Source organism: Limnohabitans sp. B9-3 (genome assembly GCF_002778325.1).
Lineage (GTDB): Bacteria > Pseudomonadota > Gammaproteobacteria > Burkholderiales > Burkholderiaceae_C > Limnohabitans > Limnohabitans kasalickyi.
Map to the genome: position 1 here is coordinate 113047 of NZ_NESI01000001.1, position 56291 is coordinate 169337.

General features: G+C 57.8%; 55 protein-coding genes (2 of these 55 only partly in view). 37 read left to right on the forward strand and 18 right to left on the reverse strand.

Features of this window, described 5'->3' with window-relative positions; all coding sequences use genetic code 11:
* Positions 1-649: the 3' end of a galactarate dehydratase gene (garD, locus tag B9Z42_RS00550; protein WP_100131393.1), read on the forward strand. The gene continues 899 nt to the left of window position 1, outside the view; 649 of the gene's 1548 nt are visible here — the last part of the coding sequence; its start codon lies off the left edge, out of view; its stop codon occupies positions 647-649.
* 58 nt (positions 650-707) lie between these two features.
* On the forward strand, positions 708-1382 hold the full coding sequence (locus B9Z42_RS00555) for an energy transducer TonB (RefSeq protein ID WP_100131394.1): 675 nt from the start codon (positions 708-710) through the stop codon (positions 1380-1382).
* 63 nt (positions 1383-1445) lie between these two features.
* Here B9Z42_RS00555 and B9Z42_RS00560 read toward each other — a convergent pair whose 3' ends face one another.
* From B9Z42_RS00560 to B9Z42_RS00570, 3 genes are read right to left on the reverse strand one after another with little or no spacing between them, the layout of a single operon-like run.
* Positions 1446-2414: a tripartite tricarboxylate transporter substrate binding protein gene (locus B9Z42_RS00560; protein WP_158235878.1), complete on the reverse strand. Its 969-nt coding sequence runs from the start codon at positions 2412-2414 to the stop codon at positions 1446-1448.
* On the reverse strand, positions 2414-3277 hold the full coding sequence (locus tag B9Z42_RS00565; RefSeq protein WP_100131396.1) for a polysaccharide deacetylase family protein: 864 nt from the start codon (positions 3275-3277) through the stop codon (positions 2414-2416). The genes B9Z42_RS00560 and B9Z42_RS00565 overlap by 1 nt, the downstream gene beginning before the upstream one ends.
* A gap of 2 nt (positions 3278-3279) precedes the next feature.
* Complete coding sequence (locus B9Z42_RS00570; protein WP_100131397.1) at positions 3280-3960, reverse strand: GntR family transcriptional regulator; 681 nt, start codon at positions 3958-3960, stop codon at positions 3280-3282.
* Between the two features lie 90 nt (positions 3961-4050).
* On the opposite strand from B9Z42_RS00570, the gene B9Z42_RS00575 reads away from it, so the two are divergent.
* Genes B9Z42_RS00575 through B9Z42_RS00595 form a run of 5 tightly spaced genes read left to right on the forward strand, consistent with a single transcriptional unit; the run spans position 4051 to position 9719 of the window.
* Positions 4051-4923 carry a fumarylacetoacetate hydrolase family protein gene (locus B9Z42_RS00575; RefSeq protein ID WP_100131398.1) on the forward strand — a complete coding sequence of 291 codons (873 nt, stop codon included), beginning with the start codon at positions 4051-4053 and terminating at the stop codon, positions 4921-4923.
* 27 nt (positions 4924-4950) lie between these two features.
* On the forward strand, positions 4951-5406 hold the full coding sequence (locus tag B9Z42_RS00580; RefSeq protein WP_100131399.1) for a (2Fe-2S)-binding protein: 456 nt from the start codon (positions 4951-4953) through the stop codon (positions 5404-5406).
* Positions 5407-5408: 2 nt separating this feature from the next.
* Positions 5409-7652, forward strand: coding sequence for a molybdopterin cofactor-binding domain-containing protein (locus B9Z42_RS00585; RefSeq protein WP_100131400.1), 2244 nt, complete (start codon positions 5409-5411; stop codon positions 7650-7652).
* A complete protein-coding gene (locus tag B9Z42_RS00590) occupies positions 7649-8626 on the forward strand; it encodes a tripartite tricarboxylate transporter substrate binding protein (protein ID WP_100131401.1) in 978 nt (325 codons plus the stop codon). The genes B9Z42_RS00585 and B9Z42_RS00590 overlap by 4 nt, the downstream gene beginning before the upstream one ends.
* Before the next feature lie 22 nt (positions 8627-8648).
* On the forward strand, positions 8649-9719 hold the full coding sequence (locus B9Z42_RS00595; RefSeq protein ID WP_100131402.1) for an amidohydrolase family protein: 1071 nt from the start codon (positions 8649-8651) through the stop codon (positions 9717-9719).
* A gap of 20 nt (positions 9720-9739) precedes the next feature.
* Here the strand turns inward: B9Z42_RS00595 and B9Z42_RS00600 are convergent, their stop codons facing one another.
* The 3 genes from B9Z42_RS00600 to B9Z42_RS00610 are packed head-to-tail and all read right to left on the reverse strand — an operon-like array spanning position 9740 to position 12718.
* Entirely contained in the window at positions 9740-10714 is a 975-nt protein-coding gene (locus B9Z42_RS00600; RefSeq protein WP_158235879.1) for a tripartite tricarboxylate transporter substrate binding protein, read from the reverse strand.
* A gap of 46 nt (positions 10715-10760) precedes the next feature.
* The gene (locus B9Z42_RS00605) at positions 10761-11633 is read right to left on the reverse strand and encodes a dioxygenase (protein WP_143474009.1); all 873 of its coding nucleotides are present in this window, start codon (positions 11631-11633) and stop codon (positions 10761-10763) included.
* A 32-nt stretch (positions 11634-11665) separates the two neighbouring features.
* Positions 11666-12718, reverse strand: a complete 1053-nt coding sequence (locus B9Z42_RS00610) for a LacI family DNA-binding transcriptional regulator (RefSeq protein ID WP_100131405.1) — start codon at positions 12716-12718, stop codon at positions 11666-11668.
* Positions 12719-12850: 132 nt separating this feature from the next.
* On the opposite strand from B9Z42_RS00610, the gene B9Z42_RS00615 reads away from it, so the two are divergent.
* From B9Z42_RS00615 to B9Z42_RS00640, 6 genes are read left to right on the forward strand one after another with little or no spacing between them, the layout of a single operon-like run.
* Complete coding sequence (locus B9Z42_RS00615) at positions 12851-13750, forward strand: dioxygenase (RefSeq protein ID WP_100131406.1); 900 nt, start codon at positions 12851-12853, stop codon at positions 13748-13750.
* 32 nt (positions 13751-13782) lie between these two features.
* Positions 13783-14550, forward strand: coding sequence for an SDR family NAD(P)-dependent oxidoreductase (locus B9Z42_RS00620; protein ID WP_100131407.1), 768 nt, complete (start codon positions 13783-13785; stop codon positions 14548-14550).
* Between the two features lie 21 nt (positions 14551-14571).
* Positions 14572-15456, forward strand: a complete 885-nt coding sequence (locus B9Z42_RS00625; RefSeq protein ID WP_100131408.1) for a 3-keto-5-aminohexanoate cleavage protein — start codon at positions 14572-14574, stop codon at positions 15454-15456.
* Positions 15457-15479: 23 nt separating this feature from the next.
* On the forward strand, positions 15480-16475 hold the full coding sequence (locus B9Z42_RS00630; RefSeq protein ID WP_100131409.1) for a zinc-binding alcohol dehydrogenase family protein: 996 nt from the start codon (positions 15480-15482) through the stop codon (positions 16473-16475).
* A 15-nt stretch (positions 16476-16490) separates the two neighbouring features.
* Positions 16491-16850 (forward strand): cupin domain-containing protein, encoded by a 360-nt coding sequence (locus tag B9Z42_RS00635; protein WP_100131410.1) that lies wholly within the window; start codon positions 16491-16493, stop codon positions 16848-16850.
* A gap of 26 nt (positions 16851-16876) precedes the next feature.
* Positions 16877-17866, forward strand: a complete 990-nt coding sequence (locus B9Z42_RS00640) for a tripartite tricarboxylate transporter substrate binding protein (protein WP_100131411.1) — start codon at positions 16877-16879, stop codon at positions 17864-17866.
* A gap of 31 nt (positions 17867-17897) precedes the next feature.
* Here the strand turns inward: B9Z42_RS00640 and B9Z42_RS00645 are convergent, their stop codons facing one another.
* From B9Z42_RS00645 to B9Z42_RS00655, 3 genes are all read right to left on the reverse strand, one after another.
* Positions 17898-18809, reverse strand: a complete 912-nt coding sequence (locus B9Z42_RS00645) for a hydroxymethylglutaryl-CoA lyase (protein ID WP_100131412.1) — start codon at positions 18807-18809, stop codon at positions 17898-17900.
* A complete protein-coding gene (locus B9Z42_RS00650; protein ID WP_100131790.1) occupies positions 18806-20023 on the reverse strand; it encodes a CaiB/BaiF CoA-transferase family protein in 1218 nt (405 codons plus the stop codon). Before B9Z42_RS00650 ends, B9Z42_RS00645 begins: the two co-directional genes overlap by 4 nt.
* A 62-nt stretch (positions 20024-20085) precedes the next feature.
* Positions 20086-20802, reverse strand: a complete 717-nt coding sequence (locus B9Z42_RS00655) for a hypothetical protein (RefSeq protein ID WP_143474010.1) — start codon at positions 20800-20802, stop codon at positions 20086-20088.
* Between the two features lie 137 nt (positions 20803-20939).
* Here B9Z42_RS00655 and ppx point away from each other — a divergent pair, with 137 nt between their 5' ends.
* Together ppx and B9Z42_RS00665 are read left to right on the forward strand one after the other, a co-directional pair.
* The gene (gene ppx / locus B9Z42_RS00660) at positions 20940-22433 is read left to right on the forward strand and encodes an exopolyphosphatase (protein ID WP_100131414.1); all 1494 of its coding nucleotides are present in this window, start codon (positions 20940-20942) and stop codon (positions 22431-22433) included.
* Positions 22434-22487: 54 nt separating this feature from the next.
* A complete protein-coding gene (locus B9Z42_RS00665) occupies positions 22488-23033 on the forward strand; it encodes a hypothetical protein (protein ID WP_233203471.1) in 546 nt (181 codons plus the stop codon).
* Here the strand turns inward: B9Z42_RS00665 and B9Z42_RS00670 are convergent.
* The 5 genes from B9Z42_RS00670 to B9Z42_RS00690 form a co-directional block, all read right to left on the reverse strand.
* Positions 23002-23502, reverse strand: coding sequence for a histidine phosphatase family protein (locus tag B9Z42_RS00670; protein ID WP_100131415.1), 501 nt, complete (start codon positions 23500-23502; stop codon positions 23002-23004). The genes B9Z42_RS00665 and B9Z42_RS00670 overlap by 32 nt on opposite strands.
* A 10-nt stretch (positions 23503-23512) precedes the next feature.
* Positions 23513-25615 carry a polyphosphate kinase 1 gene (ppk1, locus tag B9Z42_RS00675; RefSeq protein WP_100131416.1) on the reverse strand — a complete coding sequence of 701 codons (2103 nt, stop codon included), beginning with the start codon at positions 25613-25615 and terminating at the stop codon, positions 23513-23515.
* A 129-nt stretch (positions 25616-25744) separates the two neighbouring features.
* Positions 25745-26791 carry a glycosyltransferase family 1 protein gene (locus B9Z42_RS00680; protein ID WP_100131417.1) on the reverse strand — a complete coding sequence of 349 codons (1047 nt, stop codon included), beginning with the start codon at positions 26789-26791 and terminating at the stop codon, positions 25745-25747.
* Entirely contained in the window at positions 26788-27558 is a 771-nt protein-coding gene (locus tag B9Z42_RS00685; RefSeq protein WP_100131418.1) for a UDP-2,3-diacylglucosamine diphosphatase, read from the reverse strand. Before B9Z42_RS00685 ends, B9Z42_RS00680 begins: the two co-directional genes overlap by 4 nt.
* A complete protein-coding gene (locus B9Z42_RS00690) occupies positions 27558-28406 on the reverse strand; it encodes a GNAT family N-acetyltransferase (RefSeq protein ID WP_100131419.1) in 849 nt (282 codons plus the stop codon). The genes B9Z42_RS00685 and B9Z42_RS00690 overlap by 1 nt, the downstream gene beginning before the upstream one ends.
* Positions 28407-28562: 156 nt before the next feature.
* Here B9Z42_RS00690 and B9Z42_RS00695 point away from each other — a divergent pair, with 156 nt between their 5' ends.
* Positions 28563-29315 carry a 1-acyl-sn-glycerol-3-phosphate acyltransferase gene (locus tag B9Z42_RS00695; protein ID WP_158235880.1) on the forward strand — a complete coding sequence of 251 codons (753 nt, stop codon included), beginning with the start codon at positions 28563-28565 and terminating at the stop codon, positions 29313-29315.
* A 21-nt stretch (positions 29316-29336) separates the two neighbouring features.
* Here the strand turns inward: B9Z42_RS00695 and B9Z42_RS00700 are convergent, their stop codons facing one another.
* The 4 genes from B9Z42_RS00700 to B9Z42_RS00715 form a co-directional block, all read right to left on the reverse strand.
* A complete protein-coding gene (locus tag B9Z42_RS00700) occupies positions 29337-31130 on the reverse strand; it encodes a TRAP transporter large permease subunit (protein ID WP_100131421.1) in 1794 nt (597 codons plus the stop codon).
* Positions 31130-32137, reverse strand: a complete 1008-nt coding sequence (gene dctP / locus B9Z42_RS00705; RefSeq protein ID WP_100131422.1) for a TRAP transporter substrate-binding protein DctP — start codon at positions 32135-32137, stop codon at positions 31130-31132. Before dctP ends, B9Z42_RS00700 begins: the two co-directional genes overlap by 1 nt.
* A gap of 8 nt (positions 32138-32145) precedes the next feature.
* A complete protein-coding gene (locus tag B9Z42_RS00710) occupies positions 32146-32979 on the reverse strand; it encodes a TRAP transporter TatT component family protein (protein ID WP_233203472.1) in 834 nt (277 codons plus the stop codon).
* Positions 32980-33113: 134 nt separating this feature from the next.
* Complete coding sequence (locus B9Z42_RS00715) at positions 33114-34229, reverse strand: magnesium transporter CorA family protein (RefSeq protein WP_100131424.1); 1116 nt, start codon at positions 34227-34229, stop codon at positions 33114-33116.
* Between the two features lie 118 nt (positions 34230-34347).
* On the opposite strand from B9Z42_RS00715, the gene B9Z42_RS00720 reads away from it, so the two are divergent.
* The 21 genes from B9Z42_RS00720 to asd all read left to right on the forward strand — a co-directional run.
* Positions 34348-35598, forward strand: a complete 1251-nt coding sequence (locus B9Z42_RS00720) for a DUF3419 family protein (protein WP_100131425.1) — start codon at positions 34348-34350, stop codon at positions 35596-35598.
* A complete protein-coding gene (locus B9Z42_RS00725) occupies positions 35598-36647 on the forward strand; it encodes a hypothetical protein (protein ID WP_100131426.1) in 1050 nt (349 codons plus the stop codon). Before B9Z42_RS00720 ends, B9Z42_RS00725 begins: the two co-directional genes overlap by 1 nt.
* A gap of 96 nt (positions 36648-36743) precedes the next feature.
* Complete coding sequence (locus B9Z42_RS00730) at positions 36744-37859, forward strand: porin (protein ID WP_100131427.1); 1116 nt, start codon at positions 36744-36746, stop codon at positions 37857-37859.
* Between the two features lie 136 nt (positions 37860-37995).
* A complete protein-coding gene (locus B9Z42_RS16250) occupies positions 37996-38223 on the forward strand; it encodes a hypothetical protein (protein WP_100131428.1) in 228 nt (75 codons plus the stop codon).
* A gap of 95 nt (positions 38224-38318) precedes the next feature.
* Complete coding sequence (gene leuC / locus B9Z42_RS00740) at positions 38319-39740, forward strand: 3-isopropylmalate dehydratase large subunit (protein WP_100131429.1); 1422 nt, start codon at positions 38319-38321, stop codon at positions 39738-39740.
* Positions 39741-39755: 15 nt separating this feature from the next.
* Positions 39756-40400: a 3-isopropylmalate dehydratase small subunit gene (gene leuD, locus B9Z42_RS00745; RefSeq protein ID WP_100131430.1), complete on the forward strand. Its 645-nt coding sequence runs from the start codon at positions 39756-39758 to the stop codon at positions 40398-40400.
* 29 nt (positions 40401-40429) lie between these two features.
* On the forward strand, positions 40430-41515 hold the full coding sequence (gene leuB / locus B9Z42_RS00750; protein ID WP_100131431.1) for a 3-isopropylmalate dehydrogenase: 1086 nt from the start codon (positions 40430-40432) through the stop codon (positions 41513-41515).
* 88 nt (positions 41516-41603) lie between these two features.
* Positions 41604-42347 (forward strand): LytTR family transcriptional regulator, encoded by a 744-nt coding sequence (locus B9Z42_RS00755; RefSeq protein WP_100131432.1) that lies wholly within the window; start codon positions 41604-41606, stop codon positions 42345-42347.
* A gap of 238 nt (positions 42348-42585) precedes the next feature.
* Positions 42586-43449, forward strand: coding sequence for a xanthine dehydrogenase family protein subunit M (locus B9Z42_RS00760; RefSeq protein ID WP_100131433.1), 864 nt, complete (start codon positions 42586-42588; stop codon positions 43447-43449).
* Between the two features lie 17 nt (positions 43450-43466).
* Complete coding sequence (locus tag B9Z42_RS00765; protein ID WP_100131434.1) at positions 43467-43952, forward strand: (2Fe-2S)-binding protein; 486 nt, start codon at positions 43467-43469, stop codon at positions 43950-43952.
* A 29-nt stretch (positions 43953-43981) separates the two neighbouring features.
* Positions 43982-46393 carry an aerobic carbon-monoxide dehydrogenase large subunit gene (locus tag B9Z42_RS00770; protein ID WP_100131435.1) on the forward strand — a complete coding sequence of 804 codons (2412 nt, stop codon included), beginning with the start codon at positions 43982-43984 and terminating at the stop codon, positions 46391-46393.
* Between the two features lie 12 nt (positions 46394-46405).
* Entirely contained in the window at positions 46406-47047 is a 642-nt protein-coding gene (locus B9Z42_RS00775) for a CoxG family protein (RefSeq protein WP_100131436.1), read from the forward strand.
* Between the two features lie 2 nt (positions 47048-47049).
* Positions 47050-48039, forward strand: coding sequence for a MoxR family ATPase (locus B9Z42_RS00780; protein ID WP_233203473.1), 990 nt, complete (start codon positions 47050-47052; stop codon positions 48037-48039).
* Positions 48036-49220, forward strand: coding sequence for a VWA domain-containing protein (locus B9Z42_RS00785; protein WP_100131437.1), 1185 nt, complete (start codon positions 48036-48038; stop codon positions 49218-49220). The genes B9Z42_RS00780 and B9Z42_RS00785 overlap by 4 nt, the downstream gene beginning before the upstream one ends.
* 62 nt (positions 49221-49282) lie before the next feature.
* Positions 49283-50326, forward strand: coding sequence for an XdhC family protein (locus B9Z42_RS00790; RefSeq protein ID WP_158235881.1), 1044 nt, complete (start codon positions 49283-49285; stop codon positions 50324-50326).
* Between the two features lie 2 nt (positions 50327-50328).
* Complete coding sequence (locus B9Z42_RS00795; RefSeq protein WP_100131439.1) at positions 50329-51009, forward strand: NTP transferase domain-containing protein; 681 nt, start codon at positions 50329-50331, stop codon at positions 51007-51009.
* Positions 51010-51025: 16 nt separating this feature from the next.
* Complete coding sequence (locus tag B9Z42_RS00800) at positions 51026-51733, forward strand: TIGR02466 family protein (RefSeq protein ID WP_100131440.1); 708 nt, start codon at positions 51026-51028, stop codon at positions 51731-51733.
* Positions 51726-52841, forward strand: coding sequence for a hypothetical protein (locus tag B9Z42_RS00805; RefSeq protein ID WP_143474012.1), 1116 nt, complete (start codon positions 51726-51728; stop codon positions 52839-52841). Before B9Z42_RS00800 ends, B9Z42_RS00805 begins: the two co-directional genes overlap by 8 nt.
* Before the next feature lie 71 nt (positions 52842-52912).
* Positions 52913-53386, forward strand: coding sequence for a (2Fe-2S)-binding protein (locus B9Z42_RS00810; protein WP_100131442.1), 474 nt, complete (start codon positions 52913-52915; stop codon positions 53384-53386).
* A complete protein-coding gene (locus B9Z42_RS00815) occupies positions 53383-55551 on the forward strand; it encodes a xanthine dehydrogenase family protein molybdopterin-binding subunit (protein WP_100131443.1) in 2169 nt (722 codons plus the stop codon). Before B9Z42_RS00810 ends, B9Z42_RS00815 begins: the two co-directional genes overlap by 4 nt.
* Positions 55552-55847: 296 nt before the next feature.
* Positions 55848-56291, forward strand: the 5' end (the start) of a protein-coding gene (gene asd, locus B9Z42_RS00820; RefSeq protein ID WP_100131444.1) for an aspartate-semialdehyde dehydrogenase. It continues 687 nt past the right edge of the window; only the first 444 of its 1131 coding nucleotides appear in the window; the start codon lies at positions 55848-55850; its stop codon lies beyond the right edge, outside the window.

Below are 56291 nucleotides of genomic sequence, written 5' to 3' on the forward strand. Positions count from 1 at the left end.
TTTGCTGGTGCGTGCAGGCGCCAGCGTGATGTTTTCAGAAACCACCGAAGTGCGCGACGGCATTGACCAACTCACCGCACGCGCCACCACCCCCGAAGTGGCTGAAGCCATGATCCGTGAAATGGCGTGGTACGACGCTTACTTAGCGCGTGGTCGTGTGGACCGCAGCGCCAACACCACGCCGGGCAACAAAAAGGGCGGCCTGTCCAACATCGTTGAAAAAGCGATGGGCTCCATCGTCAAATCAGGATCAGCCCCCATTTCGGGTGTGCTGTCACCGGGCAACAAGCTCACCCAAAAAGGCTTGATTTACGCGGCGACGCCTGCCAGCGACTTCATTTGTGGCACGCTGCAACTCGCCGCTGGGATGAACATGCATGTCTTCACCACGGGACGCGGCACGCCCTATGGCTTGGCCGAGGTGCCCGTCATCAAAGTGGCCACGCGCACCGACCTTGCGCGCCGCTGGCATGACCTGATGGACATCAACGCGGGCACCATCGCAGACGGCGAAAAAACGATTGAAGACGTTGGCATGGAACTGTTTCAACTCATGCTCGACGTGGCCAGTGGTCGCAAAAAAACATGGGCGGAACACTGGAAGCTGCACAACGCGCTGGTCTTGTTCAATCCCGCACCTGTGACCTGACGACTTGACACGGGCGCCCTAGAATTACCGTAGATTTTCTGTATCGGTCCTTTGCCCCGTGCCTACTGCTTCAACCTCCTCATCACCCTACGCCCAGCGCCAGCGCAACCCGCGCAAGCACCTCGTCAGCATCGTGCTGGTGGTGGCGTTGCATGGTTTGCTGCTGTGGGCACTGCAATCTGGCTTGGCGCAACACCTCGTGAAGACCACCGAGGTCAAAGTGGTGGCCATGCTATTGAGCGACAACGTGCCGCCACCACCACCTCAACCCGCACCACCGCCACCGCCACCTAAAACGCCGCCACCTCCCGCTGCCGCGCCTGTGCCAGTTACCACTCAGACCACGCCGGTCATCACCGTTCCTGTTGCACCACCCGCACCTCCAAGTCCAGCCCCTGCGGTGGTTGCCCCCCCGGCGCCGGCTGCGCCTGTGGCGCCACCAGCCCCAACCATCCGCACGGGTGCCAGCATTCAAGCGGGAGCGAGCTGCGCCAAGCCTGACTACCCCAGCGCCTCGCGTCGCTTAGAGGAAGAAGGCACGGTCACGCTCAAGTTTTTGATCGGGGTCGATGGCCGTGTGTTGCAAGCGGAAATTGAGAAAACGTCCGGCTTCAACCGCTTGGATGAAGCGGCGCGCAATGCGCTGTCTAAATGCCAGTTCCGCCCAGGCACGGTGGACGGCAAGCCAGAACAAAGCTGGGCCAGCATGAAATACACCTGGCGCTTGGAATAAGCCTTGCCCCTGCGACGCTACACCAGCGTTGAAGCGCGGTGTTGCGCACCTCAAGTCGTTGGCTCACTCCACTTTCGTGCCGGTTTCCTTGATGATCTTGGACCACTTGGTGATTTCTGATTTCAAATAATCACCCGCCTCTTTGGGCGTGCCGCCCACAGGCTCAAAACCTACCCCTGCCAACTTGGACTGGAAATCGGGCGTGCGCAAAATTTTGCCGATCTCAGCATTCAAGAAATTGACGATTTCAGGTGGTGTTTTGCTCGGTGCAAACACCCCTACCCAGGTGTAATCCTCAAAGCCCGGAAAACCCGACTCAGCCACAGTGGGCACCTCAGGCATGGCAGCCACACGCTTGGCACTGGTCACCGCCAAACCCCGCACTTTGCCGCCTTTGACCATTTCAACGGCTGCAGGCAAAGCCACACTGGCCAACTCCACTTGCCCGCCCATGGTGGCGGCCAACGCAGGCCCTGCCCCTTGAAATGGAATGTGTGTGACGTCCACTTTGCCCAACACTTTGAACAAATACTCAGCTGTCAAATGCGGCGTGGTGCCGGCCCCTGCGGTGCCGTAGTTCAACTTGCCCGACTTGGCCTCAGACATGATCTCTTGCAGCGTCTTAGCCTTCAAGCCCGGAAAGGCCACCAGCAAATTCGGGCTCGAGGCCACGACGCTGGCCAACACAAAATCTTTTTCAGCATCAAACCCCGGGTTCTTTGACAAGCTGGCATTCACCGCAAATGAACTGGTGTTGAGCATCAGGGTGTAACCATCGGCAGGGGCTTTGGCGACCAAGCCACTGGCAACGTTGCCGCCCGCACCCGCTCTGTTTTCCACCACCACCGGCTGACTCAAGCTGTCTGACAAGCGTTGCCCCAACAAGCGCGCAATGATGTCAGCAGGCCCGCCAGGTGCAAAGGCGACCACAAATTTCACAGGCTTGTTGGGGTAAGCCCCTTGCGTTTGCGCCACTGCGGCACCGCTGCAGCACAGCGCAATGGCCCAAGATAAAACGCGACGTCGATTCATCATGTTGTCTCCTTCAAAACATATTCAGCCATCTCTTGGCGTGTGGTCACCCACACATCGTCGTGCTGGGCCACGATGCCCATGATCTCGTCATACACCCAAGCGCCGGAGGGACGGCCCATGACGTGGGTATGGGCGGTGACATCAAGCATCAAAGGCACGGTTTCGCGTTCGCGCATGGCGGTGAAGGTGTCGTTGAAGGCATCCAACATGTGACGCGGGCCGTGGCCATAACGAATGCAAGTGGGCAAGTCGTTCACGTCCATGGTGAGCGGGATGGCCACGATGCGTTTGCCACTGTAGTCCAACACATAAGGACGGTCATCGTCGTTGCAATCGCCGTGGTGGATGTAGCCGGCCTCGGCCAGCAAGCGCGGCGAAATCAAGCTGCCTGTGCCGCGGGGGCTGATCCAGCCTTTGGGTTTAACGCCTGACACACGGGTCAAGATCTCGTCATTTTTACGGATGTTTTCACGCTCTTGGGCTTCGTCAAAGTAGACAGGAATCACATCCATGCCCCAGGAGTGATTGACGATCTCGTGTCCGCGCGCCTGCAATGAGCGCACGGTGTCAGGGTCGCGCTCGGCGAGCACGCCATTGACCATGATGCTGGTTTTGACACCTCGTTTGTCCGCGTAATCGAGCAAACGGTGAATGCCACGCACCTGGCCAAAGCTGCCCCATGAGTGGGCATTGGTGTCGAAGAAACCGGGCTTCAACACGTTGCCCATGGGGCCGATGCCAGGCGCCACCCCATCGGACCACGCTTCATACGCGATGTTAAAAATCACGGCCACGCGTTTGCCGCCCGGCCAACGGAAATCGTCGCTCAATCGGGTGATGCTTGGGTTGTCTGTGCTCATGGTCAGGTCGCTCCATTTTTCAAAATAATCTGTGCGGTCTTGTCGTAATGACCGGTCAACGCCTTGCAGGCCAAGCCCACGTCACCAGCCAACACGGCGTCGACCACAGCTTTGTGTTCGTCCAATTCGTGACGGCGTTTGTAAGAGGTTTTGGCTGCTAACTGACGGTAGCGGTAGGCTTGGTCGTAGAGCTGTTCACAAAATCCAATCAACCAGCGTGAGCCGCAGTTGTCGATCAACACCATGTGAAATTCGCGGTGTAACTTTTCCCAAGCTGGGTTTTCGATGTACTTGTCTTTGCTCAACGAGCGCGGCGTTTTGGACAGCCGGTGCAGAGCCAACAGCACGCGTTCTTCCCAAGCGGGCGTGCTGGCTTGTACAGATTGGGTCAAGGCAGTGGTCTCTAACCACACACGGGTTTTGGCCAACTCACGCAGCGCCTCGTCGCTGACGGGTGCCGCGATGAAGCCGCGCTGGTCAAGGTGCTGCACCCAGCCCTCAGCCGCCAATCGGTTGAGCGCCTCGCGTACCGGTGTGGCGCCTGTGCCGTAGTGCTCGCGCAAGGCCTCAATACCCAGCTTGCCACCGGGCACCCAACGGCCGCTCAGCACATCTGAGCGCAATCGCTCGTACGTGGTGAGCGTCAGCGAGGCGGCGGGTTCCGTCAAATTGTCGAGCGTCATGGCGATCGATATTAATCGATAAATTTTTGAAAAGATTCAAAATATCGATATTATTCAAACCACAAACATCGTTCACATCAAGGATAAAAAATGCGTTTTCTGAGTTTTACGGCCAACGGTCAACCCAGCTTAGGCTGGATCAAAGATGCCCAAGCCAGCAGCTTTGTTGACCTCGGTTTACTGGGTATGGGTTTTCCCTCTGACTTGAAAACACTGATCGCCACACCCGGGGCCATGGCAGCGGCCCACACTGCGGCTTTGAATGCGCCCGCTTCTGCCCTTCGTGCCTTGGCCTCGGTTGAGTTACTGCCCCTGATTACCAATCCCGGAAAAATTGTCTGCATGGGTTTGAACTATGCCGACCATGCCAAAGAAGGTGGCAATGCGCGCCCCGACTACCCGAGTTTTTTCATGCGTGGTGCGACCTCCATGGTCGGCCACCAAAGCGCCATCGTGCGCCCCAAAGCGTCCACTCAGCTCGACTACGAAGCTGAGCTGGCGGTGGTGATCGGTCAACGTGCACGCCACTTGACGGCGGCCAATGCGCTCGACTGCGTCGCCGGCTATTCATGTTTCAACGACGCCAGCATTCGCAACTACCAGCGTAAGTCGGCGCAGTGGACGATTGGCAAAAACTTTGACGGCACTGGCCCCTTCGGCCCCTGGTTGGTCACGCCTGATGAGTTGCCAGCCGGCGCTGAAGGCTTGCGCATTCAATCCCGTTTAAACGGCAAAGTTATGCAAGACGCCAACACCAAAGACTTTTTGTGGAACGTGGTGGAGTCGCTGCGCATCATCACCGAGTGCATGACCTTGGAGCCAGGCGACGTGGTGATCACCGGCACGCCAGCAGGCGTGGGCTACGCACGCACGCCGCCCGTCTGGATGCAGCCCGGCGATGTGTGCGAGATCGAGATTGAAGGGATTGGCACCTTGTCCAATCCCATCGTCGACGAGCAATAAAGCATTTATCTTCATCAGGAGCGTTGCATGACTCAGTTCACCCTCAATGGACAATCCGTTCGCAGTTCGGCCTCTGCCAGTACACCACTGTTGGATGTGCTGGCCAACGACCTGCAGGTCAACGGCACGAAGTTTGGATGTGGCAAAGCCCAGTGCAACGCCTGTTTGGTGATGGTCGATGGCAACCCTGTGAAGTCCTGTGTGGCGCCAGTTTCCGCTGTGGCGGGTCGAACTGTCACCACCCTGGCAGGCATGAAAGAAGGCGGCAAGCCCAGCCGCCTTCAGCAAGCGTTCATGGATGAGCAAGCCGCCCAGTGTGGCTACTGCACGTCAGGCATGGTCATTCAGGCGCAAGCCTTGCTGGACCGCAACCCGCGCCCCACAGATGCTGAAGTCCGCGTCGCTTTGGATGGCAACTTGTGCAGATGCGGTGCACACAACCGCATTGTTCGTGCTGTGCTGCGTGCAGCAAAAGGGGTTTGATCATGCAACAACACCTGTCCATCAGCCGACGTGGGTTTTTGAAGACCACGGGTTATCTGTCATTGGCCTTTGCGATTCCATTGGACAACGCGTTGTCACAGGCAGACAACACCAAACCACGCTTACCGGGCGACTTGAACAACAACCGCAAACTGAGTGCTTGGTTGCGCATCAATGCCAACCAAACGGTCACGCTGATGGTTGGCAAAGTCGAGTTGGGCCAAGGAATTTTGACGGCTGTCACGCAGGTTTGCGCCGATGAGTTGGACATCGACTTCAGCCGTGTCCATCTCATCTCAGGGGACACCGCACTGGTGCCCAATGAAGGCGTGACCGCAGGCTCGTTCTCCATGCCCAATTGCGCCACCGCTGTGCAATATGCATCGGCCGAGGTGCGCTCAATTTTGCTCGGGCTTGCGGCAGAAAAACTCAACCAACCGCTGGCAGCTCTGTCTGTTCGAGATGGAAAAATAACAGCCCAAAACGGCACACACATCGCTTATTGGGACTTGGTGTTGGGCGCTGCGTTAGAGCGCGATGCAACGGGCCTCGTCAAGCCTAAGCCCGCCGAACAACACCGCTACATCGGCCAGTCGGTTCCACGCACAGACCTGCCACCCAAAATTTTGGGAGACGCTGTGTTCTTGCAAGAACATCGCCCCGCCGGCATGGTGTTTGGACACTTGGTGCGTCCGCCCACCTACGCCGCCAAGTTGTTGTCGGTCAATATGGACATGGCGCAAACCATGCCCGGTGTTGTCAAGGTCGTGCGCAATGGGAGCTTCTTGGGGGTGATTGCACAACGTGAAGAGCAAGCCTTGGCTGCCGCCCAAGTACTGAGTGCTTCTGCAAAATGGGACGTGGAAAAAAAGTTGCCCACGCACGAAGGCATTTTTGAATGGCTGCGCAACACCAAACCCAACCGCATCATCGAAACGAAAGTTCAGCCTCGCGCAGGTGGCCAAGCGCCCGCTAAAACCCTGGCAGCCACCTACTACAGGCCGTATCAGATGCACGCCTCCATTGGCACGTCGGCGGCCATTGCCACGATGGGTTCTGATGGCGTGATGCTGATTCAAACGCACAGCCAATCGGTGTTTGAAACCAGCCTGGCCATTGCCAAAATGCTGGGCCTTCCCCCAAACAAGGTGCGCTGCCAACACATGCAAGGTGCGGGCTGCTATGGCCACAACATGGCCGACGATGCGGCAGCCGATGCCGCGCTGCTGGCGATGACCGTGCCGGGCAAGCCTGTGCGCTTGCAATACACACGCGAGCAAGAACACAAGTGGGAGCCCTATGGTTCGGCCATGGTCATCCAAACCAAAGCAGGCTTGGATGCCAACGGCAACGTGCTGGATTGGGACTTGCAAATTTGGTCCACCCCACATGGCACACGACCCAGCGGTGAGCCCGGCAACTTACTCTCTGCGCGTTATTTAGAAAAACCGTTCACCCAACCTGTGCCTGTCAATGGCGGACCGCCCAACTACGCGGCTGACCGCAATGGCATTGCCTTGTACGACTTTGCGGGTCATCAGGTGTTGACACATTTCATCACCGACATGCCCATCAGGGTGTCGTCCACCCGCGGTTTGGGCGCCTATGCCAACGTGTTTGCGATCGAGTCCTTCATGGATGAGTTGGCAACGGCGGCTCACGTGGACCCACTCACCTACCGTCTGCGTTTTCTGAAAGATGAACGTGCCCGCGACGTCCTGCAAAAAGCAGCCGATCAATTTGGCTGGAACAGCTGGAAGAAAACACCCAACCGCGGTCGCGGCATTGGTTTTGCGCGCTACAAAAACATTGCAGGCTACTGCGCTGTGGCCTTGGAGGTAGAAGTCAATCCCCGCAATGGACGAATTCGTGTTTTGCGCGCGGTGGCTTCTGCAGACTCGGGGCACATCGTCAATCCCGATGGTGTCAGCAATCAAATTGAAGGTGGCCTGATTCAATCATTGAGCTGGTCTTTGAAAGAAGAAGTGAAGTTCGATGACACGCAAATTTTGTCCACGGACTGGAACAGCTACCCCATCCTCACCTTCTCAGAGATTCCACCCGTGGAGGTGGTGTTGATCAACCGACCCGGTGCACCCTTTTTAGGAACCGGCGAAGCATCACAAGGACCGACCAGTGCCGCTTTGGCCAACGCGGTGTTTGAAGCAACAGGGGTGCGTTTTCGCCAACTGCCCTTTACACCAGAACGCATCAAGCAAGGCTTGGACAAAAAAGGAACCGCATGACATTATTCAAAACACTGGGAACACTCGCGCTGTGCGCTTACGCGCTGACAGGCATCGCCCAAACAGGTGCTGCCCGCGACTACCCCAATCACCCCATCAAAATGGTCATCCCCTATGCAGCGGGTGGGCCGATGGATTTCATTGGACGAACTCTGGGGCCCCGTTTGGCGCAGAGTTTGGGCCAGCCTTTGGTGATTGACAACCGCGCTGGCGCTGGAGGTGCGATTGGTACCGACTTTGTCGCCAAGTCGGCAGCTGATGGCTACACCCTGCTCAATACCTCCTCCAGCCACGCCAGCTTACCGGTGGTCTCAACCAGCCTGAGCTACGACCCCACCAAAGACTTCACGCCGATCACCTTGGTGGCCAACAGCGTGGGTTTTGTGCTGGCAGCTCGCCCCGACCTCCCTGCGAAAAACTTGAAAGAGTTACTCGCAGATGCCAAAGCCAACCCTGGCAAATACACCTTCGGCTCAGGCGGTGTGGGCAATGTGATGCACTTTGCAGGCGAGTTCTTAGCCAGCAGCGCCGACGTCAAGATGACGCATGTGCCGTTCAAAGGCGTCAGCCAATCCCTCAACGATTTGGTGGCCGGCCGCATCGACTTTGTCATTGCCGCACCCACTGCCGTGTTGCCGTTGGTCAAAGCCGGCAAGCTCAAAGCCCTGGCCATCACCGCACGCAAACGTTGGAGCGAATTGCCAGACGTGCCCACCATTGACGAAGCCGCTCTGAAAGGTTTTTCCTACACACCCTGGTATGGCTTCTGGTTCCCTGCCGGCGTGCCGCTTGAGCACGTCACGCGCATGCGCAATGAGGTGAGCAAAGTCTTGGAGGACCCAGAGATCAAGCGCGCTTTTGCCGAGCAAGGCTTTGCCACCGTGGGGTCGACACCTGCTGAGTTCAGCAAAGTCATCGCCGATGAAATTGCGATGACTAAAAAGTTAGCGACACGCGTGGACTTCACGCAATAACAAATTTCACCAGGAGGCTTCGATGATTCACACCACCAACGAGAGTTCTTGCAACCACTGCCAACCACGCCGCAGTTTTTTAACCGGCTTGCTGACGGCCACCGCTGCCACCGTGCTGCCATCGTGCGCGACCACCTCCAAAGATGCGCCCTTGCCTGCCGAGGCCAAACGCGCTTTGGTGGACGTGCACCACCATGTGTGGGCGCCTGACTATTTGAAAGGGCTCGAAGCGAGCAAATTGGCTGAAGCACCAGCACGCAACTGGTCGCTCAACAGGACCCTGGACGACATGGCCAAGGCTGGCGTGACTTACAGCATTACCTCACCCACCACGCCTGCCGCGGGTTTTGGCGATGCCGCCACCATGCGCAGCATGGCGCGCATCAGCAACGAATACGGTGCTCAACTCGCGCGCGATAACCCGACGAAATTTGGTTTCTTTGCCACGCTGCCCATGCTGGATGTGGACGGTGCCCTGGCCGAGATTGCCTACAGCTGCGACGTGCTCAAGGCCAACGGCGTCGCCATGCTCACCAGCTACAACGGCAAGTGGTTAGGCGACAAATCGTTTGCCCCCATCATGGACGAGATCAACCGCCGCAAACTCATCCTCTACACCCACCCCTCCAACACGCAGTGTTGCCAAAACTTGCAAGAGGGTGTGCCGGGCTCGACCATCGAGTTCGCCACCGACACCACACGCACCATCACCAGCTTGCTGTTCAGCGGCACGGCGACCCGCTGCAAAGACATCAAGTTCATCTTCTCGCATGCGGGCGGCACCATGCCGTTCTTGGTCGAGCGCTTGGTCTTGCTGGCCAAGCTCAATGCCAACTTTGGCAAGATCTTGCCCAGCGATCAAGTCATTCCTACCTTGCGCACTTTTTATTACGACACCGCCCAAGCCTCGCACCCTGGCGCCTTGCTGTCACTGCTGAGTTTGGTCGATGTGTCGCAGGTGGTGTTTGGCACCGACTTCCCCTACCGCACGTCCCTTGACCATGTGAAAGGCTTGATGGCCATGGGCTTCAGCATGAGCGACCTGACCGCCATTGAAAGCCGCAACGCCCTGCGCATGCTGGGACGCGCTTAAGCGTTGGGCTTGAGAGGGGCTCAGTCCGCTTTCGCGCCTGAGCTCTTCACCACCGCCGCCCACTTGGGCACTTCGGCACGCAAGAAAGTGTTGAAGTCGGCGGGGTTGTTGGGGGTACTTGACATGCCAAGCTGCGTGAATCGCTCCACCACTTCAGGCGATTCCATGGCGCGGTTGATGGCCGCATTCAAACGCTCCACCACCGCGGCAGGTGTGCCTGCTGGCACAAAAAAACCAAACCAGGTGTAGTCGTCAAACTCTTTGTAGCCAAACTCGGTGATCGAGGGAACATCGGGCAACAAGGGCGAACGTGTGGCGCTGGTCACCGCAATCGCTTTGAGTTTGCCCGCCTTGATCATGGGGACGGCCGGTGGCATGGACGTGGACGCAATTTGTGTATGACCCGCGACCACCGCATTGATCGCTGCAGCCGGCTGATAAGGCACATGCACGATGTCAATTTTGGCCGCTGACTTCAAACGCTCCATCGACAAATGTGTGGTGGTGCCGATGCCAGAGGATGCGTAATTGAAGGGAGATTTCTTAGCCGCATCCACCAACTCCGGCAAATTTTTCACGGCAACGTTGGCGTTGACCGTGAAGATGTTGGGGGTTTTAGGACCTAAGGCGACAGGCACAAAATCTTTCAGCGCGTCATAGCCTGCTTCGGCATACAAGGATGGGTTCACCGCAAACGCCACACTGTGCACCAACACGGTGTAGCCATCTGGCGCAGACCGTTTCACTTGACCCGTTGCAATGTTGCCCCCTGCGCCGCCTTTGTTCTCAACAACAAAGTTACCCCCTGTGATCTCGGACATTTTTTGGGACAAGGACCGCGCCACGATATCCGTGGACGCACCAGGCGCAAACGCCACCAACAGGGTGACCGGTTTGGCTTTGGGCCACTCGGTTTGCGCCCAAGTCGGCAAACTCAAACAAGTGCCGATCAACCAACCCAACCCAAATTTCATGCCATGAGAAAAATGAAACATGCCCATCTCCTTTGTAATCAACCGTCGAAGAAACTCACACGTGATGTCAGCCTTGCTTGGCCAAACAGAACTCAAAACTCATCTCCAAAAACGGGGTGGCGATGCCAAAGCGTTGCGCCACAGCCGCATCGTGGCAAGGCTTGAAGTCAACAACCAAGCCGGGTCGAACGCCGAACACAGTGTCTTCAGTGAGGTAAGCCGACCCCTCAGGAAATAGCTCGGTGACCAAGCCCACATAGCCAGACGCGCTGACGATGACGTGGTAGTGGGCGGGACGCCAAATATTGCGCTGACTGGCTGCCAACAACGCTCCCACGGGACCGTCGGTGGGCACGGTGTAGGGGTGGGGTCGAATGGTCAGCAGGTTAAAACTGCCATTGGCTTCACACGCGATCTTGCAGCGCAAATTGTGTGGGTCTTGGTCAGGGTCTTGGGCGGGGTACAGGCCGTTGTCCGCGTTTTGCCAAAAATCAATTTGGGCGTTCTGAATGGGCTGGCCGTCTGCGTCCACCACGCGGCCGTGGAACCAAACCCGATCACCAGCTTGCCCTTCGGTCAGGTCGCTGCCATTGGCGCGCAGCCGCGAGTCATGGTTATGGAATGGACCCAACACACTGCTGGGCGTACCACCTTCTGGTTGAGACACCACGTCGACCATGGATGAAATACCCATGATGTCGGAAAACAAACTGAACTCGTTGCGCTCTTCAGAGGTAATAGCGGCGCTGGCCGTTAAAAACGTCAGCCCCCGCAGCCACTCTTCCTTGGTGAGTTTGGATTCGACGACAAACGCATGCAAGTGCTTCGCCAGCAAGCCCATGACCTGAGCCAAACGCGGGTCGGTGGCGTGGGCAAAACTTTGCATGACCTCGGAGGTCAAGGCGTCTGTCTTTGAAACCGCGGGGGACGTTGTCTGCATCGTTTGTCCTTTAAAGAAGGTGGTTTTCAAAATTAAAAATCTGGCGATTGAGCTGGCGGCGCCGTAGACGCCCGCACCATCAATTGCGGTGGCAACATGACCGTCACATCTTGACTGCCAGGGCTGCCGTTCAACGCGTCAAGCAGCAGTCGTGCAGAGGTGTAGCCCATTTGGTAGTGCTGAATGCGAACCGACGTCAGGGGCGGATGGACTTGGTCTAGCAGGGGCATGTCGTTGTGGCCCACGATCGAAATCTCGGCCGGCACAGCCACCGCTGCGCGTCGCAGGGCCTGCAAAGCGCCCAACGCGATCAAGTCATTGGCAGCGACCACCGCCGTGAAACCGCCGCTTGTGCGCAGCGCTAGCAGTTGCTGCATCGCCAAGTCACCGCTTTCAATCGCATAGGCATCGGCCATCACGACATGCGCCGCTGCCAACCCATGGTTGCGCATGGCTTGCTCAAAACCCACGCGTCGCGCCATGCCGGTCGAAAAACTCTCGGGCCCAGCCAGGTGGGCAATCTGCCTGTGGCCCAAGCCCACCAAATGGTCCACCGCCAAACGCATACCGAGCATGTCATCGCTGATCACCGCAGGCAAACGCCCTCGCCCATCGGTGCGGTTGATCAACACGATGCGGGCATCACTTTGACGCAAGTTGTCTAACCACACGTCATCACGCGTCGCTGTGGCGATTAAAAAGCCCTCGACCCGCTGTGCTTGCATGCGATCGACCGCCACTTCGACAGCACGACCACTGTTTTCAAGGCGGGAGGTGTTGGCGAGCAAGGCGAAATAGCCATCAGCTTCTAAGGCGTCTTCAATGCCACGCAAGATGGGGGGGAACACGGGGTTGGTGATGTCGGGCAACAAGACCCCAATGGTTTTAGAGCGGCCCCGACTCAGTGCCGCCGCCGCGTGGTTGGGCCGGTAACCCAAATCGCGGGCAGCGGCCTCGACGCGCTCCAACAAATTGGCTTTCACCAAATGACGGCGGGCGGGGTCCATGGCACGCGACACCGTGGACTTATGAACCCCCAAATGCTGCGCCAAGTCTTGCAAAGTAGGGGCCAAAGGTCGCGTCATCTGGGCATTTTATTGCAACCGGTCTCTTTTCCGCTCCTAGGGTAAATCAGGATGCTTCTTTGGTTTTATCGACCTAAAGTTGCAACCGGTTGCAAATCGTTACAAAAAATTGCAAGCATTGAAAGGTCAACCATGAACACCCCCTCAACACCACCCATCTTCCCCACCACGCCCGACACCATCTTGCCTTTGGTGTTGGAGGTGATGGCGCGCACCCCAGACCCACGACTTCGCCAATTGCTGTGCGCGCTGAGTACCCACCTTCACCAATTCGTGATTGAGCAACAGGTGACCGAACGTGAGTTTGAACAAGCCGTGAAGTTCTTGACGGGCATTGGCCAAGAAACGGGTGAGACCAAGAACGAAGTCATCTTGGCGTTTGATTTGTTTGGTGTGTCCACCTTGGTCGCCATGCTCAACAACCCACCTGGGCACGACCGTGAATCGTCCACCGCAGGCTTGCTGGGTCCGTTTTGGCGCGACCGTGCCCCGGTGTGCCAGCCGGGCGACAGCATCGTGCGTTCAAGCACGCCCGGCATTCCCATGGAGGTACGTGGTGTTGTGTATGACGCCGACGGCCAGCCGGTGGCCAACGCCAAGGTTGACGTTTGGCAAGCCTCCCCTGTGGGCTTGTACGAAAACCAAGACCCCACCCAAGCCGATATGAATTTGCGCGGCGTGTTCACCACCGATGCACAAGGCGGTTATTTCATGCGCACCGTCTGCCCCTCCGGCTATCCCGTGCCTACCGATGGCCCGTGCGGCGAGTTGTTGGCCGCGCAATTGCGCCATCCCAACCGGCCCGCCCATTTGCACTTCATGGTGTCCAGCCCAGGCCACAAAGTGCTGATCACCCAAGTGTTTGCAGACAACGACGCCAACCTCACCAGCGACCCCGTGTTTGGCGTCACCGCGCCCCTGGTGGGCCACTTCACCCAACACACGGACGGCGACACCACCACTGCACAACTGACACAAGACTTCCATCTGGTGCGCGGCGAGCTGGTGTACCCACACCCGCCTATCCCCTGAATTCCTTCGCAATCTCCAACGACAAGAACACCATGACTTCCACCTTTGAACCGACTGAATCTTTGACAAACCGCGTGGCCGTGATCACCGGCGGCACGGGGGCCATTGGCTTGGCCACGGCCCGTCGATTGGCCCACTTGGGCGCACGTTGTGTGCTGCTTTACAACTCCGAATCGGCCGAGTCGGCCGCTGCTAAAGCCGCCAGCCTGCCGGGTTCGGGCCACTTGTGTTTCAAAGCGCCGGTCACCGACAGCGCCTCGCTGCAAGCGGTGGCAGACCAAGTGGCCGCGCAATGCGGCGTGGTGCACATCTTGGTCAACAGCGCGGGCTACACCCAAGCGGTGCCAGCCAATGACTTGAACGCTTTGACGGATGAGCTGATTGACGACATTTTGAAAGTCAACTTTCGCGGCGTGATCGCCACCATTCGCGCCTTCATGCCTTTGCTCCAAAAATCAGAAGATGGTTTGATCGTCAATATTTCTTCCATCGCCGGCTTCACCGGCACGGGCAGCAACTTGGCGTACGTCGCCGCCAAAGCCAGCATTGACGTGGTGGGCGACGCGCTGGCCAAAGCTTTTGCGCCGCGCGTGCGCGTGATCTCGGTGTCGCCCGGCGTGGTGGACTCCACCTTTGTGCCGGGCCGTGGCGCGGACTTCAACGAGAAAGTCGCCAACACCATTCCGCTGCGCCGCATTGGCACCGTCGACGACGTGGCTGCCGTGGTGCAAGCCTGCGCCACCACCATGCGCTACGTCACGGGCACACGCATCGTGGTCGATGGCGGTCGTCACCTCTAACTCAAAAAAACAAAACTTGCTATGAACCAAAAAACTTTCCTCACCTGCGCGGTCACCGGCAACATCACCACGCCAGACCAAACACCTCACCTGCCCGTCACACCCTCGCAAATTGCCGACGAATGTTTGGCAGCCGCCGAGGCCGGTGCCGCTGCGGTGCACATCCATGTGCGCGACCCCAAGACAGGCAAGCCTTCGATGGAGCTAGAGCTCTACCGCGAGGTGTTTGACCAGGTGCGCCGTGCCAACCCCGAATTGATCATCAACCTCACCACAGGCCCCGGTGGTCGCTTTATTCCCAGCGTGGATGACCCGCGTGTGGCAGCCCCAGGCTCGACCTTGGTGCAACCTGAAAAGCGTGTCGAACATGTGCGCATTCTCAAACCCGATGTGTGCTCGCTGGACCTCAACACCATGAACTCCGGCGGCGATGTGGTCATCAACACACCCCGCAACGTGCGCATCATGGCCAAGATCATGCGCGATGCGGGTGTGAAGCCCGAGCTTGAAATTTTTGATTCAGGTGACATGCATTTGGCACGTGACTTGATAGCCGATGGCACGCTAGAAGGCCCCGGCATGTGGACCTTTGTGACGGGCGTGAAATACGGTTTTTCATCTTCACCTGAAACCTTGTTGTACGCGCGCAGCTTGCTGCCCGCAGGCGCGATTTGGTCAGCCTTTGGCATTGGTCGATTTGAATTTCCCATCGTGGCCCAAGCTTGGTTTGCAGGCGGCCATGTGCGCGTGGGCATGGAAGACAACATCTATTTGGAAAAAGGTGTGCTCGCCAAGAGCAACGCCGAGTTGGTGACCAAAGCCAAACGCATCATCCAAGATTTAGGCGGCGAATTGGCCAACCCACGCGAAGCACGCCAGATGCTGAACTTGCCCAGCCGCGCTTGAACCTCTCATAAGGAACACAAAGAATGTCGATTCAAAAAGAAGACTTGCGCGCCGTGCGCGTGAACGCAAAAGCAGCCTCAGCCGATGAGCTGGCACCCGCGGTTGAAAAACAAACGCCACCCGCTTTGCAAAAAGGTGAGGCCTTGGTGCGCGTGCGGAGTGCAGGCGTGAACCCCAGCGATGTCAAAGCCGCTTTGGGCATCATGCCCCAAGCCGTATTTCCGCGCACCCCTGGCCGCGACTTTGCGGGCGTGGTGGTGGACGGCCCCAGCGCCTGGGTGGGCAAAGAGGTATGGGGCTCGGGCGGCGACGTGGGCATCACACGCGATGGTTCACACGCGGGTTGGCTGGTGCTGCCCGAAGCTGCTTTGCGCGAAAAGCCTAAGAACTTGAGCTTTGAAGAAGCCGGCTCGGTGGGTGTGCCCTTCATCACGGCCTACGAAGGTTTCCGTCGCAGCGGTATGCCGCAACGTGGTCAAACGGTGGCCGTGATGGGGGCCAACGGCAAAGTCGGCCAAGCTGCGGTGCAGCTCGCCGCACAAGCCGGTGCCAATGTGATTGCCATACGGCGCGGCGCTGGCACATGGGACGGCCCCTCCCCAGGCGTGCACACCATCGACGCAAAAACCGAAGATGTGGCCGCACGCATCCGTGAACTCAGCGACGGCAAAGGCGCACACATCGTGTTCAACACCGTGGGCAGCCCCTACTTTGAAGCCGCCAACAAAGCCATGGCCAAAGGCGCAACGCAAATTTTCATTTCCACCCTCGAGCGCCCGGTGCCGTTTGACATCTTCACCTTCTACCGCGGCATGCACACCTATGTGGGCATCGACACCTTGGCGCTCAACTGCATCGACACCAACGAACGCATGGACGCCATGCGGGCTGGTTTTGAGGCGGGCACGCTGCACCCCTTTGAAGTGAGCGCGGACTCGGTGTTCTCACTCGACCAGGTGTTGGCGGTCTACAAAGAAGTGCTGAGCGGTGCCAGCCGTCGCATGGTCTTCAACCCTTGATAAGCGAGACCTTCCATGAACATCACCCGACTTGACCAAGCGCCTGAATACGTGGCGCCCAACCACTTTGACATGCAATGTTTGCGCCTGCAAGGGCGTGAAGCGGGCCCCGCGGTGCAGCTGTGGATGGGCATGTCCATCTTGAAGCCCGGAGGCCACACCACCCTCGATGGCTCGCCAATTGAAAAACATTACGTGGTGCTGCAAGGTGAACTCACGTTGGTGAGTGAACTCGACGGCTTGGAAACGCGCGACATCCTGCACACCTTCGACTCGTGCCGTTTTGCGCCCGGTGAGAAACGCCAAATCATCAACCACACCCAGCAAGAAGCGCGGATCTTGCTAGCCATGCCTTTTGATCCCCCCGCTGCTTAATTTCAACCATCAACAGGAGACAAACCATGACCAACGCACCTTTTTCACGCCGCCAAAGTTTGCAATGGGCTGCTGCCTTGGCGGCTGGCTCAGCCCTGCCTAGCTTTGCGCAATCCGAGTGGCCCAAAGACAAAAGCATCACGTTCGTGGTGCCCTTCACCGCAGGCAGCGGCACCGACGTGATTGCGCGCACCGTAGCCGAAAAACTCGGCCCGCTTTTGGGCGCGCAAATTGTGATCGACAACAAAACTGGTGCAGGTGGCACGGTAGGCGCAGCCTTGGTGGCCAAGGCCCCTGCTGACGGTTACACCATGCTGGTCCACAGCTCAGGCCATGTGGTCAACCCTGCGCTCTACCCCAAGCTGAGCTACGACACGCTGAAAGACTTTGACGGCATCAGCCCACTGGCCAGCTTGCCCAATGTGATCGTGGTGTCACCCAGCAAGGGCTACAAAGATGTGGCGGACTTGGTGGCCAAAGCCAAAGCACAACCGGGGGCACTTAACTACGCATCGGCTGGCAACGGTTCAGCCACGCACATGAATGCCGAAAAATTTCGCGTTGCTGCAGGCCTGCAAGCACAGCATGTGCCCTACCGGGGTACGCCCGAAGCCCTGACTGAAACTGCAGCTGGACGTATTGATTGGTTCTTTGCACCCCTTGTTTCAGCACTGCCCTTGATTCAAAGTGGCCGACTGCAAGCCCTGGCGGTCAGCACAGCGCAGCGTTCACCCTTGCTGCCCAATGTGCCCTCCATCTCTGAGGCAGGCTTTGCCAGCGCGGCTTACACGTTTTGGGTGGGCTTGTTCGTGACGGCCAAAACACCCAAACCCATTGTGCAAAAACTGCATGCGGGTGTGATGAGTGTGCTGGCCATGCCGGATGTGAAAGAACGCTTGGAAAAACTGGGCGCGGCTGGCATGCCTATGCAGCAAGATGCGTTTGAAAAATACCTGGACGCCGAAACATTGGCAGCCGCTCAACTGGTGAAAGCTGCGGGCATTCGTATCGAGTGAGCCATCACGCCAGCGGCAAGTTGACGTTCACTCACAAAGGCGGGGCAGGATGCAAATCCGTGATGCGCCCCGCCTTAGCCACTTGCCCCGGCACATCGTGCCCCACGATCTGCGGCAATTGGCGGGCGAGTTGGATGAGTTTTGTCACATCCATGCCCGTGTCGTAACCCATGGCATCGAGCATGTGAATGGCGTCTTCACTGCACACGTTGCCGCTGGCGCCGGGCGCATAAGGGCAACCGCCCAAGCCGCCGAGCGAGCCATCGAAATGCGTGATACCCGCCTGCACCGCCGCCAAGATATTGGCCAAGCCCATGCCACGCGTGTTGTGAAAGTGCAGGGTGAGTTGGGTGTCCGCCAATTGCGCTTGCAAAGCCTCAACGAGGCGCTTGACTTGCAAAGGATGCGCCATGCCCGTGGTGTCGCAAATGGTGAGGCCACGCACGCCATGGTCAGCAAAGCGACGCGCAATAGACAGCACATCCGCTTGGGGCACATCGCCCTCCATCGGGCAACCAAAGCAGGTTGACAGCGACACGTTGATGGGCGTTTGGCCATCCACAAAGCGCACCACGCCAGCCAAGGCTGCAAAACTTTGGGCACGGGTCATGCGCAAATTGGCCAGGTTGTGCGTCTCGGAGGTGGACATGACCAAATTCAACTCGTCGGCCTTGGCCTCCATGGCGCGCTCGGCACCCCGTAAATTAGGCACAAGCACGGTGTATTCCACGCCAGGCACCCTTTGAATACGCCCCATCACCTCGTCGGCGTCGCGCAACATGGGAATGGCTTTGGGCGAGGTGAACGAGGTGGCTTCGATCTTGGCGTATCCGCACAGACTCAAGGCATCAATCAAGGCCACTTTGGCGTCTGTGGGGACAAAGGTGGGTTCGATTTGAAAACCGTCACGCGTGACGACTTCGTTGAAATAAATGCGGGTCATGCCACGATGCCTTTGTCTTTGAGTGCTTGAATTTGTGCAGCCGTTAACCCGATGTCTTGCAACACCGCATCGGTATCTTGCCCAATGGTGGGCGCATTGCGGCGGTGACTGCCGGGTGTACGAGAAAGCTTAGGAATGATGCCCGGCACCGCGAGTGAGGTGCCATCGTCCATCTGCACCTGTTGAATCATGCCGCGTGCTTGATAGTGTGGGTCTGCCGCAATGTCGGCCACGGTATAAATGCGGCCTGCAGGAACGGCCGCTTGGTCCAAGGCGTCCAAAACTTGGGCCACGGTCAGTTGTGCCGTCCACACGCCAATGGCCGCATCAATCTCGGCCACGCGTTTCACACGACCCGCGTTGTCGCTGAGTGCGGGATCGTTGCCCAAATCGTCGCGACCCATTGTGTGCATGAGCCGTTTGAAAATGCTGTCACCGTTACCTGCAATCAGCACATAACCGTCATCGCCGCAACGGTAAGCGTTGCTGGGCGCGATGCCGGGCAAAGCGCTGCCGGCAGCTTCACGCACCACACCAAAGGCACTGTACTCGGGCAGCAAGCTTTCCATGCAGTTAAAGACTGCCTCGTACAAGGCCACGTCAATCACTTGGCCTTGACCGCTTGTTTCGCGCTCATGGAGCGCCATCAAAATACCAATGACGCCGTGTAGCGAAGCCAGGGTGTCGCCAATGCTGACGCCCACACGCACGGGCACACGACCTGGTTCAGCGGTGAGGTGGCGCAAGCCACTCATCGCTTCTGCCACCACACCAAACCCGGGTTTGTCGCGGTAAGGCCCCGTTTGTCCATAACCACTGATGCGCAACATGATGAGACGCGGGTTGATGGCCAACAGATCCTCAGGGCCCAGGCCCCAACCTTCCATCGCGCCTGGGCGGAAGTTCTCGATCAACACGTCCGCGTCTTTGACGAGTTGGCGCACGATGTCTTGCGCTTCTTTTTCTTTCAAGTCCAGCGCCACAGAACGCTTGTTGCGCGACTGGACTTGCCACCACACCGAGGTGCCGTCTTTGAGCAAGCGCCATTTACGCAAAGGGTCACCTGTCTTGGGCGTTTCAACTTTGACAACGTCCGCGCCAAAGTCGGCCAGAGTTTTAGCAGCAAAGGGGCCCGCGATGAGTTGACCCAGTTCGACGACGCGCAGGCCTTGCAAGGGAGTCTGGGCGGGGCTGTGTGAGGCATGACTGTTCATGGCTGAGATTGTGCCCATCTGCGCGACCCATGGTTGCCAGCGCCTTCACGAAGGGGACAAGGCTAAGGCAAAAAAGCGGGGGTTAGCAAGCGCAAACCCACGGAAATCCAACGCATCTGTTCAGGCATGCCGACTTGATTGCCATACGTGGTGTCCACCTGAACGCGTTGCGGCACTAACCAGACACGAAGTCCGAGTTGATAACGCCGGCCCGCATCTTGTTCGCCAAAGGTTTCTGCAATGGCAATGACCTTCGCGCTCAGTGGGAACTCGCCCCCTAAGCCCCACGTAGTCCGGCTCACGCCCAAGCTTTGATGCTGCACCCACCCTGCATTGACGTGTAAAAAACGGTCTGCCCCGAAAGGCACGGTAACGGGCACGTTGAGGTAGTAGTCTTTGTCGCTGGGTCGCAGAGCCGAGGCAGGCCGCATGGACGTGACACCCACCGTGGTTGAAACGCCTACCCTGCCCTCACCCACAGGCAGCCAACGCTTTTTCACTTGGCCCACCCAATACTGGGTATGGCCCACCACATCTTCGGCTTGGGAATTACCACCCAGCGTCCACTCCATCTCACCGCCAAAGTTGCAACCAGGCAGCGCCCAGCGCTCTAACGAGGTGTGCGTGGTTTTCACCCACGCCTCCAGCTGGCAAGATTTTTCATCCACGATGTTGGCGTCATCCGTGCTCATAGGACGCGCCGCTTGAGCTTCGGCCATGCACAACAAAGCCACGCCAAAAGCCAACGCCATTTGTCGCAAAGATTTAAAAGGAGGCATGAGGCGGAGCACGTTGAAGGAAGGTTAAAACACAGCTCAGGTGTGCGGTGTGTACATTGTAGAAAGCCTTTGTTTCAATTCGGTGAATTCACAAAGTTGACATCAATTTGTCACGAAAAAAAGATAATATTGTTTTTATGAATCACGGCACCTTACTTGCAGCAATCGACTTAGGCTCCAACAGCTTCCGACTAGAAATTGGCCGCTACGACCACGGACAAATTCAACGCATCGAATATTTGAAAGAAACCGTCCGTCAAGGCAACGGTCTGGACGAAAACCGAAACCTCACGCCAGAAGCCATGGAGCGAGGTTGGGCATGCCTAGCGCGTTTTGCCGAACGCTTGTCTGGCTTCAAAAAAGCCCAAGTCCGCGCAGTTGCCACACAAACGCTGCGCGAAGCCAAAAACCGTGATGCGTTCATCCAACGCGGCTGTGAGATCTTGGGTTTTCCCATTGAAGTGATTGCAGGAACGGAAGAAGCACGCTTGATTTACCAAGGCGTGTCGCACATGCTGCCCCACAGCGACGAACGCCGTTTGGTCATTGACATTGGCGGACGCTCCACCGAGTTGGTGCTTGGAACAGGCACACAAGCCACAGAAACAGCGTCCTTTCATGTGGGCAGCGTGACGTGGTCGATGAGCTATTTTCCGCAAGGTGAGTTCACCGAACAAAGTTTCTACCGTGCTGAAATTGCGGCTCAAGCGGTGCTGGAAGAAGCACTCAGCAGCTACCCCCGCGCGCAGTGGGACAAAGCGTACGGCGCCTCAGGCACCGTGGGCGCTGTGGCAGACATCTTGGCACTTGCTGGATGGCCCGAAGGGCAAGTGACGCTTGAAGGCTTGAACTGGCTGGTGAAGTGTTTGCTGCGCGCAGGTCATGCCTCCAACGTGCGCATGGAAGGTTTGAAAGAAGACCGACGCGCCGTGATTGGCGGCGGTGTCAGCGTGTTGCGCGCGTTGATGGAGTTGCTCGACATTGAAACCTTGCAAGTGGCGCAAGGCGCCTTGCGCCACGGGGTCCTGTTTGAGATGGTCGAACGCGATGACCACACCACCGATACGCGAGACGTGTCCGTGCAGCGTCTGGCTCAAAAATTTGCAATCGATGCGGCTCAAGCCCTGCGCGTCAGCAAAGCAGCCCTGACGCTGTTCGATCGCATCGCCCCCCAAGAGGCCACACCCACGAACAGGCTAAAACGCAAACTGAGTTGGGCTGCACAGTTGCACGAAATCGGCGTGGCCATCTCGCACACCGATTACCACAAGCACGGCGCCTATATTTTGGACAATGCCGACTTGCTGGGTTTTGGCATGCAAGAGTTGCATCGCTTGGGCGTGTTGGTCTTAGGGCAGCGTGGCAAATTGAAAAAACTAGAAGCCGAGTTTGATGAGCCTGAATTTGTCAAACTCTTGCTGGCTCTGCGCATCGCCATCATTTTGTGCCATGCCCGCAAAGAACCGGAGCACAACGGCCTGTCGTTGCGCTGTCACGATCTGAAACAACACTTCGTTTTAACGGCCGATGCCACTTGGACAAAACGCTACCCACAATCTGCACACTTACTCAGGCAAGAGGCTCTAGCTTGGGAGAGAACATCTTGGTCGCTGCAATTTTCAACTGATTGACAAAAAGAGTAAACGGTTTATACTGTTTACTCTTTTTCAAATCAAGGATCACCAATGACAGCCCAAGCCACCCCAGCCAAAACAGCCTCAGAAACCAAAGCGGTTGCGCCACAAGCCGTGAAAGCAGCTGCACCCAAGACCTCTGTCAAGCCCCTTGCTACTGCTAAAAAGGCCGTCGCTAAAAAAGCAACAACAAAAGCGCCTGCCAAACCAGTGGTCAAAGCAGCGGTTAAACCTGCCTCTAAACCTGCTGCAAAAACTGCGGCTAAGCCCGCAACGCCCAAAGCAAAGCCTGTGAAAGCCACGAAAGTCGCAGCACCTCAAAAGGCCATGGTTGCCCCCAAGCCTGCCAAACTTGAAAAACCTGCCAAAGTGAAAAAACCCAAACTGGTCCGTGACAGCTTCACCATTCCCAAAGACGAATACGAAGTGATCGACGCGCTCAAAATGCGCGGCGGCAAATTGGGTCAAGCCGTCAAGAAAAGCGAGCTCTTGCGCGCTGGCATCAAAGCACTGGCCGCCATGAGTGACATTCAGTTCAAAGCAGCCTTGATCAAGGTGCCCACGATCAAGACCGGTCGTCCCACAAACGCGAAATAAGGTCGGGGCAGACCACGGTCAACAGCACCGTTTGCAGTTGACCTTCGCGCATGCGTGTGCGCAGCCACCACACGCTGCCCTTGCGAATGGCGCAAGCTTGCTCGGGCATGCCCAGCAAACGCGCCACCAGGGCACCCATATAAGGTTGGTGCCCGACCAAGAGCACCGGACCTTTGCCTTGCGGGCCGCTTTCGGGATGCCACTTGACCAAATCAAGTACCGCGTCAGCTGTGCTCTCAGGCACCAGCTCTTCGCGCAACTTGTATTTACGGCCCAAGGCTCTCACCGTTTGCTCGGTGCGTTTGGCAGGACTACACAGCACACGGGTGCCCTCTGGCAAATGCGTATCCAGCCATTTGGCCATTCGCTGGGCTTGACGCTCACCCTTGGACGTCAGGGCACGCGACAAGTCATCACCGCCCTCTGCAGCCACTTCGGCTTCTGCGTGACGCCAAACAATCAAATCCATAGCCTCCCCCTCACGCTTTGGCTGAATACAGCGCCTTCAACGCCGCTTGTGCACTGTGTGGCTCTTTGGCTTTGGCAGAACGACTCTTGCTCGGTTGTGCACGCTTGTATTGGCCGTCTGCATGCAAAACCCAAGCGTCCACGGTGTCGTGCAAATAGGCCAACAAGCATTCGTTGATGATGCGCTTTCGCAGAGCTACATCTTCCACCGGCCATGCCAGCTCCACGCGGCGCAGCATGTTGCGGTTCATCCAATCGGCGCTGGACAAATAAAGTGTCTCTTGGTCACCGCTGGCAAAGTAGAACACCCGTGAATGCTCCAAGAATTGGCCAATGATGGAACGCACACGAATGTTGTCGGTAAAACCGGGGCGTTGCGCGGGCAGCATGCAAGCACCACGCACGATCAAATCAATTTGCACGCCGGCCTGTCCAGCACGCACCAAGGCTTCCATCAGCTTTTCGTCGGTCAGCGTGTTCATCTTCAACACAATCCGGCTGGCCACACCGGCCAAGGCAGAAACGGCTGTCTTGTCGACCCATTCGATGAGGCTGCGTTGCAGATGGAACGGCGCAATCAGCATCTTGTTGAGGCGTGGGATTTTGCTTTGGCTGGCCAATAAGTTGAAAACAGTTTCAACGTCTTGCGTCAGCTTAGGGTCGCAGGTGAGATGGCTCAAATCGGTATAGAGCTTGGCTGTGCGCGGGTTGTAGTTGCCCGTGGACATGTGGGCGTAGCGGCGAATCACGCGACCTTCGCGGCGCGACACCAAAAGCATCTTGGCATGCGTCTTCAAACCCACCACGCCGTACACCACTTGGGCACCGATGTATTCGAGTTTTTCGGCCCAATTGATGTTGGCCTCTTCGTCAAAGCGGGCCTTCAATTCCACCACCACCGTCACCTCTTTGCCACGCTGCACGGCCTCACGCAAGAGCTCCATCAACACAGAGTCGGCGCCGGTGCGGTAAATGGTTTGCTTGATCGCCAACACATCGGGGTCACGCACGGCATCACGCAAAAAGGACAGCACACCATCAAAACTTTCATACGGCTGATGGATCAGCACATCACCGGCCTGAAGCTGTTCAAAGATGGACGTGTTCGGGTTGATTTGATGCGGAAAGCTTCCCACGTAGCGCGGGAACAACCACTTGGGGTTGTCTACCAAATCAATCAACTGGTTCAGACGAACTAAGTTCACGGGGCCATGCACACGGTAAAGCGCAGAGGGGGGTAACTCAAACTGCTCCAACAAAAAGTTAGACAAGTGCTCAGAGCAACCAGCCGACACCTCTAAGCGCACAGCCTGTCCGTAGTTGCGGTGCACCAGCCCTTGACGCAATGCGGTGCGCAGGTTTTTCACGTCCTCTTCGTCGACCGCCAAATCGGAGTGGCGGGTCACGCGGAACTGTGAAAACTGCCCCACCTCGCGGCCAGGGAACAGGTCTTTCAGATGTGCACGGATCACACTGGAAATCGACACAAACAACTGACGCTTGCCAGACAGCTTCTCTGGCACAGGAATCAGACGCGGCAAGCTGCGGGGCACCTTGACAATCGCAATCTCGTTGTCGCGGCCAAACGCGTCGTTGCCCGACAAACGCACGATGAAATTGAGTGATTTGTTGGCCACCTGTGGAAATGGGTGTGCGGGGTCGAGGCCAACGGGCAACAACAAGGGACGCACTTCGCGATCAAAGAATGACTTGACCCAGCGGTGCTGCGCCAAATTACGCTCGCTGTGCGACAAAATTCGCACGCCTTCTTTGGCAAACGCCGGCATCAACACATCGTTGTAGAGCGCGTATTGCTCATCCACCAAAGCGTGTGCGACTTCACTGAGGTTGAGCTGTGCTTTGGCACTGGCCGCATCTGGGGGGGCTTTGGGGTTTTCGATGCTGGAATACAAGGCAGCACGGACCTCAAAAAATTCATCCAAATTCGACGACACGATGCACAGGTAGCGCACACGCTCCAACAGGGGAACCTCTGGACGCTTCGCCCAATCGAGCACGCGGGCGTTGAAGGCCAGCAAACTCAAATCGCGGTCCAGCCAGTCGGTGGAAACCGTGGCTGTGGGAGTTTTGGGGGGCGTTGGCGGAGTCGTCATGTGCAAACCTAATTTCTATGTACGCAAGTCTGTCTTGCCATCATGACAATCTTGTGACAAATCAACGCATTTGCATCAGCATGGCAGATTTGACAAAGAAACGTCTGTGCGGCAACACACCTTTGAGGGTCAACGACTCCGAGGTGGCAACTGAACCAAATGTGACTCAAACAAGCGCGTCGCCTCGTCCCAGCTGAAGCTCAGCGCTTGAAGACGGGCGTCATGTCGCAGGACGTTCAAAGCTTCCCGACTGGCCAAAGCCAAGTCCTCGTGCAGCACACCGCCCTGGGGTCGCTGAATGTGACCGGCATGGTCTTTTAAAACCTCCAAGGGCCCATCGACGGGGTAAGCCGCCACAGGCGTGCCGCATGCCATGGCCTCCAACATCACCAAGCCAAATGTTTCGTTACGGCTGGGAAACGTGAACACATCAGCACTGGCGTACACCTTGGCTAACTCTTCTCGGGGCAACACCCCTAACCAACGCACATCTGGAAAGCGCTGCTTCAGCGATGCCTCCAGAGGCCCCACGCCGCACACCACCTTGCTTCCCTGCCAAGGCATGGCCAAAAAGCTGTCGATGTTTTTTTCGTACGACACACGCCCCACATACAAGGCGACTGGCCGAGGCAAATCATCCAAACCGGGATGGTTCTGCACCGTGGACGAAAACTCAAACAAGCCCATGTCCACCCCATGCGTCCAACTGCGCAGGTTCTTAAAACCTCTGCCGTCCAGCAAGCGCATCACCCCTTGCGTGGGCACCATCACACCTGCAGAAGGCCTGTGAAAATGCCGAAACAGGGCATAACCCAGCCACAGGGGCACACGCAATGCCGCCTTCAGCACTTCCGGAAATCGGGTGTGAAACGCGCTGGTGAAGGGAAATTTATTTTTTAAACAATATTTGCGCGCTGCCCAACCTAAAGGGCCTTCGGTCGCGATATGAATCGCATCAGGCTTGAATCCATCCAGCTGAACTTGCAACTGCGAATACGGACGAACCGCCAAGTCAATACCCGCATAACCCGGGCATGGACGTGTTTGAAACAAGGCCGGATGCACCACCTCCACCTCATGGCCTTGTGCCTGCAGTTGGTCCACCAACTCAACCAGAGTGGTCACCACGCCATTGATTTGAGGACGCCATGCGTCAGTGATGAGTGCGATCCTCATGCGAGCTTCAAGACCTTGGGTTTTTCAACGGCTTTGGCTTCCGCGTTCCAAAACAGCAGCTCCAAACGCCCGTCTTTGTGCTCGACCAAGGCGCTGCGGCTTTCCACCCAGTCCCCATCGTTGCAATACAACACGCCATTCACATCGCGAATCTCAGCCCGGTGAATGTGGCCGCACACCACGCCTTGATAACCATGCTTGGCCGCTTCTTGGGCCACAGCATTTTCAAAATCCGTGACGTAGTTCAAGGCTTTTTTCACTTTGTGCTTCAGATAAGCTGAGAGGGACCAGTAAGGAAAACCCAAGCGCCCGCGCATGTTGTTCAAGTAACGGTTGAGCTTGAGGGTGAACTCGTACAAATAGTCGCCCACATAGGCCAACCATTTGGCTTGCTGCACCACGGCGTCAAAGTAGTCACCATGGATGACCCACAACTTGCGACCGTCTGCGGTGATGTGTACGGACTCTTCTACCACCTCAATGCCACCGAATTGATGGTCTAAAAACCCACGCGCAAACTCATCGTGGTTGCCGGGCACGTAAATCACGCGGCAGCCTTTTCTCGCTTTGCGCAACAGCTTTTGCACCACATCGTTGTGGGCCTGTGGCCAATACCATTTGCGACGCAATTGCCAGCCATCGACGATGTCACCCACCAAGTACAGGTAGTCGCTGGTGTTGAGCTTTAAGAAGTCAAGCAAAGCGTCGGCTTGGCATCCGGGCGTTCCCAAATGCAAATCAGAAATAAAGATCGCCCTGTAATGCATCAAGCACCCAAAAAGTGTTTGCGGTAACGCGCTGGCATGTCGTGAATCTTCATCAACATGGGCAAGTCCGCCGTGTTGAAATCTGGGTCCCAAGCGGGTGCGCCCAGTACTTTGGCGCCCAAGCGTAAATAGCCTTTGATCAGTGCAGGCGGCTCAAACGCGGCGTTCACCTCCCACTCGTCAACCGGCAAGGCCAAGCGAGGCGTGACATGGTCCGACACATCAGCCAAATGACTGTGCTTGAGCTGGTGCCAAATGCTCGCAGCCACTTCGCCGCTGATCACCCCTTGGTGCAGCATGGGAATGCTGGCACAGCCAATCATCACGTCCAACTTGTTGCGCACCATGAACTCCGCCAATGCGCCCCACAAAGCCATGATCACACCACCGTGGCGGTGCTCTGGATGCACGCAGCTACGACCCAACTCGACCATGCGATCGCGATAGCCACGCAGTCGGGTTAAATCAAATTCCAAGTCTGAATAGGTGCTGCCGATGCGTTTGGCTTGCACAGGGGTCAGCACGCGGTAAGTGCCAATCACTTGCTCGGTGGCATCATCGCGAATGATCAAGTGCTCGCAGTAATCATCAAACAAATCGATGTCATGACCTGGAATGCTTTCTTTCAGACGTGCGCCCATCTCAGTGGCAAACACGTCGTAGCGCAAACGCTGGGCTTCACGCACCTCGTCTTGGTGCTTGGCCCATTCCACAATCAGCGCTGGACGCTCTTTAGCTTTTTGGGGCGCGACAAAATTTTCTTGAGTTTGACGATCGTGTCGATGAAGCGACCCCCGTGGGAAATCGATCAACGACAAGGGCATGGTGGGGTTTGGCAATTCTTTCATGGTCAGTCCTTTGTTTGACGTGATGCGTGTCTTGCAATGACAGCAATTTTGAAAACATCAGATGACGGGACAAAGACGAAACCATGAAATTTTGATGACACAGGCGCGTCGTCTTCACCGCTTTGTCATATGCGAGGCTTAAACTTTTCATCGCTTATGTTGTTCATCAAATACCTACGCCTCTTACAGGCCTTTGTTCGTGCGTTTTGGATTTTGTGGGTGCAATTTCCACGCCTTCACCGCGAAGAAAAACTTCTCGCCATCCAAACTTGGTCCGCTGAGACCTTGGCGGTCATGGGCGTGACCGTCAACGTCGTGGGCCACATTCAGCGCCCGCCGTTGTCCAACACGCCTCAACTGTTGGTGGCCAACCATGTGTCTTGGCTGGACCCAGTGGTCATTCAAACGGTGCAACCCAGCATCTTTGTGGCCAAACAAGAAGTGCGACGCTGGCCCATTGTGGGTGCCATTGCCCAAGCCTGCGGCGTGGTGTTTGTTAACCGTGGCTCACCCAGCTCTGCACGAAAAATGGTGACCCAAGTTGCCGACGCCATGCAAAGTGGGCACAACGTGGCGGGATTCCCTGAGGGCACCAGTACCTTGGGCCACACCGTTGAAATGTTTCACGCCAATTTGTTTGAGTCGGCCATTCACCAGGACGTGCCTGTGCAACCCTTGGCACTGCGCTACACCAGCTCACAAACGGGTGCGCATTGCACGCGTGCTGCGTTCGTGGGCGATTTGAGTTTTCTGAGATCGCTGCACCAAGTGATGCGCGCCCGAGACGGCATCTGCATCACCCTGCATGCAGGCCCCTGTTTGTTACCTCAAGGTCACTCCAGAAAAAGCTTGGCCTTGCTGGCACGCAACAGCGTGATGACGCAACTCGAAGCACTCAGCGCTGTCTGAGCCACCTGAAGCTGGTTACCTTCAACGCCAGCCTGCGGCCACCAGGGCCGGTAAACCCGTGGCCACGATGGGCAACCAAGAAATCAAAACCGTTCCCACAAAAATGGCCGCCAAAGCGGGCAGCACTGACAGGGCGACCTCTCGCAAACTCTTGCCAAACACGGCGGATGCAAAGTAAAGGTTCATGCCAGCGGGCGGGCACAAGAACCCCATCTCCATGTTGGCCAAAAAAATGATGCCAAAGTGAACGGGGTCGATGCCGTAACTCATGGCGAGAGGCAACAACAACGGCACCAGAACCACAATGGCCGCGTAGATTTCCATCAAGGCACCCGCGAAGAACAAAAACACGTTCAACGCCAACAAGAACACCCATTTGTTGGCGGTGATGCCCTGCACCCAGTCAATCGCCAAATCGGGGATGCCCGCATCGATCAAGAAGTTGGTCAGCCCCAAGGCCATGCCCAAAATCAACATCACGCCGCCAATGATTTGTGCACACGTTGACAAGCACTGCCCTAACAAGCGGCCGCTCAACTCACCATGCGCAAAGGCTTGCGTGAGCACGGCGTAAACAGCCGTCAAAGCCGCACTTTCGGTTGGTGTGGCGAAGCCAGAGACCAACGAACCAATCGCCACAACGGGCGCCAATATTTCCCACTTGGCTTGCCACGCGGCCGTCGACAAAGAAAGCGATGGTGGCAGAGACATCGGTAAATTTTGGGGATCTGCCGTTGCTGACACGCGCAAGTACCCCCCAAATACCAACAAACACGCCACCATCACCACAGCTGGAATCAAGCCAGCCAAAAACATGGTGTTGATGGGCACGCGGGCAATGATGGCGTACATGATGAGCGGCACCGAGGGGGCCAACAAGACCCCCAACGCACTGGCACTGGTCACCAAACTGATGCCCTTTTTCTCTGGGTAACCCGCGTTGCGTAACAACGGCAGCAACAACCCGCCCAACGCCAAAATCGTCACGCCACTGCCACCCGTGAACGCCGTGAACACCGAACACAACACCGTTGCGGCCAGCACCGAACCCGACACACCTTGACCAAACATGGCCAAAAAGACGGCCCCCAATCGCTGCGCAGCACCCGTGCGCGCAAAGACCAAACCCGCCAAGGTGAACAAAGGCAAAGCAGGCAAAGACGGATTGACCGTGATTTGGTAATGCGACAACGCAATAGAGGCCAGTGGCAAACCTTCTTGCCAAAACAGCGCCAGTGCCAAACCACCCAACACAGCAAAAATTGGCGCGCCACACAACAGCATCAAGACCAAACCCAGCAGCATGGGCCACAAAGCCAGCGCATCGCCATCGCCCAACCACCCCAAAACGAAGCCTGCCGTTGGCAACAAAAACCCAAGAAAAATCTGCCATCTCCACAGCGGCGTTGATCGCATGGCCAACTTCATGCCCAACAGCGCAAAGCCCACAGGCATGGCCATTTGCACCCACCACATGGGCAGGCCATAGGCCAACGATTGCGCGCCCTCCCACTCGCTCACCACCAACTGCCAACTCGCCCAGACCAACACCCCGCTCACCAATGAAGCCGCGCCTTGCGCACAAGCGATAAAGCCTTGAAAAACAGCGCCCAAACTGGTCAGATGACCGTAGCGTTCGGCCGCCAAAGCGCCGAACATGGCCATCACCAAGCCCAAATGCTGCACCAACACCGGCGCGTTTTCAACGCCCTTGCCCATGACTGGGCGAGACACAATTTCAACGATGGGAATCAGCGCCATCAAGGCCAGCGCGAACCCCGCCAGAACCTCGTCCAGGGGCCAAAATTTTTTCATCACTTGGCCTTGCTGGCGCGGTAGGCCTTCAGATGACGGAACACGTCGTCAAAGGTCTCCGCTGGCACCAAGGTGCCACGGATGCGGGGGTACAGCTTGTCGGCCAGCTCGGTCCATTCGCGCATTTGTTCCGTATTGGGTTTGTTCACCACGAGGCCACGCTTTTTCATGGCGTCAACCGCCTCCTCCACCTCTTGCCGGGCTTTGCTACGAATTTGGGCGCCAGCTTTTTCACCAGCCACACGCACCGCGTCCTGCGTGGCGGGTGTCATCTCGTCCCAAGCTTTCTTGGTCACCACCAAGGCGCCCACGATAGGTGCCCAATTGATCTCCAACATGTTGGGTGCCATGGTGTAGACCTGACTGGCCAAGGCAAAGTAAGGCGTCGAAGGCACCACATTGATCATGCCCGTTTGGATGGACGGCAAGATGTCGCTGGTCTCCAGCGGCACAGGTGTGTAGCCTAAACTTTTCATGATTTCTTGCTGGTCCGCCTCGCCACCCCACGCAAAGAATTTCATCTTTTTGTAGTCATCGGGCTTGAACGCAGGGTCCTTCGAGAAGAACCGCACCCAGCCCGCATCACCCCAAGCGAGCACCACAAAGCCTTTGTCTAAAAACTTCTTCTCCATGGCGGGGCGCATTTTTTCGCGCACATAGTCCACCTCGTCCCAGCTTTTGAACAGCAACGGCATGGCCTGCAAGGCATTGATCGAGGGTTCAATCTCATGCAAGCCCACGACTGACAACAAGGCGCCTTGCAGTTGACCAATCCGCATACGGCGCGCCAATTCGGTCTCGCCACCTTGGCTTCCGTCTGGATACACCACGTACTTCGCGCCACCCCCTTGCGCTGCCCGCCACGCCTCACCCACCTCTAGCAGTTGGCGGTGATAGAGCGAATTTTTAGGCGCCAGCGTTCCCATTCGGAAAGGTTTATCAGCTGCCAATGCGGGGCTCATAGCCCCCACACACAAGGTCATGACCAACAAAGCAGACTTCAACATACAAACTTTCAAAATAAATCGTCTGTCATGTCGAGCAGCCACACGGCGCGCTCACGCATGACTTCGTTTTGCAGATTGCGATGGCGTGTTGCCACCTCAATGGCTTGGCGCAACAACTGCTCAAACATCACGCGGTCTTGCGCCACCAAGGCCATACTTTCAGCCTTCGCCACATAAGGCCCAGCTTGAGCGCCAGCACCGTCGCGTAGGGCTTGGTCGAAATACTGTGCGGCTTGCGTGACCGACCCGTTGGGTCGCGCAGCTTCAAAGGTACCCAATAGACTGGCCAATGCACCTTGGCCGTAACTCGGCTGGGCCTGCCAAGCCCATTGCGCCAAACGAATAGCTTGGGGTAAGTCGGCCACCACATCAGGCTGGTCTTTGGACAACGAAATCAGGCCGCCCCACGACGCCGCCGCCCAATAGGCCAGCGCCACTTGTTGTTCGGAGGGGTGCTGTGGCAGCGCAAACGTCGGCCTGTTCAAGGCCTGCCTGATCCCTGGACTGCTGAGTTCTAAAGCGGTCATTGCATGGCGATGTGCTCGGCCGTACAAACGTGCTGCACGCTCGCGCAACACAAAGGCCGCTTTGGCATTCACAGACTCCGTTTTTTCAGCCTCAAAAGCCACAAAGGCATAAGCGTATTGGGTGAAGCCCGCGGCCACCGACTGCGCCAACTGGAGGTTGCCAGGCGACTCACGCAACAACGATTCAGACATCTTGAGATAGAAAGCGCTGGCTTCACGCACCAGCACCACATCGTCCTCGGCGGCAAAATCTTGGCCTGCTATCGCGTTGGCAGCTTGGTCAATGGCATAGCTGCGAATGGCGCACCCAGACAAGGTGTGCAGTAAACACAGGCAGCATACAACCTTAAAAATAGCGCGAAAAATAGAGCCACCTTCATGTCAATCATTTAAAAATTGACCTGAACTCTAGCGACCCATTGTGAAGATTCAGTGACAGATCCGCCCACTCAATGGGTGCCGCCCAAGTAACGCTTGCGCCAAAAAAACACCACCAAGCTGACAGCAAGCACCACCATGAACAAGCTCGTCCACCACAAGCCATGTTCATCGTGAAGCACGGCGAAGGTTTCGAAATTCATGCCAAAAAAACCGGTGATCAAGTTCAAAGGCAAAAAGATCGCCGTCAGCACCGTCAAGGTGCGCATGATGTCGTTGGTGCGGTTGCTCTGCGCGTTGAAATGCATTTGCACGGCCGTTTCAGCACTTTGCTCCAAGCGACGCACATGGTGAACCACACGTTCAATGTGCTCCAACACATCGCGGCTGCGTACTTTGAGCAACTCAAACGAACGCGGGTGCACAGCATGCGGCTCGACCACCGCATCGAGGGCGTCGATCCAGTCTTGAATCGCAGCGCGCTGGTCTTCACAAATTTCATCCAAATGGTGCAGCGACAGACGGGCATCCAGCAAAGCGCTCCAGTTGTTGAAGCGCGTTTTGGGGTTGATCAGCTCGCTTTGCCAGTGATCGAGTTGGCGCGTGAGTTCACGGCGCAAATTGAGATAACCGTCCACCATCTGGCTGATCACACGCAACATCAAATCGGGCGGACTCACAGGCAAACGGTTGGGCTGTTGGCCAGCCTGTGCGTTGGCAGCCAAAGCGCCCGAACTCAACAGTCGTGCGGCATAGCTCTCACGAATGGCGCAGTCGGTGGGGTGCACGGTCAACACCACGCGGTCAAACACCACAAAAGCCACAGGGCTGGTGTCGATGCGGTGCAACACCGGCGGGCCGCCCTTGTCACGCGAGCGGTGCAAGATCTCGCCGGGGCGAGACAAGTCCGACTCTGTTTGACCCGCAGCAAGACGGCGAAACACCATCAAGTTGTAATCGGAGGTGTAGTCGTAGTGCGAGGGCAGTTGGTTGTTCAACACATCCGACACATGCAAATCCACAATCTGTGTGCCACACAAGCGCTCTAAGGTTCCCTGAATCTCTTGCTGCAACACCTCGAATTCGCGCCGTGCAAACGCCATCCAGATGAAGCCCTGCGCGGGCAGCTGAGTGGGCAGTTGTGACGACTCTGTGACGGACTGGGTGTTGATTTGGAAAACTCGCATGGCGCGAACTGTACGTGAAATTCATTTCACAAAATTCACGAACAAGACACCAAACCGTCACGCCTTTTTAATGAATGAATCGCATCATCCATGACGTTCCTTTTACGCAAAGTACGTCATGACATTCACACCAACCATCCCCGCACCCAGCGCCACCGCAGACCGTTCTAAAGAACTGTTGAGCAACGCGGTTTTTGGGCACAAACAAAAAGCCACCTTGAAAGAGCGTTTGTTTGCGATGTGGTTTCGTCAATTGGTTTACACCCAAATTTGGGAAGACCCCGTGATGGACATGCAGGCCTTGAACTTGGGGGCCGACGACCATGTGGTGACCATCGCCTCTGGCGGATGCAATGCCTTGTCGTATTTGACGGCCAACCCAGCCAAGGTGACGGCGGTGGACTTGAACCACGCCCACGTCTCGTTGAACAAACTCAAAATGGCAGGCCTGCGTGCCCTGCCCGATTACGACGACTTCTTCCAGTTTTTTGGCGTGGCCCAAGCCTCTAGCAATGTGCGCGTTTACAAAACCCTGATTGCACCCAAACTCGATGCCGACAGCCGCCATTACTGGGAAGGTGGCCCCATTGGCTTTCGCCGCATCCGCATGTTTGCCAAAGGCTTTTACAAGTACGGCTTGCTGGGTCAGTTGATTGGCATCATCCACTGGGGTGCCAAATTGCACGGCGTCAAGCTCGATGAGTTGTTGACGCAACCCACCCAACAAGCACAAGAGACATGGTTTGACAACAAGGTTGCCAAAATTTTTGACTCCAAGTTGATGGCCAAAATTTGCAGCAGCCCTTTTGCGCTTTACAACTTGGGCATTCCTCCTAGCCAGCACAACGCGCTGTGCGATGAGCAACCCGACAACATGGCGCAGGTGCTGAAAGAGCGCGCACGTCGCTTGGCCACCGTAGTGCCCATCCAAGACAACTACTTTGCTTGGCAAGCTTTTGGCCGCCGCTACGACGCCACCGGTCAAAGCGCTTTGCCACCCTATTTGATGCGCAGCCACTACGCACAAGTCAAAGCCAATGTGCACAAGCTCTCGGTCGAGCAAAGCAACATACGCGATGCCATTGCGCGCATGGACGTGCGCAGTGTCGATGCGGTGGTGTTGCTGGATGCACAAGACTGGATGTCCAACGAAGAGATCACCGCTTTGTGGCGCGAAATCACCCGCGCTGCTAAGCCGGGTGCACGCGTGATCTTCAGAACAGCGGGCGTCACCTCGCCCGTGGACGTGTGCTTCACGGGCGACTTGCAAGGCAAGTGGGTGCGCGACGATGCCACCTCAGACACACTGGGCCCCACCGACCGCTCTGGCATTTACGGCGCGTTTCATTTGTACCGCTTGCAAGCTTGATGCGACCCACTTGGCCCCGCCAGCCAATTGAGCGCTGGATGCGCAACGCCAGCGCACAGCTTCAGTGGCTGGGCCAGTCGTCGTTGGCCGTGACGCTGTCGCGCACACTGCGAACGCCTGACACCAGCTACATCACCTCACTGCGCAGTGGCTGGTTTGACTACGCCGCGGAAGAATTGCAAGCCTCCTCCTGGTGGGCGGCTTGGGGTGTGCGACGTTTGGGCACTGGCGCGCGCTGGCTGGGCCTTGACCGCTTGGTCTTGGTCGGCAATTGGCCCGTCTCCACCAACGTGTGGAACGCGGCCTCTGGTGACGCGCTGTCACAAGCGTGCACCCTCGCGTTGGCGCAAAGCCCAAATTGTTTTGTCGCCGTGCGCAATTTGCAAGCTAGCAAACACGCCGAGCTCATGGCAACACTGCGCGGACTGGGCTTCGTGGCTCTGCCCGCACGCGTGGTGTACGAGTTTGACTTGCGTCAGGGGTTAGCGCGCAAACCTTCACACCTTACGCGCGATCACACGGCACGCAAGCGATCGGGCTTGAAGGTGTCTGTGATTCAGCATGCGACGCCTCAAACATCGCGTCGTTTGGCTGCCCTTTACACACGCATTTATTTAGACAAGCACAGCCAACTCAACGCGCAGTACACGCCTGAGTTTTTTGAAGACATGCTCAACGAGAAAGTCATGCGTGCGCTGCTGTTGACGCACAGCAATGGCAGCACCATGGCCTTTGCCATGCTCTACCAAGTGGGCGACACCTTGACCGTGCCAGCCTTGGGCTACGCCACCGACACCGAGATCGACGGCTTGTACCGCCTGTTGTTTTCGGCCATTCACGACTACACCCAAACCCATGCACTGCTGTTGAACTACAGCTCAGGCGCAGGCGACTTCAAACGTAAGCGCGGCGGCGTGCCGCAGTTGGAATACACGATGGTTTGCGCGCCGTCAAAAAAGGCAAATGGCTGGCGCGCACAGCTTTTGCGTTGGCTTGAAAAACGAACACAAGGTATTGACGCGGCTGCATTGATGGCACTTGGTGCGTGAATTTGTTGGTTTCACAAAAGTTTCATAAATTCTTCATTACCGCGTCATACGCCAAGACAACACTGCTTAGGTTTTTAACCAACCGGAGTTTTACTCGTGAAAAGAAATGTCATTTTGGCCATGGCCATGGGCGCCACTGCATTCTCAGCCGTTGCCCAATCTAACCAACTCAAAACCGCAGGCAACTGGGAGTTTTATGGCCGTGCGCACCTCGCCTTGGAAAACCAAGACGACGGCGATAAGTACAAAGCCAACAACCTTTCCAGCAACTCTTCACGCGTGGGTTTGCGCGGCGACAAGAGCTTTGGTGATTTAAAAGGTATCTGGCAAATTGAATCCGAAATTCAATTCAACCGCACTGAAGCAGCTGCCGTAACAGGTACAACTCAAGCAGCAGACAAAGCCGGCACAAACACATTCGCATCTCGCGACACATTCGCTGGCGTCGAAGGCAGCTTTGGTCAGGTCAAAATCGGTAAGTTCGACACCCCCATGAAAGTGGCTCGCGGCGCCGCTGACTTGTTTGGCGACCAATTGGGCGACATGCGCAACATCACACGCGCTGGTGCCAAGTTTGACGAGCGTCCCAACAACATCATCCAGTACCAATCGCCCGATATGAGTGGTGTGCGTGTGGCTGTGGCCTATGCACCCCAGTCAACTGGCGTTGCGGCCATGGATACAGCAACCGGTATTGTCAAAGAAACTGCTTTGACCAGCCTGTCCGTCAGCTACAACGCTGGTGACTTGTCTGCTGCCTTGGCACAAGAAAGCTACGAAAAAGACCATGCTGATGGCAAGCGCGACGCGATGCGTTTGGCTGTGTCCTACAAAGTCATGAGCGATTTGAAGTTGGTTGGTTTCTTCCAAGAAGCCAATTACATGAAAACGCCCACTGACGATCAAGGCAGCAAAGTCACAGGCTTTGGTGCTGAGTATCAAATCGTTCCAAACCACACTGTGTTGCGCGCTCATGTGATGGATCGTGCGGCTAACAAAGCCAACTCGGACTCCAAATTGACCGCCGTTGGCATCGACCGCATCATCAGCAAAGAACTTCGCTTCTACGCAAACTACGCCATGGTGACCAACGGTACAGCTGTCAAAGTGGCCCCATGGTCTGAAGGCAAAGCAGATGGCTCCAAAGTTTCGCCTGCCGTTAACGGCAAAGACACCAAAGGCTTTGCCATTGGCATGCGCTACGACTTCTAAGAAGTCGTTGACCTTCGTGTTGGGAGGTGTTGCACGCAGCACCTCCCAATCGGATCGTTCTCTCCAAGGTCTCCAACCTTTTAAAAGCCGCATCTTGCGGCTTTTTTTTGATGCCTATTTTTTTGAGCTTTAGCCCATGACCAACTACCGCCACGACAAAACAAAAATCGCCAGCAATGGGTTGCGCTACACCAACAAAGAGAACGGATCGCCTTTCCAAGGCATGGGCCGGACCGGAGAAACCATGAGCTGTATGAAGTGTGGCCAACACAAAATGCGTAACACGGGCTCCTTCAAACGGTTTTTAGGAGCCAACTTGTTTTTTTGCGCAGACTGCAAGCCCCTCAAATTGGCGACGAGTTGACCCACACCCAAACGCTCTAAAACCTGCGTTACAGGGCACAAGGTCAAAGGCTGGGCGCTCCGCATAAAATGGGCGTCTCCATATAAGGAAGACCCATGGGACGCACGCTTTACGACAAGATTTGGGACGAGCACGTCGTCCACACCGAAGAAGATGGCACCTCCATCCTCTACATCGACCGCCATTTGGTGCACGAAGTCACCAGCCCACAAGCGTTTGAGGGCATTCGCCAAGCGGGCCGCAAGGTCTGGCGTGTCAGTTCGATCGTGGCCACTGCCGATCACAACACGCCCACCACCGGCTGGGAGCTGGGCTATGACGGCATCACCGACCCCATCAGCAAAGAACAAATCACCACGCTGGACGCCAACATGGCCGAGTTCGGCTCTGCCGCGTTCTTCCCGTTCATGTCCAAGCGCCAAGGCATCATCCATGTGATTGGCCCTGAAAACGGTGCTACCTTACCCGGCATGACCGTGGTGTGCGGCGACAGCCACACCTCCACCCACGGCGCGTTTGCAGCTTTGGCCCACGGCATCGGCACCTCCGAGGTCGAGCACGTCATGGCCACACAAACCCTGTTGGCCAAAAAAGCCAAGAACATGCTCATCAAAGTCGAAGGCACGCTGGCCAAAGGCGTGACCGGCAAAGATGTGGTGCTGGCCATCATCGGCAAAATCGGCACGGCGGGCGGTACGGGCTACACCATCGAATTTGCAGGTTCAGCGATACGTAGCTTGAGCATGGAAGGCCGCATGACGGTCTGCAACATGGCCATCGAAGGCGGCGCACGCGCTGGCTTGGTGGCGGTGGACGACAAAACCATCGAGTACGTCAAAGGCCGTCCCCTCTCGCCAACAGGCGTCGAATGGGACCAAGCCGTGGCGTATTGGAAAACCTTGCACTCAGACGCCGACGCCAAGTTTGACGCGGTGGTCGAGCTCAGAGCCGAAGACATCTTGCCGCACGTCACTTGGGGCACGTCCCCCGAAATGGTGCTGGACATCAACGGCATCGTGCCCGACCCCGACAAAGAAAAAGACGCCAACAAGCGCAGCGCCATTGAGCGCGCATTGACGTACATGGACTTGCAACCCGGCAAGGCCCTGAACGACTTGTTTGTCGACAAAGTGTTCATCGGTTCGTGCACCAACAGCCGCATCGAAGACATGCGCGAAGCGGCTGCTGTGGTGAAAAAGCTCGGCCAAAAAGTGGCCAAAAACATCAAACTGGCCATGGTGGTGCCCGGCTCTGGCTTGGTCAAAGCACAAGCCGAAGCTGAAGGCCTGCACGAGATTTTCAAAGCCGCTGGTTTTGAGTGGCGCGAGCCAGGCTGCTCCATGTGTTTGGCCATGAACGCCGACCGCTTAGAGCCAGGCGAGCGCTGCGCCTCCACCAGCAACCGCAACTTCGAAGGCCGTCAAGGCAACGGTGGCCGCACCCATTTGGTCAGCCCCGCTATGGCGGCTGCGGCCGCCATTCACGGTCACTTTGTGGACGTGCGCAAGTTCGCCTAAGGGAAGGAAAAAGATATGCAGAAATTTACCCTCCACAAAGGCATCGTGGCCCCCATGGACCGCGAGAACGTCGACACCGACGCCATCATCCCTAAGCAGTTTTTGAAGTCCATCCGCAAGACGGGCTTTGGCCCCAACTTGTTTGACGAGTGGCGCTACTTGGACCACGGCGAACCCGGCCAAGACCCCGCCAGCCGCAAGCCCAACCCAGACTTTGTGCTGAACCAGCCCCGCTACAAAGGCGCGTCTGTGCTGCTAGCCCGCAAAAACTTTGGTTGCGGCTCGTCACGCGAACACGCACCTTGGGCGATTGACCAATACGGTTTTCGCGCCGTGATTGCCCCCAGCTTTGCCGACATCTTCTTTAACAACTGCTTCAAAAACGGCTTGCTGCCCATCGTGTTGCCCGAAGCCGCGGTTGACCTGTTGTTCAACGAGACCCACGCCTTCCCCGGCTATGAGTTAACGATTGACCTTGAGAACCAAGTCATCGTTCGCCCCCAAGGTGAGACCATTCCATTCGACGTGCAAGCTTTCCGCAAATACTGCTTGCTCAACGGCTTTGACGACATTGGCCTGACCCTGCGTCAGTCCGACAAGATCAAAGCCTTTGAAGCTGAGCGCTTGGCCACCAAGCCTTGGTTGGCGCACACGATGTAACGCACGTTCCAGATTTAAAGAAAGCACACATGAAAATCGCAGTTCTCCCCGGTGATGGCATCGGTACCGAAATCGTCGCAGAAGCCGTCAAAGTCTTGAATGTTCTCGACTTGAAGTTTGAGATGGAAACCGCCTTGGTCGGCGGTGCAGCGTTTGACGCGCACGGGCACCCCTTGCCCGAAGCCACCTTGAAGCTGGCCATGGCCTCTGACGCCGTGTTGTTCGGCGCCGTGGGCGACTGGAAATACGACACCCTCGACCGCCCGCTGCGTCCCGAGCAAGCCATTTTGGGTTTGCGCAAAAACATGGGCCTGTTCGCCAACTTCCGCCCTGCCATTTGCTACGAGCAGTTGGTGGGCGCATCGAGCTTGAAGCCTGAGCTGATTTCTGGCTTGGACATTTTGATCATCCGCGAGTTGACCGGTGACATTTACTTTGGTCAACCGCGTGGCAGACGCATCGCAACGGATGGCCATTTCCCAGGTGCGGAAGAAGCGTTTGACACCATGCGCTACAGCAAGCCCGAGATCGAGCGCATTGCCCACGTCGCCTTCCAAGCCGCCCGCAAGCGCAAAGCAGCAGGCAAAGAGGGTCGCGTGACCAGCGTGGATAAAGCCAACGTGCTGGAAACCTTCCAGTTCTGGAAAGACGTGGTCACTGAAGTCGGCAAAGAATACCCAGACATCGCCCTTGACCACATGTACGTCGACAACGCCGCCATGCAGCTGGTGAAAGAGCCCAAGCGCTTTGACGTGGTGGTGACTGGCAATATGTTTGGCGACATCTTGAGCGACGAAGCCTCCATGTTGACGGGCTCTATTGGCATGCTGCCCTCAGCCTCGTTGAACAGCAAAAACCAAGGCTTGTACGAACCCAGCCACGGCAGCGCCCCCGACATCGCGGGCAAAGGCGTGGCCAACCCCTTGGCCACCATCCTCAGCGCCGCCATGATGCTGCGCTTTAGCTTGAACCAAGCGGCAGCGGCTGATCGCATCGAAACCGCTGTGAAAGCCGTGTTGGCCCAAGGTCTGCGTACCCCCGACATCTACAGCGAAGGCACCACCAAAGTGGGTACGTCGCAGATGGGCGATGCCGTGGTGAAGGCATTGGGCTGATCTAACTCCGTCGCGTTTCAGCACCCGTCACACAGGCATCCAAAGAGATGCCACAGCGGCTCACTTGGCAGAGTATCAGGAGACAACCATGGATACCAAGACCGCAAACAACCCCGGCTTGTACGTCTTTGAAAAATTTGAAGCTGGGGTGATTCACCTTGATGCGGATCGCAACGTGCTGGCCATGAATGACTATGCACGTCGCGTCTTGCCCGTGGATGAAAAACAACCATTTGGCAAATTGGTGACCTCGTTTCACCCTGAGCGCTCCAAACCGAAAGTCAAGTTTTTGTTGGATGAGGCATCGGGTTGCCCCATGGCCAATGCGGTGCCGATGACGATGATCATCAACATTCCCGAGCAGGTTTTACTGATCAAGGTCAGCCGACTCGGCAACGCCACGGGGGAAACCACCGGTTTTGCGCTGGTGTTTTATGACGTCACCCAAGTGGTCGGTCAAGCGCCAAAACCCTCCGACACACCTGCCAAGAACATGCGCTTGTCGCGCATCCCTACCGTGACCAACCAGCAGGTGTCGTTTGTCGACATCCAAGATGTGCTTTGTCTCGAGTCTCAAGCGCACTACACCCGCGTGCTCACACGCGAGGGCTACCACTTTTGCAATTTGAGCATCAGCGATCTGGCCTTGCGCCTCGACCCTGAACAATTCATGCGGGTGCACCGTTGCTTCATCGTCAACTTGCAATCGGTAAAGACCTTGACGCGTGAAGGCAGCAAAACACAGATTGTTTTGAATGGCAAGAACACCCAACCCGTGCCCGTGTCGCGCGGCGAAGTTGCGCGTTTACGCCAGGCCTTGGGCTTGGCTTGACCCCTGTTTGGCGTTTTAAGCCCAATACCAAGGGTAAGTCCTAGTGCATTTTTTAACTCGGGATTTCCCTAATTGCAAAAAGCAATTTTGTAAAATTTTTCGTTTCGTGCATTAAAAATAGCATTTCGTGCGAAAAATCAACGCATCAACCGCAGATCAGTCCATAACCTGCAGGGACAGTGGGTCAATGAACTGAGTCAATAATCCCGTTTGTTCTAGACAAACAGAGGAGACCTTGATGATTCCACCGCGTTTCGATTACCACGCGCCCAAAACTGTGGCTGAGGCTGTTGCCTTGCTCGGCCAATTGGGCTCCGATGCCAAATTGCTGGCAGGCGGCCACAGTTTGCTGCCGATGATGAAGCTGCGCTTTGCCCAGCCCGAGCACTTGATTGACATCAACCGTATTCCCGAACTCAAGGGGATCCGTGAAGACGGCAACACCGTCGTGATCGGTGCGATGACGGTTGAAAACGAGCTGATCAGCTCGCCCATCCTGCAAGCCAAAGTGCCTTTGCTGTGCGAAGCCGCCAAGCTGATCGCCGACCCCCAAGTGCGCAACCGCGGCACGATTGGCGGCGACATCGCCCACGGCGACCCCGGCAATGACCACCCTGCACTGTCCATTGCCATCGACGCCTCGTTTGTGCTCGAAGGCCCGAACGGCCGCCGCACCGTGGCGGCTGATGGCTTTTTCTTGGGCACTTACATGACGCTCCTCGAAGAGAACGAAGTCATGTGCGAAATCCGCGTGCCCGCTTTTGTAGCGGGTACCGGTTACGCCTACGAAAAACTCAAGCGCAAAACCGGTGACTGGGCGACCGCCGGTTGCGCCGTGGTGATCCGCAAGACGGGCGACCAAGTCAGCCATGTGCGTATTGCCCTGACCAACGTGGCCCCCACGGCGCTTCATGCTGAAGCAGCCGAAGCCGCTTTGTTGAACAAACCCTTCAACGCTGCCAACGTGCAAGCTGCAGTGGCAGCCGCCATCGCCATCTGCGACCCCGCAGAAGACCTGCGTGGCGACATCGAATACAAAACCGCCATGGCCGGTGAAATGGTCAAACGCGCTTTGAACAAAGCCTGGTCGCTTTGCGCCTAAATCAAGGAAACACAACCATGTCCAAAAAACTCGTCTCGATTTCCGTCAACGGCAAAAAGGAAGAAAAAGCCGTTGAGCCGCGCACCTTGTTGATCCACTACTTGCGCGAAGAACTCAACCTCACAGGCGCCCACATCGGCTGCGAAACCAGCCATTGCGGCGCTTGCACCGTCGACGTGGATGGTCAATCGGTCAAGTCCTGCACACACCTGGCTGTTCAGTGCGACGGCTCTGAAGTGCTCACGGTCGAAGGTTTGGCCAACAAGGGCGTGTTGCACGCCGTGCAAGAAGGCTTTTACAAAGAGCATGGCTTGCAGTGCGGTTTTTGCACGCCTGGCATGCTGATGCGCGCCTACCGCTTCTTGCAAGAGAACCCCAACCCCAGCGAAGACGAAATCCGCCACGGCATGGCCGGCAACCTGTGCCGCTGCACGGGCTACCAAAACATCGTCAAAGCCATCCAGTACGCCGCCAAAAAACTGCAAGAGCCCGTTGCGGCTTGATGCGAAAAACCATTTGATCGGAGACACACATGAACGCACCGGTACTTTCCGCTGAAGCCCGCGAACTCGCGCTGGCTGGCATGGGCGCTTCGCGCCTGCGCAAAGAAGACGCCCGCTTTATCCAGGGCAAGGGCAACTACGTCGATGACATCAAGATGCCCGGCATGCTGCACATGGACATCGTGCGCAGCCCCATCGCCCACGGCCGCATCGTCAAGATCAACAAAGAAGCCGCGCTCGCCATCCCCGGCGTGCACGCCGTGCTGACCGCCGACGATTTGAAACCCCTCAAACTGCACTGGATGCCCACCCTCGCGGGTGACGTGGCCGCTGTGCTGGCCGACGAAAAAGTTCACTTCCAGATGCAAGAAGTGGCCATCGTCATCGCCGACGACCGCTACATCGCCGCCGACGCGGTGGAAGCCGTGGAAGTCGAATACGAAGAGCTACCCGTGGTGCTCGACCCCTATGCTGCCTTGCAACCTGGCGCGCCTGTCATCCGTGACGATCTGGCTGGCAAGACCGAAGGTGCCCACGGCAAGCGTGACCACCACAACCACATCTTTACGTGGGATGCCGGTGACAAGTCGGCCGCCGATGCCGCTTTTGACAAGGCCGAAGTGACCGTGTCACAGCACATGTACTACCCCCGCGTGCACCCTTGCCCGCTGGAGACCTGCGGCTGCGTGGCCAGCTTTGACCCGATCAAAGGAGATCTGACCACTTTCATCACCAGCCAAGCGCCCCACGTGGTGCGCACCGTGGTGTCCATGCTTTCGGGCATCCCCGAATCCAAAGTGCGCATCGTCAGCCCCGACATTGGTGGCGGCTTTGGCAACAAGGTCGGCATTTACCCCGGTTATGTCTGCGCCATCGTGGCCTCCATCGTGTTGGGTCGCCCCGTCAAGTGGGTGGAAGACCGCATCGAAAACATCTCGTCCACCGCCTTCGCCCGTGACTACCACATGGACGGCGAATTGGCCGCCACCGCCGACGGCAAGATCACCGGCCTGCGCGTGAACGTGGTGGCCGACCACGGCGCGTTTGACGCCTGCGCCGACCCGACCAAGTTCCCTGCGGGCATGTTCCACATCGTGTCTGGCAGTTACGACATCCCGGCCGCACACGCGAGTGTGAAAGGTGTTTACACCAACAAGGCCCCCGGTGGCGTGGCGTACCGCTGCTCCTTCCGTGTGACCGAAGCCGTGTACCTGATTGAGCGCATGGTCGACGTGCTGGCGCAAAAGCTGGGCATGGACAAGGCTGAAATTCGCGCCAAGAACTTCGTCAAGAAAGAGCAGTTCCCCTATACCAGCGCCTTCGGTTTTGAATACGACTCGGGCGACTACCAAACCGCACTCGACAAAGTGCTCGAAGCCGTGGACTACAAAGGCCTGCGCGCCGAGCAAGCGGCCAAACGCGCTGACCCCAACAGCCCCACGCTGATGGGCATTGGCCTGGTCACCTTCACCGAAGTCGTCGGTGCCGGTCCTTCCAAGATGTGCGACATCTTGGGTGTGGGCATGTTCGACTCGTGCGAAATCCGCATCCACCCCACCGGCAGCGCCATCGCCCGCATGGGCACGATCACGCAAGGTCAGGGCCACCAGACCACCTACGCACAGATCATCGCCACCGAGCTGGGTATTCCGTCTGAAGTGATTCAGGTCGAAGAAGGCGACACATCGACTGCGCCTTACGGCTTGGGCACTTACGGCTCGCGCTCCACCCCCGTGGCCGGTGCCGCCATTGCCTTGGCTGCCCGCAAGATCCACGCGAAAGCCCGCAAGATCGCCGCCCACATGCTCGAAGTCAACGAAAACGACCTCGACTGGGAAGTGGACCGCTTCAAGGTCAAGGGCGACGACAGCAAGTTCAAGACCATGGCCGACGTGGCATGGCAGGCCTACCACCAGCCACCAGATGGCTTGGAGCCAGGCCTGGAAGCCGTGCACTACTACGACCCACCAAACTTCACGTTCCCCTTCGGCATCTACCTGTGCGTGGTGGACATCGACCGTGCGACCGGTGAGACCAAGATCCGCCGCTTCTATGCGCTGGACGACTGCGGCACCCGCATCAACCCGATGATCATCGACGGTCAAATCCACGGCGGTCTGACCGAAGGTTTTGCCGTGGCCATGGGCCAGCAAATGCCGTTCGATGCACAGGGCAACCTGCTGGGCAACACGCTGATGGACTACTTCTTGCCCACTTTCGTGGAAACCCCGCATTGGGAAACCGACCACACCGTGACGCCTTCGCCCCACCACCCCCTGGGTGCCAAGGGCGTGGCCGAGTCGCCCCACGTCGGCTCGATCCCCACCTTCACCTCGGCCGTGGTCGATGCCTTCTCTCACCTGGGTGTCACGCACCTGGACATGCCGCACAACGCTTTCCGCACCTGGAAAGCACTGCGCGAGCACGGCGCCGCTTTGTAATTAGGAAAGAAAATGGAAGTCAAACTCGACAAACAATACCCGCTCGACGTGGATGCCGCACGAGCGTGGGCCTTGCTCACCGACCTGAAGGCGACAGCCAACTGCATGCCCGGTGCCGAAATCACCGAGCAGTTGTCCGAGACTTCGTTCAAGGGCGGCGTCAAGGTCAAGGTCGGCCCGGCTGTCGCGCAGTTCGGCGGCACCGTGGACGTGATCGAAGCCGTGGCGTCTGAGCGCAAGATGGTCTTGCGCGGCAAGGGTGCCGACAAGGGTGGTTCTTCCGCCTCGATGGACCTGACCGCGATCATCACCGCCGACCCAACCAACCCAGCGCACTGCGTGCTGAACGGCCAAGCAGCGGTGATTGTGAACGGCAAGTTCGCGCAGTTCGGCGGTCGCATGATGGTGCAGGTGTCCGACATGCTGCTGGCGCAGTTTGTCGAGAACTTCCGCCAGACCGCGCTGACCTTGCCTGCGGCTGAGGGTTCGCCTGTGGCTTCGACGGCTGCTACAGCTACTGCCTCGGGTGGCGATGCTGCAGCACCTGCCGCTGCGCCCAAGGCACCCGTGGTGGCCCGCGAAATCAACGGCTTGGCCATCTTCTGGGCTCTGGTCAAGAGCTGGTTCGGTGGTTTGCTGGGCAAGAAGGCCTGAGCATGACGACGCCAGACCAACCCGGACAACCCGCAGCTGAGGAGCGCTTGCTGCGCGAGCGGCTGCAACGTGCGGGCTATCTGGCCGATGCCGACCTGGCCACCACCGTGTGGCTGGCGTCGGCTTTGCAACGCCCCTTGTTGCTTGAAGGCGACGCGGGCGTGGGCAAAACCGCCTTGGCCACCGCCTTGGCCCAATCACAAAACGCCACCCTTGTTCGCCTGCAATGCTTTGAAGGGCTGGACCTGGCGCAAGCCGCTTACGAGTGGAATTACGGCCGCCAGTTGATGGCGATCCGCATGAGCGAAGCGGCCCAAAATAGCGGCAGTCACAACGGTGGCAGTCATGACGGCACTGGTCGTGTGCGCGAATCCGATGTGTTCAGCCGCGAGTATTTGCTCGAGCGCCCTTTGCTGCGCGCCATCAGCCAGTCAGGCCCTTGCGTGCTCTTGATCGACGAGATCGACCGCGCTGACGAAGCCTTTGAAGCCTTCTTGCTCGAAGTGCTGGCCGAGTACCAGATCACTGTGCCCGAGATCGGCACGATCCGCGCTACGCACATCCCGCAGGTGATTTTGACCAGCAACGGCACGCGTGAGTTGTCAGACGCATTGCGCCGCCGCTGCCTGTACCACTACCTCGATTACCCGACGCTGGCGCGAGAGATCGCCATCGTCAAAACCGCCTTGCCGGAGGCCGACACCCGGCTGGTCGAAGAGGCCGTGCAGTTCGTGCAGCGCCTGCGCCGCGAAGACCTGGCCAAGATCCCCGGCATTGCCGAGACCCTGGACTGGGTGAAGGCCCTCTTTCAGATGCGTCACACCCATTTGCCCGAAGACATGTCTGCCGTGCTGGGCACGTTGGGCTGCTTGCTCAAGACCCGCGAAGACCGCTTTGTGATGGGCCCCGACCGCCTGCGCCAGCTGGTCGAAGGCCGACGCACCGTGGGCGTGGCCGAAAATGCCAACGAACAAGCCAAAGTGGCGGCATGAGTACTTCGCCCGCCACCGCGCCGTCTGAGCGCTTGGCCAGTTTTGCAGCCGTCTTGCGCGACCACGGCCTCACGGTGGGTGTGACCGAGCAGCAAGCCATGCTGCAAGCCATGCTGTACTTTGGCCCTGTGCACGAGCGCCCTTTGCAAGCCGCTTGGCGCGCCATCGCTTGCCACAGCCAGCGCGAATGGCAGCTGTGGTCCGATGTGTACGAGCGCTTTTGGCACCCCGAAAAATTGCGCGGCGGTGTCAAGGTCAGTGGCCAGACCCGCCCCAGCCGCAACCTGCGCCAAAGCGTGCAAGCCCTGCACGATCAGATGGACGCTGCGCAACAACCGAACACCCAACCCAGTGGCCAGCAGGCCGCGCCCCAAACTGCGGGCGACTCCGCATCGAGCAAGCTGGACGAACAAGACAACGGCACGCCCCGCGCTCAAGGTGGTGCCAGCCGCACCGAAGCCCTGCACCAGCGCGATGGCCAGATGTGGATGCCGCAAGAACTCAGCGCGCTGCAACAGCTGGCCCGCCAGATCACCGACCAACTGCAAGCGCGCCCCACCCGCCGCTGGCGCGTGGCCCCGCGTGGGCCACGGCTGGCTTTGCGCCAGACCTTGCGCCGCAGCGTGGCCTGGGGCGGCGAGCTGATGCAACCTGCCTGGAAAGTCAAACGCGTGGAGCCACCGCGCCTGTTCATCCTGGCCGATGTGAGCCGCTCGATGGAATCGCACGCCGCGCTGTTTTTGCGCGTGGCCCGCGCTTTTGCTTTGGAGGCCGATGCCCGGGTGTTTGTATTCCACACCCGCTTGGCCGAAGTCACGCCCTACATGCACCGTGACACCCCCGCCATTCAAGAAAAAGTCAACGCCGTGACGGCGGGCTTTGGTGGCGGCACCCGCATCGCCGCCAGCTTGCAAGAGTTTTGCCGCCAGCATGCCCGCGCCCAGCTCAACAGGGGCGCACGCGTGTGGGTGTTTTCGGACGGCTTTGACACCGATGGGCCGGAGCTGCTGGATGCCGCTTTGCAGGAAGTGCGCGCACGCGGAGCCCGCATCACTTGGTTTCACCCTACGCGCCAAGTGCCCGCAGCGGGGGCCTTGCAGCGCGCGCGCAGTCGCATCGAGCGCTTTGTGCCGTTGGCCAGCTTGGCCGATTTGGCCGCAGCCCGACATGTGTTGCATTGAATGTTTAAATTGAAATGTCCATTGAAAACCGAACAACGTACAAAACATTGAAGGAAAGCGCCATGAACCGCAACGAATGGATCACCCAGGCTGCCCGCCTGCAAAGCGCCGACCAGCCCTTTGCGCTGGTCACGGTGCTCAGCGCCCAGGCCCCCACATCTGGCAAAGCAGGCGACAAAGCGGTGGTCACCGCCGACGGTCAGATTCACGGCTGGATTGGTGGCGGTTGCGCCCAACCCGCGGTCATCAAAACCGTGCGCCGCGCTTTGCTGGACGGCCAGCCGCGCAAAATTCGCATCTCCCCGTCAGATGAAAGCGCTGAGCGCGACTTGGGCGACGTGCTTGAATTCGGCATGGCCTGCCATTCGGGCGGCACGCTGGAATTGTTCATCGACCCGGTCATGCCCTCGGCCACGTTGACCGTCGTCGGCGACTCGCCCGTGGCGCGGGCCTTGGTGGCTCTGGCGCCTCGTGTGGGCTTGCGTGTGGCCGTGGTGGCGCAAGGTGCTGTGTCCGCTGACTTTCCGGATGCCGACACGGTGCTAGCCAGCGACGAGGTGAGCGCCGTGAGTACCCAGCTGTCTTCGACCCCGTTTGTGGTGGTGGCCACCCAAGGCCGCCGCGACCTGCAGGGCCTCAAAGCCGCATTGGCGTTGCAACCGCAAGGTTTGTGGTTTGTCTCTAGCGCCAAGAAAGCCAGCGTTCTGCTCAGCAGCTTGGTCACCAGTGGTGAAGACCCCTCTGCCGTGGCCCGGATCGTGGCTCCTGCGGGCGAGTTCATTGGGGCGCAGACGCCTGAAGAAATTGCCTTGTCGGTATTGACCTCGGTGGTCGCAGCGCGACGCGGGCGTGAACCTCAAGCTGCAGTGGCTGTCTCAGCCACTGCAGCCGCTCTGGCAAAACCCGCCGATTCGGTGCAGGCTTCTGTGGCAACAGCCCCGGTAGCCAGCAGCTGCTGTGGCGGTGCAAAAAAAGCCGCTAGCGCGCCCTCAGTAGCTGCATCAGCGACCAACATAGCCCCGTTGATGAACGTCGAGCCAGCGGCCGCATTGGCGACTGCAGCTCCCGTGGCTGTCCCAGCCAAATCTTCTTGCTGCGGAGGCTAATCATGGGTTGCATTCTCAAAGGTGGTGGCGGCTTGTACAGCCGCGTGGCGGTGGGGGCGGTGTTGTTGGCCGCGGGTTCAGGCTCGCGCATGGGCCATCGCCCCAAAAGTCTGCTGGAGCTGGGCGGTGTGCCCCTGATCCGACGCCAACTCATTGCGCTGTCGGGCGCCGGTGTGGACGAGGTGGTGGTGGTGCTGGGCCATTACGCCGAGCTCATCGAAGAGGCGGTGAAAGAATTTCCGGTCACGCTGGTGCACAACCCTAACCCCGATGCGGGACAGATTTCTTCCTTGCGTTTGGGGCTGCAAGCCCTGTCGCCCAAACTCGATGCCGCGCTGGTGGCCTTGGCCGATCAGCCGCTGATCAATTCGCAAGACATCAATGACCTGATCGGGGCCTACAAAAAGCGGCCCGAAGGCGCGCAAGTGGTGCAGCCCACGGTCGATGGCCTGCCCGGTAACCCGGTGATGTTCAGCACCGAAGTGCGCGACCAAATTTTGGCAGGTGAGGCGAACGTGGGCTGCCGCCAATGGCAAGCTGCCCACCCAGACCAGGTGCACGCCTGGGTGAGCACCAACAGCCGCTACCGCACCGATGTGGACACCTTGGAGGACATCGCAGCATTGGCCGCGCGCACAGGCCATCAACTCAAGTGGCCTGCCCATTTGGCCGTGACCGTTTGAGCTGAATCAACTGAAGATGTTGCAACCTGACCCGCTCCACACCCTTTGGCACACGCCCATCGGCGTGCACCGCTTGGCGCAAGCCGACGCGATGAATGATGTGTTGGTGCGGGTGTTCCAAACCATGCGGGCCACCGACCCCAATAACGCAACCCATGCGGGCGAGCCCAAACCGTTCTATGCCAGCCGGGACGACCTGCTGCAACGCATCCGTTTGTCGGAATGGGAGCAGCTGGTGCGCTTCATCGTTGACAGCGTGCGCCAAACCGTGGTGCTGGCCAACCAGGGCGCTTGGCGCGAAGCCAAGCCGGGCTTTCAAATTGCGATGCGCGGCATCTGGTTTCAAATTTCCAGCCAGGGCAGCCACCACGATGTGCACACCCATGGCAACTGTTCGTGGTCGGGGGTGTATTGCCTGCAGGTCGACCCGCCTGAGCAACGCACCACGCACCCGGTGCTGGGCGCAGCCAACGGCGTGACACGCTTTTATGGCCCCCACTTCAACCGGCTGGGCGGCGCAGCCATGGATTTTGGCAACGCCTATTTGCAAAACGCCCACCTCGACATCGAACCGGTGCCGGGCCAGCTGGTGGTGTTTCCCTCGTGGCTGGCGCACCAAGCCATGCCCTACCACGGCAGCGCCGACCGGGTGATCGTGTCGTTCAACGTGAGTGTCCACGCCAGCGGCGGGTCTGACCAATTGCATGGGTATGCCCATGTCTGACACCCAAGTGCTTGGGCGTCCAACCCAAAGGGCTCTGACCCACGCCCGGGAAGTGGCGCATTGGCTGGTGCTGTTGCTCGGCTGGCTGTGGTTGGGTGAGCGGGGCATGCACTTGGGTTGGTCCTGGGCCAGTGGGGTGGTGGCAGTGGCCATCTGGTGGTCCGTGCGTTTGTTGTGCAGAGGCAGTGCTTGGACCTTGAAATGTTCGCCATGGGTCATTGGGCTTTTAGGCGTGTTGACGATGGGCGGTGTCGGGGCACTGGAACGCGCAACAGGTCTGTCTGCGGCCCACGGCTTGCTGCTGGGTTTGGCGGGGGTTTGGGGGCTGTGGAGCGCCTTGATCGAAACGCGCAGTCAAGTCAGCACGTTCAAGCTTGGCCCTGTGGCTTGGCATCCTGTCTTGGCCGCGGCACTGGTGGCTTGCTGCTGGCAATGGCCTGATGGGGCACCCTTCGCGCATGAGGGCGTCATGGCCTTGTTATCGGTGTGTGCGGGCGTTTTGTATGCGCATGACCGATCTACCGCAAGCCAAATACTCGCCTGTCGCGGACCGCGTGCCAGCATGCAGACCCTACTGGCGCCATCGGCCATGGGCTTGATGATGGGCACCTTGTGGCTGGGCAATGCATGGTGCGCAAGCCTGGGGTGGCGCAATGAACACATGGTGGGGGCGCACTTGGCCCTGATGTCGGGCTTGCCTACTCTGACGGCTTTGTTGATGCGGAGTGCCACACCATCCCAAGCAGTCCCATCGCTTCAGGTTTATGCCAGCTTGTCTTTGCTGGTTTTAGGCGCGCTGATGCTGCTGGGCGACAGCCCAGTTCACGCCATGTTGGTGATGCTCTTGCCTTCACTGGCATGGGCGGTGCATTGCAGCCGCCAGCGCGCAGCGGTTGCCCCACAGCAAAGGCTTGCGCCTTGGATGACACGCGTTTTGGCACTTTTGTTAGGGCCCGTTTTGCTGATGTGGGTGGGCGTCATGAGCCCCCTGCAAGGCCCTTGGGCCATGCAGTCTGCGTTGGCTTTGATCGGGGTGTTGGCGGCAGGGAAGCTGGTATTTTTGTGGTGGCGTAAACAGGGATTGCACCCCCACTTATCTGTGATCTAACATTCACTCGCGTGATTTTTTAAGGGGGTTTCCACCCCATTGGCAGTTAAAACACAGGAGACAAAAAAACCATGGTTAGCTTCAAAGTCAACGGCGAGGCGGTGTCTGTCGACACCACCCCCGAAACCCCACTGTTGTGGGCCATTCGTGAAAAACTCAACCTCACGGGCACCAAGTTCGGTTGCGGTGTGGCGCAGTGCGGCGCTTGCACGGTGCACCTGAACGGCGAGCCTGTGCGCTCGTGTTCACTGCCCGTCTCGGCGGTGGCAGGACAAAACGTCACCACCGTGGAGGGACTCATGAAAACCCGCACGGGTCAGGTGCTACAGGCAGCTTGGGTCAAAGAGCAAGCGCCCCAATGCGGTTACTGCCAGTCTGGGCAACTCATGACCGCCGCCAAGGTGGTCAGCGTGGCCAAGAAGAACCTCAGCCGTACCGAAATTTTGCAAGCCATGAGCGGCAACATTTGCCGCTGCGGCACTTACAACCAAATTGCTGCCGCGGTGTCCACCGCCCAAAAAGCACTCAAAGGAGGCCAGGCATGAGCGCGCACCACACCCTGTCTCGTCGGTCTTTTGTGCTGAGCTCGGGCGGCATGGCTTTGGGCCTGTCGTTTGGCTTGACTCAAACCGAATTGGCCTTGGCGCAAAGCCAATCAGCCACCAACGCCAACTTTGCCCCCAACAGCTGGATCAACATTGCTGCCGATGGCAAAGTCACCCTGATGTCGCCAGGCGCCGAAATGGGCCAAGGCACCATGACCGCCATGCCCATGCTGCTGGCCGAAGAAATGGATTTGGATTGGGCTCAAGTGACTGTGGTGCAAGCCCCCAGCAACCCCAAGCTGTATGGTAACCCCCGCTTTGGCGGCGGCATGACCACGGGCGCTTCGCGCACGGTGCAAGGGTATTACGAGCCGCTGCGCTTGGCGGGCGCCCAGGCGCGTTTGGTGATCGTGCAAGCCGCTGCCCAAAGCATGGGCGTGCCTGCGTCCGAGTTGCGCACCGAGGCCAGCCGCGTCATCCACACCAGTGGCCGTGCCATGACGTATGCCGAAGTGGCGCGTGTGGCGCAAGCGCCAGCCGAGTTGCCCAAAGTGGACAAGTCCATGCTCAAACCCATGAGCCAATTCCGTCTGATTGGCAAAGACATTCCGCGTGTGGATGTGCCTGCTAAATCGAGTGGCCAGGCGCAGTACGGCATGGACCAGCGCTTGCCGGGCATGCTGTGGGCCTCGGTCCTTCGCGCCCCCGTGCAAGGCGAGACGCCCGACAGCGTGGACGATGCTGCGGCACGCGCCATCCCTGGCGTCAAAAATGTGCTGCGCTTGCCTTATGGCGTGGCGGTGGTGGCTGACTCGTTCTTCACGGCCAAAAATGCCCGCGACAAACTCAAAGTGGTCTGGAGCCAAAAGTCCAAAGCGCGGGTGCAGTACTCAGACCAAATGCGTGTGGAGTACACCAAGCGTGCCCAAGACTTGAATGACAAGGGCGTCGACTTCCTCAAACACGGCGATGTGGGCCAGAAGCTGGCAGGTGCAGCCAAAACTTTTTCGGCCACGTTCACCACAGAAATTGTGAGCCACATTTGCCTCGAGCCTATGAACTGCACGGCTCGCGCCGAAGGTGACACGATCGAGGTGTGGGTGCCTTCCCAATCGGCCTCTTTTGTGATCGGGGCTGTGTCTGGGGCCGCAGGCTTCAAGCCAGAAAACATCAAGGTCAACATCACCTTGATGGGGGGTGGTTTTGGACGCCGGGTCGAAGCGGACTACGCGGCCGATGCTGCCTTGGTAGCCAAGGCCATGCCAGGCACGCCCATTCAGGTGATCTGGACCCGCGAAGACGACATGACCCATGACAAATACCGCCCGATGACGAGCCAACATTTGGTGGCTGGCGTGGACGCCAATGGCAAGATGGTCGGCTTGCTTCACCGCGTGGTGTCTGAAGGTATTTACGCAAGGGTTGCGCCCCCTCTTTTCAAGGCCTCCGGCGGCAAAGATTCCCCAGTTTTAGAAGGTGCCGAAATCACCTATGACATTGCCGATCACAACGTGCAGTTCATGATCGAAGAGCGTGGCATTCAAGCGGGCTTTTGGCGCGCCGTGGGTCCGGGTTACACCAAGTTTGCCATCGAGTCCTTGATTGACGAAGTGGCGCGCGGCGTGGGTGCAGACCCCTTGGCCTACCGCATTGACATGCTAGGAAAAAATCCGCGCGGTCAAGCGGTTTTGAAAGCGGTCGGCGACATGGCGCAGTGGGGCAAGGCCAAGTTGCCCAAGGGCCACGCCCTAGGCCTGGCCTTTTCGGACGCCTGGAACACCTATTGCGGCATGGTCGTGCAAGTGTCCCTGGTGGATGGACGCCCCCTCGTACACAAGGTTTGGACGGCTGTCGATTGCGGCCACGCCTTGCAACCACGCAATGTGCAGGCGCAAATGGAGGGATCGATCATCTTTGGTTTGTCGGCCGCACTGCATGAACGCATGGATTTCAGAGCTGGCGAGCCCGTGCAAACCAACTTGAATCGCTACACCGTGCTGCGTGCCCACGAAACGCCCGAAGTGTGGGTCAAGGTCATGCCGACCGACAACCACCCAGGTGGCGTGGGCGAGGTGGGTTTACCTCCCGTTGCACCGGCCATCTCCAATGCGCTGGCCACCCTCACGGGCAAGCGTCTGCGGGCATTGCCACTGCCGGTGATTTGATAGGCGCCTTTTAAAAAGGGGAAGACAAGGCTTTGTCTTCCCCTTTTTTTGTGCGTACGGATTTCATGGCGGTAAAGTTCCCATCTACTACAATCATCGCCATGTTTCATGCCCGCTCGTTCTCTATGAACTTCACATGCCCAGCATCGCTGGCGGCTAGTGCGCGCATGATCACCCTCAAAACCACGACCATTAAGGGCTGAACAGCTCCGGTTCGTCGTGCGCCCCCCGGCCAGACGAGCCGGGCAAACAGCCTGGTCTGGGACTGTTTTCTACATTTGTAAAGGCGTTGAAAAATGAGCAAGTTAGTAGGTTTAGTCGGTTGGCGCGGCATGGTCGGTTCGGTATTGATCGATCGTATGGTTCAAGAAAAAGATTTCGATCTGATCGAACCCGTGTTTTTCTCCACGTCGAATGCAGGCGGCAAAGCCCCCGCGCAAGCCAAGAACGAAACCACGCTCAAAGATGCCAACGACATTGAAGCCCTGAAAAAGTGCGACATCGTGCTCACTTGCCAAGGCGGCGACTACACCAAAGAGGTGTACCCCAAGCTGCGCGCTGCAGGCTGGAACGGCCACTGGATTGACGCAGCGTCTAGCCTGCGCATGGCTGACGACGCCGTGATCATCTTGGACCCTGTCAACCGCAACGTCATCGACAGCGCGCTGGGCCAAGGCGGTAAAAACTGGATCGGCGGCAACTGCACCGTGAGCTTGATGCTCATGGGCTTGGGCGGTTTG

What these genes read in the sequence shown, in the direction of transcription:
- B9Z42_RS00560 (WP_158235878.1), bottom strand. Translation starts at nt 2,414, where the DNA reads ATGAATCGACGTCGCGTTTTATCTTGGGCCATTGCGCTGTGCTGCAGC.
- B9Z42_RS00565 (WP_100131396.1), bottom strand. Translation starts at nt 3,277, where the DNA reads ATGAGCACAGACAACCCAAGCATCACCCGATTGAGCGACGATTTCCGT.
- B9Z42_RS00570 (WP_100131397.1), bottom strand. Translation starts at nt 3,960, where the DNA reads ATGACGCTCGACAATTTGACGGAACCCGCCGCCTCGCTGACGCTCACC.
- B9Z42_RS00575 (WP_100131398.1), top strand. Translation starts at nt 4,051, where the DNA reads ATGCGTTTTCTGAGTTTTACGGCCAACGGTCAACCCAGCTTAGGCTGG.
- B9Z42_RS00580 (WP_100131399.1), top strand. Translation starts at nt 4,951, where the DNA reads ATGACTCAGTTCACCCTCAATGGACAATCCGTTCGCAGTTCGGCCTCT.
- B9Z42_RS00585 (WP_100131400.1), top strand. Translation starts at nt 5,409, where the DNA reads ATGCAACAACACCTGTCCATCAGCCGACGTGGGTTTTTGAAGACCACG.
- B9Z42_RS00590 (WP_100131401.1), top strand. Translation starts at nt 7,649, where the DNA reads ATGACATTATTCAAAACACTGGGAACACTCGCGCTGTGCGCTTACGCG.
- B9Z42_RS00595 (WP_100131402.1), top strand. Translation starts at nt 8,649, where the DNA reads ATGATTCACACCACCAACGAGAGTTCTTGCAACCACTGCCAACCACGC.
- B9Z42_RS00600 (WP_158235879.1), bottom strand. Translation starts at nt 10,714, where the DNA reads ATGTTTCATTTTTCTCATGGCATGAAATTTGGGTTGGGTTGGTTGATC.
- B9Z42_RS00605 (WP_143474009.1), bottom strand. Translation starts at nt 11,633, where the DNA reads ATGCAGACAACGTCCCCCGCGGTTTCAAAGACAGACGCCTTGACCTCC.
- B9Z42_RS00610 (WP_100131405.1), bottom strand. Translation starts at nt 12,718, where the DNA reads ATGACGCGACCTTTGGCCCCTACTTTGCAAGACTTGGCGCAGCATTTG.
- B9Z42_RS00615 (WP_100131406.1), top strand. Translation starts at nt 12,851, where the DNA reads ATGAACACCCCCTCAACACCACCCATCTTCCCCACCACGCCCGACACC.
- B9Z42_RS00620 (WP_100131407.1), top strand. Translation starts at nt 13,783, where the DNA reads ATGACTTCCACCTTTGAACCGACTGAATCTTTGACAAACCGCGTGGCC.
- B9Z42_RS00625 (WP_100131408.1), top strand. Translation starts at nt 14,572, where the DNA reads ATGAACCAAAAAACTTTCCTCACCTGCGCGGTCACCGGCAACATCACC.
- B9Z42_RS00630 (WP_100131409.1), top strand. Translation starts at nt 15,480, where the DNA reads ATGTCGATTCAAAAAGAAGACTTGCGCGCCGTGCGCGTGAACGCAAAA.
- B9Z42_RS00635 (WP_100131410.1), top strand. Translation starts at nt 16,491, where the DNA reads ATGAACATCACCCGACTTGACCAAGCGCCTGAATACGTGGCGCCCAAC.
- B9Z42_RS00640 (WP_100131411.1), top strand. Translation starts at nt 16,877, where the DNA reads ATGACCAACGCACCTTTTTCACGCCGCCAAAGTTTGCAATGGGCTGCT.
- B9Z42_RS00645 (WP_100131412.1), bottom strand. Translation starts at nt 18,809, where the DNA reads ATGACCCGCATTTATTTCAACGAAGTCGTCACGCGTGACGGTTTTCAA.
- B9Z42_RS00650 (WP_100131790.1), bottom strand. Translation starts at nt 20,023, where the DNA reads ATGAACAGTCATGCCTCACACAGCCCCGCCCAGACTCCCTTGCAAGGC.
- B9Z42_RS00655 (WP_143474010.1), bottom strand. Translation starts at nt 20,802, where the DNA reads ATGCCTCCTTTTAAATCTTTGCGACAAATGGCGTTGGCTTTTGGCGTG.
- ppx (WP_100131414.1), top strand. Translation starts at nt 20,940, where the DNA reads ATGAATCACGGCACCTTACTTGCAGCAATCGACTTAGGCTCCAACAGC.
- B9Z42_RS00665 (WP_233203471.1), top strand. Translation starts at nt 22,488, where the DNA reads ATGACAGCCCAAGCCACCCCAGCCAAAACAGCCTCAGAAACCAAAGCG.
- B9Z42_RS00670 (WP_100131415.1), bottom strand. Translation starts at nt 23,502, where the DNA reads ATGGATTTGATTGTTTGGCGTCACGCAGAAGCCGAAGTGGCTGCAGAG.
- ppk1 (WP_100131416.1), bottom strand. Translation starts at nt 25,615, where the DNA reads ATGACGACTCCGCCAACGCCCCCCAAAACTCCCACAGCCACGGTTTCC.
- B9Z42_RS00680 (WP_100131417.1), bottom strand. Translation starts at nt 26,791, where the DNA reads ATGAGGATCGCACTCATCACTGACGCATGGCGTCCTCAAATCAATGGC.
- B9Z42_RS00685 (WP_100131418.1), bottom strand. Translation starts at nt 27,558, where the DNA reads ATGCATTACAGGGCGATCTTTATTTCTGATTTGCATTTGGGAACGCCC.
- B9Z42_RS00690 (WP_100131419.1), bottom strand. Translation starts at nt 28,406, where the DNA reads ATGAAAGAATTGCCAAACCCCACCATGCCCTTGTCGTTGATCGATTTC.
- B9Z42_RS00695 (WP_158235880.1), top strand. Translation starts at nt 28,563, where the DNA reads ATGTTGTTCATCAAATACCTACGCCTCTTACAGGCCTTTGTTCGTGCG.
- B9Z42_RS00700 (WP_100131421.1), bottom strand. Translation starts at nt 31,130, where the DNA reads ATGAAAAAATTTTGGCCCCTGGACGAGGTTCTGGCGGGGTTCGCGCTG.
- dctP (WP_100131422.1), bottom strand. Translation starts at nt 32,137, where the DNA reads ATGTTGAAGTCTGCTTTGTTGGTCATGACCTTGTGTGTGGGGGCTATG.
- B9Z42_RS00715 (WP_100131424.1), bottom strand. Translation starts at nt 34,229, where the DNA reads ATGCGAGTTTTCCAAATCAACACCCAGTCCGTCACAGAGTCGTCACAA.
- B9Z42_RS00720 (WP_100131425.1), top strand. Translation starts at nt 34,348, where the DNA reads ATGACATTCACACCAACCATCCCCGCACCCAGCGCCACCGCAGACCGT.
- B9Z42_RS00725 (WP_100131426.1), top strand. Translation starts at nt 35,598, where the DNA reads ATGCGACCCACTTGGCCCCGCCAGCCAATTGAGCGCTGGATGCGCAAC.
- B9Z42_RS16250 (WP_100131428.1), top strand. Translation starts at nt 37,996, where the DNA reads ATGACCAACTACCGCCACGACAAAACAAAAATCGCCAGCAATGGGTTG.
- leuC (WP_100131429.1), top strand. Translation starts at nt 38,319, where the DNA reads ATGGGACGCACGCTTTACGACAAGATTTGGGACGAGCACGTCGTCCAC.
- leuD (WP_100131430.1), top strand. Translation starts at nt 39,756, where the DNA reads ATGCAGAAATTTACCCTCCACAAAGGCATCGTGGCCCCCATGGACCGC.
- leuB (WP_100131431.1), top strand. Translation starts at nt 40,430, where the DNA reads ATGAAAATCGCAGTTCTCCCCGGTGATGGCATCGGTACCGAAATCGTC.
- B9Z42_RS00755 (WP_100131432.1), top strand. Translation starts at nt 41,604, where the DNA reads ATGGATACCAAGACCGCAAACAACCCCGGCTTGTACGTCTTTGAAAAA.
- B9Z42_RS00760 (WP_100131433.1), top strand. Translation starts at nt 42,586, where the DNA reads ATGATTCCACCGCGTTTCGATTACCACGCGCCCAAAACTGTGGCTGAG.
- B9Z42_RS00765 (WP_100131434.1), top strand. Translation starts at nt 43,467, where the DNA reads ATGTCCAAAAAACTCGTCTCGATTTCCGTCAACGGCAAAAAGGAAGAA.
- B9Z42_RS00770 (WP_100131435.1), top strand. Translation starts at nt 43,982, where the DNA reads ATGAACGCACCGGTACTTTCCGCTGAAGCCCGCGAACTCGCGCTGGCT.
- B9Z42_RS00775 (WP_100131436.1), top strand. Translation starts at nt 46,406, where the DNA reads ATGGAAGTCAAACTCGACAAACAATACCCGCTCGACGTGGATGCCGCA.
- B9Z42_RS00780 (WP_233203473.1), top strand. Translation starts at nt 47,050, where the DNA reads ATGACGACGCCAGACCAACCCGGACAACCCGCAGCTGAGGAGCGCTTG.
- B9Z42_RS00785 (WP_100131437.1), top strand. Translation starts at nt 48,036, where the DNA reads ATGAGTACTTCGCCCGCCACCGCGCCGTCTGAGCGCTTGGCCAGTTTT.
- B9Z42_RS00790 (WP_158235881.1), top strand. Translation starts at nt 49,283, where the DNA reads ATGAACCGCAACGAATGGATCACCCAGGCTGCCCGCCTGCAAAGCGCC.
- B9Z42_RS00795 (WP_100131439.1), top strand. Translation starts at nt 50,329, where the DNA reads ATGGGTTGCATTCTCAAAGGTGGTGGCGGCTTGTACAGCCGCGTGGCG.
- B9Z42_RS00800 (WP_100131440.1), top strand. Translation starts at nt 51,026, where the DNA reads ATGTTGCAACCTGACCCGCTCCACACCCTTTGGCACACGCCCATCGGC.
- B9Z42_RS00805 (WP_143474012.1), top strand. Translation starts at nt 51,726, where the DNA reads ATGTCTGACACCCAAGTGCTTGGGCGTCCAACCCAAAGGGCTCTGACC.
- B9Z42_RS00810 (WP_100131442.1), top strand. Translation starts at nt 52,913, where the DNA reads ATGGTTAGCTTCAAAGTCAACGGCGAGGCGGTGTCTGTCGACACCACC.
- B9Z42_RS00815 (WP_100131443.1), top strand. Translation starts at nt 53,383, where the DNA reads ATGAGCGCGCACCACACCCTGTCTCGTCGGTCTTTTGTGCTGAGCTCG.